General features: G+C 54.4%; 43 protein-coding genes, 1 tRNA gene and 2 pseudogenes (1 of these 46 only partly in view). 33 read left to right on the top strand and 13 right to left on the bottom strand.

The features are described from left to right. The 6 genes and pseudogenes from GRI36_RS13675 to GRI36_RS13650 all read left to right on the top strand — a co-directional run. Positions 1-2,437, top strand: a pseudogene (locus GRI36_RS13675) (beta strand repeat-containing protein); the annotation flags it as partial. Positions 2,438-2,465: 28 nt separating this feature from the next. Further along, entirely contained in the window at positions 2,466-3,182 is a 717-nt protein-coding gene (locus GRI36_RS13670; RefSeq protein WP_160598950.1) for an OmpA family protein, read from the top strand. A gap of 9 nt (positions 3,183-3,191) precedes the next feature. Continuing rightward, positions 3,192-4,586, top strand: coding sequence for a TolC family protein (locus GRI36_RS13665; RefSeq protein WP_160598949.1), 1,395 nt, complete (start codon positions 3,192-3,194; stop codon positions 4,584-4,586). 30 nt (positions 4,587-4,616) lie between these two features. Beyond that, complete coding sequence (locus tag GRI36_RS13660; protein ID WP_160598948.1) at positions 4,617-6,746, top strand: type I secretion system permease/ATPase; 2,130 nt, start codon at positions 4,617-4,619, stop codon at positions 6,744-6,746. Further along, positions 6,743-7,819, top strand: a complete 1,077-nt coding sequence (locus tag GRI36_RS13655) for a cell wall hydrolase (RefSeq protein ID WP_235902296.1) — start codon at positions 6,743-6,745, stop codon at positions 7,817-7,819. The genes GRI36_RS13660 and GRI36_RS13655 overlap by 4 nt, the downstream gene beginning before the upstream one ends. Further along, a complete protein-coding gene (locus GRI36_RS13650; protein ID WP_160598947.1) occupies positions 7,816-9,081 on the top strand; it encodes an HlyD family type I secretion periplasmic adaptor subunit in 1,266 nt (421 codons plus the stop codon). Before GRI36_RS13655 ends, GRI36_RS13650 begins: the two co-directional genes overlap by 4 nt. A 9-nt stretch (positions 9,082-9,090) precedes the next feature. On the opposite strand, the gene GRI36_RS13645 is transcribed toward GRI36_RS13650, so the two are convergent. Together GRI36_RS13645 and GRI36_RS13640 are read right to left on the bottom strand one after the other, a co-directional pair. Beyond that, positions 9,091-10,035, bottom strand: coding sequence for a transglutaminase-like cysteine peptidase (locus GRI36_RS13645; RefSeq protein WP_160598946.1), 945 nt, complete (start codon positions 10,033-10,035; stop codon positions 9,091-9,093). A gap of 81 nt (positions 10,036-10,116) precedes the next feature. Next, positions 10,117-10,737 (bottom strand): hypothetical protein, encoded by a 621-nt coding sequence (locus tag GRI36_RS13640; protein ID WP_160598945.1) that lies wholly within the window; start codon positions 10,735-10,737, stop codon positions 10,117-10,119. A gap of 266 nt (positions 10,738-11,003) precedes the next feature. On the opposite strand from GRI36_RS13640, the gene GRI36_RS13635 reads away from it, so the two are divergent. The 7 genes from GRI36_RS13635 to GRI36_RS13605 all read left to right on the top strand — a co-directional run bounded on the left by GRI36_RS13635 (position 11,004) and on the right by GRI36_RS13605 (position 17,103). Further along, the gene (locus GRI36_RS13635) at positions 11,004-11,330 is read left to right on the top strand and encodes an ArsR/SmtB family transcription factor (protein ID WP_160598944.1); all 327 of its coding nucleotides are present in this window, start codon (positions 11,004-11,006) and stop codon (positions 11,328-11,330) included. Positions 11,331-11,418: 88 nt separating this feature from the next. Then, positions 11,419-12,348: an MBL fold metallo-hydrolase gene (locus GRI36_RS13630; protein ID WP_160598943.1), complete on the top strand. Its 930-nt coding sequence runs from the start codon at positions 11,419-11,421 to the stop codon at positions 12,346-12,348. A 10-nt stretch (positions 12,349-12,358) separates the two neighbouring features. Further along, complete coding sequence (locus GRI36_RS13625) at positions 12,359-12,787, top strand: YeeE/YedE family protein (protein ID WP_160598942.1); 429 nt, start codon at positions 12,359-12,361, stop codon at positions 12,785-12,787. A gap of 4 nt (positions 12,788-12,791) precedes the next feature. After that, on the top strand, positions 12,792-13,235 hold the full coding sequence (locus GRI36_RS13620; RefSeq protein WP_160598941.1) for a YeeE/YedE family protein: 444 nt from the start codon (positions 12,792-12,794) through the stop codon (positions 13,233-13,235). A 9-nt stretch (positions 13,236-13,244) separates the two neighbouring features. Beyond that, on the top strand, positions 13,245-13,604 hold the full coding sequence (locus tag GRI36_RS13615) for a TIGR01244 family sulfur transferase (protein WP_160598940.1): 360 nt from the start codon (positions 13,245-13,247) through the stop codon (positions 13,602-13,604). Between the two features lie 2 nt (positions 13,605-13,606). Continuing rightward, positions 13,607-15,373 carry a SulP family inorganic anion transporter gene (locus GRI36_RS13610; protein ID WP_160598939.1) on the top strand — a complete coding sequence of 589 codons (1,767 nt, stop codon included), beginning with the start codon at positions 13,607-13,609 and terminating at the stop codon, positions 15,371-15,373. Positions 15,374-15,441: 68 nt separating this feature from the next. Then, positions 15,442-17,103: a cation:proton antiporter domain-containing protein gene (locus tag GRI36_RS13605; RefSeq protein ID WP_160598938.1), complete on the top strand. Its 1,662-nt coding sequence runs from the start codon at positions 15,442-15,444 to the stop codon at positions 17,101-17,103. Here GRI36_RS13605 and GRI36_RS13600 read toward each other — a convergent pair whose 3' ends face one another. Further along, complete coding sequence (locus GRI36_RS13600) at positions 17,104-17,787, bottom strand: queuosine precursor transporter (protein ID WP_160598937.1); 684 nt, start codon at positions 17,785-17,787, stop codon at positions 17,104-17,106. It abuts the gene before it with no gap. A 130-nt stretch (positions 17,788-17,917) separates the two neighbouring features. Between GRI36_RS13600 and GRI36_RS13595 the strand changes: the two genes are divergently transcribed. The 3 genes from GRI36_RS13595 to GRI36_RS13585 all read left to right on the top strand — a co-directional run bounded on the left by GRI36_RS13595 (position 17,918) and on the right by GRI36_RS13585 (position 23,830). Next, the gene (locus GRI36_RS13595; protein WP_160598936.1) at positions 17,918-19,225 is read left to right on the top strand and encodes a NupC/NupG family nucleoside CNT transporter; all 1,308 of its coding nucleotides are present in this window, start codon (positions 17,918-17,920) and stop codon (positions 19,223-19,225) included. A gap of 29 nt (positions 19,226-19,254) precedes the next feature. After that, positions 19,255-20,172 carry an isopenicillin N synthase family dioxygenase gene (locus tag GRI36_RS13590; protein ID WP_160598935.1) on the top strand — a complete coding sequence of 306 codons (918 nt, stop codon included), beginning with the start codon at positions 19,255-19,257 and terminating at the stop codon, positions 20,170-20,172. Between the two features lie 244 nt (positions 20,173-20,416). After that, positions 20,417-23,830 (top strand): TonB-dependent receptor, encoded by a 3,414-nt coding sequence (locus tag GRI36_RS13585; protein ID WP_160598934.1) that lies wholly within the window; start codon positions 20,417-20,419, stop codon positions 23,828-23,830. 77 nt (positions 23,831-23,907) lie between these two features. Here the strand turns inward: GRI36_RS13585 and GRI36_RS13580 are convergent, their stop codons facing one another. Then, positions 23,908-26,778: an MASE1 domain-containing protein gene (locus tag GRI36_RS13580; protein ID WP_160598933.1), complete on the bottom strand. Its 2,871-nt coding sequence runs from the start codon at positions 26,776-26,778 to the stop codon at positions 23,908-23,910. Between the two features lie 69 nt (positions 26,779-26,847). Here GRI36_RS13580 and GRI36_RS13575 point away from each other — a divergent pair, with 69 nt between their 5' ends. From GRI36_RS13575 to GRI36_RS13565, 3 genes are all read left to right on the top strand, one after another. Next, the gene (locus tag GRI36_RS13575; RefSeq protein WP_235902294.1) at positions 26,848-27,582 is read left to right on the top strand and encodes an energy transducer TonB; all 735 of its coding nucleotides are present in this window, start codon (positions 26,848-26,850) and stop codon (positions 27,580-27,582) included. Between the two features lie 48 nt (positions 27,583-27,630). Continuing rightward, positions 27,631-28,659: a mannose-1-phosphate guanylyltransferase gene (locus tag GRI36_RS13570; protein ID WP_160598932.1), complete on the top strand. Its 1,029-nt coding sequence runs from the start codon at positions 27,631-27,633 to the stop codon at positions 28,657-28,659. A gap of 84 nt (positions 28,660-28,743) precedes the next feature. After that, entirely contained in the window at positions 28,744-29,184 is a 441-nt protein-coding gene (locus GRI36_RS13565; RefSeq protein WP_160598931.1) for a DUF2721 domain-containing protein, read from the top strand. A 7-nt stretch (positions 29,185-29,191) separates the two neighbouring features. Here the strand turns inward: GRI36_RS13565 and GRI36_RS13560 are convergent, their stop codons facing one another. The 3 genes from GRI36_RS13560 to GRI36_RS13550 are packed head-to-tail and all read right to left on the bottom strand — an operon-like array spanning position 29,192 to position 31,460. Further along, complete coding sequence (locus tag GRI36_RS13560) at positions 29,192-29,503, bottom strand: polyhydroxyalkanoic acid system family protein (RefSeq protein WP_160598930.1); 312 nt, start codon at positions 29,501-29,503, stop codon at positions 29,192-29,194. Continuing rightward, the gene (locus GRI36_RS13555; protein WP_160598929.1) at positions 29,503-30,252 is read right to left on the bottom strand and encodes a hypothetical protein; all 750 of its coding nucleotides are present in this window, start codon (positions 30,250-30,252) and stop codon (positions 29,503-29,505) included. Before GRI36_RS13555 ends, GRI36_RS13560 begins: the two co-directional genes overlap by 1 nt. Continuing rightward, a complete protein-coding gene (locus GRI36_RS13550) occupies positions 30,252-31,460 on the bottom strand; it encodes a toxic anion resistance protein (protein ID WP_160598928.1) in 1,209 nt (402 codons plus the stop codon). Before GRI36_RS13550 ends, GRI36_RS13555 begins: the two co-directional genes overlap by 1 nt. Positions 31,461-31,651: 191 nt before the next feature. On the opposite strand from GRI36_RS13550, the gene GRI36_RS13545 reads away from it, so the two are divergent. Beyond that, positions 31,652-33,169, top strand: a complete 1,518-nt coding sequence (locus GRI36_RS13545) for a DUF389 domain-containing protein (protein ID WP_235902292.1) — start codon at positions 31,652-31,654, stop codon at positions 33,167-33,169. Between the two features lie 16 nt (positions 33,170-33,185). Here GRI36_RS13545 and GRI36_RS13540 read toward each other — a convergent pair whose 3' ends face one another. Then, positions 33,186-34,940 carry a fatty acyl-AMP ligase gene (locus tag GRI36_RS13540; RefSeq protein WP_160598926.1) on the bottom strand — a complete coding sequence of 585 codons (1,755 nt, stop codon included), beginning with the start codon at positions 34,938-34,940 and terminating at the stop codon, positions 33,186-33,188. Between the two features lie 127 nt (positions 34,941-35,067). Here GRI36_RS13540 and GRI36_RS13535 point away from each other — a divergent pair, with 127 nt between their 5' ends. The 4 genes and pseudogenes from GRI36_RS13535 to GRI36_RS13520 all read left to right on the top strand — a co-directional run. Continuing rightward, on the top strand, positions 35,068-35,670 hold the full coding sequence (locus GRI36_RS13535; protein WP_160598925.1) for a regulatory protein RecX: 603 nt from the start codon (positions 35,068-35,070) through the stop codon (positions 35,668-35,670). Position 35,671: 1 nt separating this feature from the next. Then, a complete protein-coding gene (locus GRI36_RS13530; RefSeq protein WP_160598924.1) occupies positions 35,672-36,175 on the top strand; it encodes a DUF192 domain-containing protein in 504 nt (167 codons plus the stop codon). Positions 36,176-36,257: 82 nt separating this feature from the next. Further along, positions 36,258-36,656 (top strand): NADH:ubiquinone oxidoreductase subunit NDUFA12, encoded by a 399-nt coding sequence (locus GRI36_RS13525; RefSeq protein WP_160598923.1) that lies wholly within the window; start codon positions 36,258-36,260, stop codon positions 36,654-36,656. Positions 36,657-36,658: 2 nt separating this feature from the next. Then, a pseudogene (locus GRI36_RS13520) lies at positions 36,659-37,072 on the top strand (DUF2155 domain-containing protein); the annotation flags it as partial. Positions 37,073-37,107: 35 nt separating this feature from the next. Here the strand turns inward: GRI36_RS13520 and aat are convergent. Next, positions 37,108-37,854 carry a leucyl/phenylalanyl-tRNA--protein transferase gene (gene aat, locus GRI36_RS13515; protein WP_202392286.1) on the bottom strand — a complete coding sequence of 249 codons (747 nt, stop codon included), beginning with the start codon at positions 37,852-37,854 and terminating at the stop codon, positions 37,108-37,110. Positions 37,855-37,979: 125 nt separating this feature from the next. Between aat and GRI36_RS13510 the strand changes: the two genes are divergently transcribed. Further along, positions 37,980-38,055 (top strand) — tRNA-Trp (locus tag GRI36_RS13510). Between the two features lie 185 nt (positions 38,056-38,240). Further along, positions 38,241-38,390: a hypothetical protein gene (locus GRI36_RS13780; protein WP_202392182.1), complete on the top strand. Its 150-nt coding sequence runs from the start codon at positions 38,241-38,243 to the stop codon at positions 38,388-38,390. 90 nt (positions 38,391-38,480) lie between these two features. Here the strand turns inward: GRI36_RS13780 and GRI36_RS13505 are convergent, their stop codons facing one another. After that, positions 38,481-40,019 (bottom strand): alanine/glycine:cation symporter family protein, encoded by a 1,539-nt coding sequence (locus tag GRI36_RS13505; protein WP_160598922.1) that lies wholly within the window; start codon positions 40,017-40,019, stop codon positions 38,481-38,483. A gap of 311 nt (positions 40,020-40,330) precedes the next feature. Here GRI36_RS13505 and secE point away from each other — a divergent pair, with 311 nt between their 5' ends. Together secE and nusG are read left to right on the top strand one after the other, a co-directional pair. Beyond that, on the top strand, positions 40,331-40,537 hold the full coding sequence (secE, locus tag GRI36_RS13500; RefSeq protein WP_160598921.1) for a preprotein translocase subunit SecE: 207 nt from the start codon (positions 40,331-40,333) through the stop codon (positions 40,535-40,537). A 111-nt stretch (positions 40,538-40,648) separates the two neighbouring features. Continuing rightward, positions 40,649-41,185: a transcription termination/antitermination protein NusG gene (nusG, locus tag GRI36_RS13495; RefSeq protein ID WP_160598920.1), complete on the top strand. Its 537-nt coding sequence runs from the start codon at positions 40,649-40,651 to the stop codon at positions 41,183-41,185. Between the two features lie 113 nt (positions 41,186-41,298). Here nusG and GRI36_RS13490 read toward each other — a convergent pair whose 3' ends face one another. Beyond that, a complete protein-coding gene (locus GRI36_RS13490) occupies positions 41,299-41,970 on the bottom strand; it encodes a PspA/IM30 family protein (protein WP_160598919.1) in 672 nt (223 codons plus the stop codon). Positions 41,971-42,082: 112 nt separating this feature from the next. On the opposite strand from GRI36_RS13490, the gene GRI36_RS13485 reads away from it, so the two are divergent. The 4 genes from GRI36_RS13485 to rplA all read left to right on the top strand — a co-directional run bounded on the left by GRI36_RS13485 (position 42,083) and on the right by rplA (position 46,029). Further along, on the top strand, positions 42,083-43,087 hold the full coding sequence (locus GRI36_RS13485) for a ligase-associated DNA damage response exonuclease (RefSeq protein WP_160598918.1): 1,005 nt from the start codon (positions 42,083-42,085) through the stop codon (positions 43,085-43,087). 3 nt (positions 43,088-43,090) lie between these two features. Then, positions 43,091-44,686, top strand: a complete 1,596-nt coding sequence (locus GRI36_RS13480; protein ID WP_160598917.1) for a cisplatin damage response ATP-dependent DNA ligase — start codon at positions 43,091-43,093, stop codon at positions 44,684-44,686. Between the two features lie 211 nt (positions 44,687-44,897). Continuing rightward, positions 44,898-45,329 carry a 50S ribosomal protein L11 gene (rplK, locus tag GRI36_RS13475; protein WP_160598916.1) on the top strand — a complete coding sequence of 144 codons (432 nt, stop codon included), beginning with the start codon at positions 44,898-44,900 and terminating at the stop codon, positions 45,327-45,329. 4 nt (positions 45,330-45,333) lie between these two features. Then, positions 45,334-46,029, top strand: coding sequence for a 50S ribosomal protein L1 (gene rplA, locus GRI36_RS13470; protein WP_160598915.1), 696 nt, complete (start codon positions 45,334-45,336; stop codon positions 46,027-46,029). Between the two features lie 78 nt (positions 46,030-46,107). Here the strand turns inward: rplA and GRI36_RS13465 are convergent, their stop codons facing one another. Beyond that, positions 46,108-46,863: a competence/damage-inducible protein A gene (locus GRI36_RS13465; RefSeq protein ID WP_160598914.1), complete on the bottom strand. Its 756-nt coding sequence runs from the start codon at positions 46,861-46,863 to the stop codon at positions 46,108-46,110. 46 nt (positions 46,864-46,909) lie between these two features. Next, complete coding sequence (locus tag GRI36_RS13460) at positions 46,910-48,415, bottom strand: flavin-containing monooxygenase (protein WP_160598913.1); 1,506 nt, start codon at positions 48,413-48,415, stop codon at positions 46,910-46,912. Positions 48,416-48,520: 105 nt separating this feature from the next. On the opposite strand from GRI36_RS13460, the gene GRI36_RS13455 reads away from it, so the two are divergent. Further along, positions 48,521-50,237 carry the 5' portion of a TonB-dependent receptor plug domain-containing protein gene (locus GRI36_RS13455; RefSeq protein WP_160598912.1) on the top strand. It continues 320 nt past the right edge of the window, so only the first 1,717 of its 2,037 coding nucleotides appear in the window; its start codon is at positions 48,521-48,523; its stop codon lies off the right edge, out of view.

Here is a 50,237-nt window from a genome sequence, read left to right as displayed (position 1 = left end):
TTTTGCTCTTGATCCTGCAGCTGTGACGATCATCAATAAGGCAAATGCGATGTCTACGCCTACGACCCTCGATCAGGGCGACGGTGACGTAGATAACAATTACGGTGCAGACGGCCCCGGTTCAGTCATCTTTACTGCGGCTACAATCGCTGCGCTTGAGGGGCAGGGTCTCACATCTGGTTTCGCAGACCTAGAATATACAATTTCCGCAAACGGCACTGTCATCACGGCCACTAAGTCGACTGATAACACTGAAGTATTCAAAATCGAGCTTCAGCCGACAGGATCAGCTGACCAATACAAAGTCAGCATCAGTCAGCCGATCGATTCAACCAGTGAGATTGCCTTCAACAGCAATGCTTACGATTTCACGGGTGGCAATAATTCGTGGAACGGTTTCGTGGAGGATGGTGAAAGCCTTGGCGGCATAGTAATTGATAATGATAGCTTAGACCTGCTGCTGACGCCTGCAATTGGTGGAGCAAACGGTTCGTCTGTAAATACTACGGCGACAATTGGTGGGATTGGCAACGCGTTTGTTGGCTCGCAAAGCGGCGGTGAAACCTTCAGGGTCGACTTTGTAACCGATCTTCGCGGAGACACAGCTGACACTGTAGGTGGTCTGAATTATGCCGCAGCGGCCAACCGCGATCATAATTTCGACGGACATTATACTGTCAACGGGGCAACCGCCCTGATTAAATCCACCAGTGGATCGACTGTCAAGATCACCGCTTTCGATGATCCCGATGGCAACCTAATTGTTGGCGACGGTGTAATTGATACAATAAGCGGCGTTACAATCGAATATAAGGGAGTTGCATTCGGCGGCGTTATCATTCCGACTACGACCCCGACCGATTATTCCGTCAACGGGCAAACCTTTACTGTGACCCTGAATGGCAATGGATCAGTTTCGGTGGCGGGCGTCGAGGGTGAGTCCGGTGCTTCGCTCCTTGGAACTGTGATCGGTGTTTTCACAGAAGACGGTTACAACAGCGTGGAGTACAGTTGGGAAGCCGGAAGCACCTTCCAGGTTGGAGACTTTGGCGCAACGTCGATCACTAACGACCCCGTCAATTTCACTGTCCCGATTTCGATCGTCGATGGCGATGGTGATGTCGTGGATGCAGGAATATTGGACATAACCGCAACGCCTGCAGTCGTGCCAATTGTGCTCGATCTTGATGGTGATGGAGCAGAATTCCTCGGTCTGGATGCAGGCGTAACTTACAATTACGGAAACGGATTTGTAGCGACTGCTTGGGTAGGTGCAGACGACGGCCTGCTTGCCCGTGCAACAGATGATGGCCTCGATATTACCTTCGCGGACGATGCCGCTGGCGCGAAAACAGATCTTGAAGGTCTGGCTATGGTGTATGACAGCAATGGTGATGCTGTGTTTGATGCAAATGATGTGGCGTTCTCAGAATTTGGTGTTTGGCAGGATGCTGACAGCGACGGCGTAGTTGATGCAGGCGAATTCGTGTCACTGTCTGATGCAGGCATAATCTCAATCAGTCTGTCATCGGACGAAGCACAATACTCTGCAGCTGACGGCGACGTGATTGTTCACGGTACTGGTTCCTATACCAATGCTGACGGCACCCATGGCCTGCTAGCCGATGCCAGTTTCGCCACAAGCGCGACAGATCGCGGCCTCCAGCGGACAACCGCAATGGCGAATGTCACTGCAGCAGCCGGTGCCTATCTGATCAGCGAAACTGCGATGGCAGGTGTGGCGGCTCCTGCCATGGCAAGCGAACCTGTATCTTTGATGGAATATAGTGATCTGGACCAAAGAGCGTCCGTTACCCTGACGGACGTGGACGCTGAACGAAGCACAGCGCTTGAAAGTGTATTCAACTTTGACCCCTCATTCGCGCAACGAGATTTCTCCAGACTGTCAAGTACAGAGGGTCCTTTTGAAGGGATCTCTGATCCGCAGCATCAATTGGTAAACCAAGCTGAGGACCAGCTTCAATCGGTCGACCGCATTAACGAGATTTCTTCCAATAATGAGCATCTTAACGATGGCTTAAATGAAGCGTTGATGCACTCTTTGCTTAGCATTGAGGTGCTCGAACTGGCGGCTCAAGCTGATCCGGCGGGGGCGCAAGGCTCTTATGCTTATTCTGAAGCAATTGCTGAACTGATGGATGAACAATACGTCAATTCGATTGTCGAACATTTTGCTGATGCAGGCTCACTTGTTGGCGGTGAAGACATTCACGACGGCGGACCTTTGCATGTTGCAATCTCATCCAATGGCGATCCCATTGCCGCCCTGATTGCTGGAAGCGAAATGCCCAATTTGATCGAAGCATTAAGTGAAACTGCAATCTCAGGGGGTGGCAGTTCAGGCCAATTCGTATTCGAACCCATGGCTTTGCAAGCCATATCTGAAGATCTGTCAGCAGTCGGAGCCAACGGATGATTATGCCGCAAGCAGCAAGGGGAATGAAATGAAGTATCTTCGGAAATGGTTGATCGGCGGATCTGTAGGATTGGTGGCAGTTCTTCCGTCGCAGGTTAACGCTCAGGACGACGCTGACACTCTCATGTCAATGAGCGAAGATGCTCTCAAAAGTGAGATCCGAACACGCTATGACAGAGGCCTTGTCTTGAGCTTGGATGATGCGATTATTTCTGCAGATAATAATCGGTTTATGTGGGCGAATGAAGCTAAGGTCCAATGCGGCATTGCATTGGGGTTCTTAAAATCCTCCACAAAAGACAGGTCGAGCATTTCGAAATGCGCTCTCGCTGCGCAATTAATGGAAGTGACGCCCCCGCCAGCTGTTTCGCGGCCTGCGCCTCAGCCTGTTGCAAGACAAGAATTTTGCGATGAACCAGTCACAGGGACTGTCTTTTTTGACTTCGATTCAGCAGATGTGCCGCCGTCGGCATCTGAAACGCTCGCGTTCGTTCAACAAAACGCAGGCCCGTGTAATTGGACCTCAATCGAAATTGTCGGCCATACAGATCGCTCGGGCAGTGACGCCTATAACGACCGATTATCCCGCGAACGGGCTGACGCTGTAGCCAAATTTCTGGCGGCAGGCGGCATTTCGCTTTCGATGGTTACTGCGACCGCTCGAGGAGAAAATGAGCCACGTGTTCCAACGCCAGACGGCGAGCGAAATCCACAAAACCGCCGTGTCGAAATTTCTGCGAAGTAAGGGGTTACAATGTTTAAACGAAAACTAGCACTCGCAACATTCCTTCTCGTTGGCGTGGCCAGCGGCGCAGTGGCGCAGGATCAAACGCAAATTAGTCTGAAAGATGCAATTGAGGTTGCCATCGCTTCAAACCCGGAAATTATTCAGGCGCAAATGAATAAGGAAGCGATCGAATTCGAACGTAAGCAGGCTCAAGGATTGTACGGGCCTCGCGTAGATGTTGAGGCCTCGGCAGGCGTGCGCCGGTTAGAGAACACCACTCGCCGTAACCTCGGCATATCGAATAATGAGCTGTATCCGGTGGAAGCCAACGCTCGGTTGGATTGGACCCTATTTGATTTTGGTCGCCGGCGTGGTGAGCTGGAGCGGCAAGTTGCCCGTGTAGATGGAGCTTCGCTGCGCGTCGTGGAGCGGTCCGAATTTATTGCCCTTCAGGTCTCCCGCCAATATTTCGATGTTGTCTTGCAGCAACGTGTACTGGCAGCTTCTGAGGACAATGTCGCATTTCACACCGCGCTTGTTGGTGACCTTGCAGAAGGTGTTCGGCAACGCTCGATCAGTATCGCAGACCAGCAACAGGCTGAAGAAAGATTGCAGTCGGCTTTGGTGCGGCAGGCAGAAGCAAAACAAAGCTTGGCTAACGCGCAAATTTCGCTGAGGCGTTTGACAGGACTCGATGTCAATTCGGTCGTTTTGCCGCCGGATTTGGATCGCATGCTGCCAGCAAATATTGAAGCTGCAGTTGGTGCTGCAAGAATATCGAACCCGAGGGTGAAGGAAGCTCATGCGGATGTCGATGCAGCCCATGGCCTGGTAAAATCGGCTGAAGGGGATCTGAAGCCAACCATAGGCGTCGAAATGCGCGGCCGTATCGGTGAAGATATTGACGGCTTCAATGGCGATACGAACGATTTGCAAGCGCGAGTGTATTTGCGTTGGAATATCTTCGATGGAGGAATTAACCGGGCGAAGGTTCAGGAAATGGTCCGCCGCGCTAGCGAAACAAGGTATCGTCTGCACCAAATCACCCGCGAAGCAGAGGAAGATGCCCGTGCTGCTTGGACGGCAATGGAGGCGCAAGCGTCAATTTCGAATTCTTTGGCGCGGCAGAGCCAAGTCAGTGATGATTTGCTTCTTTCATATCGCAGCCAATTCAACGTTGGGCGCCGGTCCTTGCTGGATGTACTTGATGCGCAGAACACACGCTACAACACGCAAGTTCGTCTCGAAACAGCTCGCTTCTCTCAGATGTTCGCAGAATATCAGATTCTTGCCGCGACCAACCTACTGCTTGAAGCCATCCAATTGGCGCCAGGCGATGGTTCTGGAGAGAACGAACGCAGTGAGTTCGACTACGGTCCGAGCGCCCCTTCCGAGCTTCAACGCCGCGTTAGGCCACAATGAAGGATCCGGCCCCAAACAGGTGGGTGAGCAATGTTGCAGCAAACTACTGAAGTAGACAGCGTGGGCGATCCGCTTGTAGCTGCCATCGCGGAGCTGGCCAACCGTTTCGGACTAAAGCTGACCAAGGCGCATATCGGCGTTTTGGCGAGGAGCGCTGACGGCTATTTGCCATTTCATCAGGCCGAGGCCGCGATTGAAGCAGTGGGAATGAATTTTCAACCACGGCTCGGTTCCAGTCTGTCGCACAAGCAGTATGATTATCCTGCGCTAGTTCTTTTGGAGAATAATGAGCCGGCGGTTTTGCACGAACTGGCCGATGGGGACCTTCTGGTATGGAAACCTGGATTGACCGAGCCAGAGTGGCTGCCATTTGCAGGTGTTGCCAATTTGTTTTCGGGCAAGTTCCTGACTGTTACTGGTGACTCTGATAATCTGAGAGAAGGCGGAACGCCGTGGTACCGCAAAGGTCGCAATCACTGGTTCTGGAGCGAGATTCACAAAGAGAAACGTTCGTTCAGGCCTGTTCTGCTGGCGTCACTGATGATTAATGTTTTGGCGCTCGCGCTCCCCCTGTTTTCAATGAATGTTTATGACCGCGTCATCCCCAATCGCACTGTTTCAACCCTATGGGTCCTTGCCGTTGGAGTATTGCTCGCTTTCGCCCTTGAGTTTGCATTGCGAACTGCGCGCGCAAACGTGGTGGACCATATTGGCCGCCGGCTCGATCTTAAGCTATCGCAGAAAATATTCGGTCGGCTTCTTGCGACCCCTTTGAGCGCTAAACAGGGCCATACTGGGTCAATTGCTGCCCGCGTTTCCGAATACGCAATGGTCCGCGACTTCTTCGCTTCAACTACCATTGTCTTAATGGTCGACATGGCGTTTCTGGTGCTATTTGTGGCCGCGATTGCATATATTGCTGGGTGGCTGGCAATTGTCCCCATAATTGCCATCACTGTAATGGCCATTTCGGGCTTTATTTTACAGCGTAAAGTTACTGAAGCGGCGCAGGACGCCCAGGCTGATTACGGACTGCAACAGACTTTGCTTGTCGAAGCGCTTTCAGGAATGGAAACGCTAAAAAGCCTGAACAGCGAGGGCGGTATGGTCGGGCAATGGCGCCGGCTTGCCGAGGTTGGCACGCTCAGCCAACAAAAGTTGAAGAAAATCAATGCTGTCGCTGTCGGCCTTGCTTCTTCATTCCAGCAAATTTCCAGTATCTCGTTGGTTATTGGTGGTTTCTACCTGTTCGATGCAGGTAAAATAACGATGGGTGCAATTATTGCGATCGTCATGATCTCCTCCCGCTCGCTCGCGCCTGCTGGCCAATTGGCATTCATTCTGACTAGAGCCCGCCAAGCGAAAGAGACCCTCACGAGTATCGAGGGTTTATTCGATGCGGACGACGAACGCCGCTTTGGAAGCTCCAGCCTTCCTGCTGAACTGCGCACCGCGTCCATAAAAATGGAGAATATGGAATTCAGCTATCCCGGCACGGCCACTCCTGCATTGCAAGAATTGAATCTTGCATTTGAACCGGGCGAGCGAGTGGCAATTATCGGGAGAGTTGCTTCGGGCAAGTCAACCTTGGGCCGTATCGTCTGCGGGCTATACAGACCAACGGGCGGTTCAATGATGATCGACGGGATCGATAGCAATCAATATCAACCGCAAGATATCCGAGACAATTTTTGCTTCGTGGGTCAAGATGCAGGGGTTTTTACCGGATCAATCAAAGATAATCTGACTTTGGGCCGGGCTGACGTTAGCGATGAGGCATTAAACGCAGCATTGCGGAATACCGGCGCGGATCAGTTCCTGTCCCGCGATGCAGGTGGTTTTGACCGGGCGGCAGGCGAGCATGGCAGCCAGTTGTCAGGAGGCCAAAGGTCGTTTTTGGCATTGGCCCGTGCATTCGTTAAGCCATCAAAGCTTCTTTTCTTGGATGAGCCTACCGGCGCTATGGATAGCCAAACGGAGAAGCTGTTCGTCGAACGCTTGTCAGCTTCACTCGCAGAAAACCAAACTTTGCTGATATCCACTCACAGGCCAGCACTTTTGTCAGTTTGTGACCGAATTATTGTATTGGATAACGGGAGGGTGATTGCTGACGGACCCAAAGCAACCATCGGTACAGCCGCAGGAATACAGCTTCAATGAACGATATTGATCCTGAAATTGAAACCCCGGTCAAGACGGAAGCCTCGCGTCCCGCTCTTCAAATTCTTGGAATAGTGACCTTTTGCTTTTTGCTTGTTGGCGGCGGCTTTTTTCTCATGCCGGAAAACAATTTTCAGACCGAACGTGAAAATGCCATTGCCCAGGCAGAGATAGACCAGATCACTGAATTGGCGACCATGGCGGTCATGCCAGGAGAGACTGTGGAAATTGACGGTCAATCCGTTCAGGATCGCAATGCAATGATCCCAATCTTCGGAGGTCCGCTCGAAACTCTTAACGCAAAGTTTTATCTTGCGGCAGATGACGGGGCTTACAAGAGCGCGCTGCGGTGCATGACCGAAGCGGTTTATTACGAAGCAGCAAATGAATTTTCTCAAGGAAAACGAGCCGTGGCTCAAGTCATCCTCAATCGGATGCGGCATGCTGCATACCCCAATTCAGTTTGCGGCGTAGTCTACGAAGGGGCCAATCGTAGAGTATGCCAATTCAGCTTTACCTGCGACGGCTCATTGCTTCGAAAGCCGATGGCACCGCAATGGGCAGAGTCACGTGCTGTCGCTCAGGCTGCTTTGGCCGGCCAGACGGAAAAGTCTGTAGGTACTTCAACACATTACCATGCCGACTATGTCCTGCCAAATTGGGCCTACAAGCTTGCAAAAGTGCAGGTCATTGGCACGCACATTTTCTATCGTTTCCACGGCCGAGTGGGGTCATCTCAAGCATTTGGCCAGCGTTGGTCTGGTTTTGAATCCATTCCAAGTCTGGATTTTTCCAAGATGCGCCAAGCGATCGAGCTTGCCGGTAGTGATGCCTTAAATTCTGGCGAAATATTGCCCGGCGTTCCGATTATCCGCGATATGACTGATCGGCGAGCTGACAGCGACGTGGGCGGCAGGATCGACCCGAGTAAGCAATGGCGGCTTTCGATCCCGGATCCGGTAACTGCAAGCGCCGGGTATCAGGCCAAGCTTGAACAGCAAAATTCAGCCCAATCGAAAGCACTCGACCAATTGGCCGAATTGGACGCTAAAAAAATTGGAGCCGACCAGTGAGTTTTAGAAACCGTCTGGCTTCTTGGGATGCCAATACGAAATTGATCGCAGTCGCATCAATTGGCCTTTCACTCCTGCTTTTGTGGGCCAGCTTTGCACAGGTCGACGAAATAACTCGCGGCATCGGTAAGGTGATCCCTTCGAGCAAGACCCAAGTAGTTCAGCCGTCAGAACCGGCGGTGGTCAGCGCTATTCTGGTTAGGGGCGGCCAGCAAGTTGAGCAAGGGCAGCTCTTGGTCAGATTGGACGACGCACAAGCATCATCCGAACTGGGCCAACTTGAGACTGAGAATGAACGTTTGTCTGTGCGGGCCAATCGGTTGGATAGTGAAGCATCAGGCCGTTCGGTCGGCTGTGCACCGGGGACACAATGTTCCGAGGAGAGGCGACTCTCTCAGATGCGCCGTGCAACAGCGCAAAGTAGGGAGGCCGCATTATCGTCAGCAATCGAACAACGACGTCGCGACATGGCTGAAGGGCAGGCGTCAGTAGCTACCTTGGAAAACAGTGTTCGGTTGTCGTCTGAACAAGTGGCGATGTTGCAGCCGCTTGCTGAAAAAGGGATCGTTCCGCAGACCGAGCTTCTGACTGCGCAAAGGGAACTGGTCGAAACACGAGGGCGCTTATCTGCGGCAAGGCAGGGTGTAGCCAGAGCGAGAGCCGCCGTGGCAGAAGCTCAATCAGAATTGAACGCTGCCAGACTAGACTTCCGCCAACAGGCTTTGAACGAACGCAGCGAAATTAACACACGCATTGCGGTAAATCAGGAAACCATAAGGGGGGCAGAAGCGAAAAAAGATCGAAACGAACTTCGAGCTCCGGTTGATGGAATCGTCAATGACGTCCAGATCAGCACAATTGGCGGCTTCGTGAATGCGGGTCAAAAACTCATGCAGGTAGTGCCGATCGGCGATAAATTGCTGGTAGAGGCGCGGGTAAGCCCTAGCGATATTGCTTTCATCAAAGTCGGCGACACGGCCAACGTAAAAGTGACTGCATATGACTTTTCGATTTTTGGCGGTCTCCCTGGCAAAGTGCAGCAAATCAGCGCAGATTCAATTTTCGATGAAGTAGAGCGAGAAGCATATTATCTCGTTCTTATAGAAACCGACTTGGCCTATATCGAACGGGCAGGGCAGAGGTTGCCCATCGTCCCGGGAATGGTTTGTGACGTCGAAATTGTCACTGGGCGTAAATCAATATTGACGTATCTTTTGAAGCCTGTCGCCAAAGCGTTTGGCGAGGCTTTGACTGAACGCTGAAATGATCCATTAGCCAGCCGTGTAGCCGTGGATCCATTTCTCTGTGCCGCTATAGCTAAAAATTGGCCGATAATCATTGGCAATACGGCCATCGAGCAACTGGTCGGACTCGTTGTCGAGCAAATAGCGTTTGCCTTCTAGTTCAACGATGAGGACCGAGTGATCACGCCCGCGTACAAGATCACGGGCAATCGTCAGCGTCATCTTGTCTTTGGCGATCCCGAGCGCAGACAAAACCTGCATCTTCGCTATCGCGATGTCTTCGCAATCGCCCGTCTTGCGACGGATTGTCCGCGATGCAGTTTCCCATTGGTCGTTCGAGCGAGCATCTTCTACGAACCTGATTTCCCGGTTTATCCTGCTATTAACCTGATCAATGAGGTCCAACTTGTCGCTTGTCCCGCGATTGATAAATCGCTGAGCGGTGCGACGGCTGACGCCTTCATTGCGTACGCGGTCCCATTTCGCGTCCAATGTTGTCTTACTTATCCTGATCCGTTGGCTACCAAGAATATCATTATCCCCCGGCATCCGAGGCTGCACAAATGATTTGGGTAGGTCGACTTTCGCGCTGACCTGGAGGCAGCTCGTTAGTCCGAGGCCGGAAGAGGCTGTGGATGCTAGAACTAGGGGCGCGGTGCTTTCAAGAGAGGTGACGGCGGAGCCAGCAGCAACGCCTTGCTGCGCCAACCTCATCTGCTCCAACTTGCTTACGCCGCCGGCAATGATTGCGCCTTTTGAGATCACTGATTGACTCTCACCATCGCGCGCTTCGCTCGAAACCGCACAAACAGCCTGGTCAGTTAATGTCGGGGTGCTGGGCAGGACAATGACACTGGGTAAGGCAACGATAAGTGGCAGTTGCTGGGCTGCCGCATTGATCGACCCACCAGTGGCAAAAGCTATAAGGCAACCTAACGTCGCGGCCAGTTTTGAAAATTTTTCCCGTTCCATGCCGCGACGTTTGCATGGAACTGGTCAAAGCTCGGTTGCGATTGTTGGTAAACGGTTATGTAACAAATTGCGATTTGCGCTCTAATTGCCTGAGCGCAATGAGATAGAGTCAGCGATGGGATCGTAGCTAACCTCTAGGCCAACATCTCTGATTTGAGAAAAGCTCACATGCTCTACGTTGGGCAAAGCCATGGTGTTTCGCATGACAATGTTCTCTTCCTTTACCAGCTTTAAGAAGGCGGCCTTGGAAACTAGGATATTTCCGCCTTCAGCGATCTTGATCTCCAAGCGCCGGCCAAGCTTGCCATTAACGATAAGGGGCATTTCAATCTCTAGCACCCCTTTGCTGTCTCCAGCCCGGTTCAAATCATAGTCCAGCGGCATGAATCTGCGGTTTGTTGGAACGTCCGAAGGGCTAGCGTCGTAGGCAGGCTCTTTGGGATCGTCTCTTTGGGATCCCTCCACTATGTTCGCATAGGTATCAGAGACTTCGAGCGGTTCGGGATTTGAGACGGTCTCGGCCGCGCTCTCTTTGACAAATTTACGAGGTTCCGGAAGCAGAAATCTAATTGGATATACTGGCTGCTGTTTATGATTTTTCGGGACTAAGCTGCCACCAGATTGAAGGGTGATACCAAGCAACAAGGCGATCAGACTGACCGATATTAAAATGGTGAGTTTTTTCGATCTCGATACAATCAACGAAGTGGGGCTTTCCCTAAATACTCTCGCTAACGAAGCCTCGAACAAAGGCCATGTAAATCCTCGCAATTTCGAAGTTGGAATACCATATCCACGCCCGCTAAAAAAGGAAATTACGCCAGCCTTCATTAAGGTGAACTGGAAGTAGCCCGCCAGACCCGGTTAAGAGTCATCTTTACAGATTTTGAGGTTATCTTGGCGCAATCGCGGGAGCGCCTCAGTGTATTATCTATTGCTAATTTAGAGAATGTGAATATAATGAGCAAATGACGCGAATCGACAGCACCGCAAACATGGCTGCAATGACGGCCAATTCAGAGGCCGCCGCTGCGCTGATGCGTGCGCTTTCGAACCAGTCACGATTGCTTGTTCTTTGTCATCTCGCTGCTGCTGGCGAATTGCCGGTTGGGGCGCTGGTCGAACGGGTCGGCATCAGCCAATCTGCGCTGTCGCAGCATTTGGCGAAATTGCGCGAGCAGGGTCTGGTTGCCTTCAGGCGGGAGTCGCAAACGCTTTACTATCGGGTGGATGATCCGCGCGCGTTACAGGTGCTCGAATTGCTCCATTCCATTTACTGTCCGGAACTCGTCTAGCCGAGAATTGAGGCGTATTATCAGTCTTTTATTTGTAATTCCCGGTATTGGAGCTTCGTAAATTCAGGCCAAATTTGAGGAACCAAAAATGCATGCAGATCCCCATCTGAAACTGGCTCAAGCGCAGGTCAGAGGCGCGCTGCGCGGCAGCGGTTATACTCCCGCCGTAAAGGCATTTTTTGACGAGACCACTTTCACTGCAAGCTATGTGGTTCATGATCCTGCTTTGAAGCGTGCCGCGATTATCGATCCGGTTTTGGATTTTGCGCAACGTTCGGGCCGTACATCCACCCGGTCAGCGGACCTGATTGTAGATTACGTCCGTGAACTAGGGTTGAAGGTTGACTGGTTACTCGAAACGCACGCTCACGCGGATCATTTGTCGTCGGCGCCATATTTGCAGGAAAAGCTTGGCGGTAAATTGGCAATCGGGCGCGAGATTCTGAGGGTGCAGGACGTATTTGGTACGATATTCAACGAGGGGACTGATTTCGCCCGTGATGGGTCGCAATTTGATCATTTGTTCGATGATGGCGACCGCATGGAAATAGGCGAAATCCCGTTCACCGCGCTGCACGTCCCTGGTCACACGCCTGCAGACATGGCTTATATTATCGGCGACGCGGCCTTTGTAGGCGATACGATGTTCATGCCCGACTATGGGACGGCGCGGGCTGATTTTCCCGGCGGCGATGCGGCGATGTTGTATCGTTCGATCAAGCGCCTTACCCAATTGCCCGACGAAACGCGGGTGTTTTTGTGCCATGATTACAAGGCGCCGAACCGGACCGAATTTGCCTGGGAGACAACCATCGGATTTGAACGGACAGCCAATGTCCATGTTCACGAAGGTGTGAGCGAAGACGATTTCGTCGCGATGCGGACGGCCCGCGACGCTACCTTGGCTATGCCCCAGCTCATCCTGCCATCGATCCAAGTCAATATTCGGGGCGGACATTTTCCCGAACCCGAAAATAACGGCACAGCCTATCTAAAATTGCCCCTCAACACCCTGTAAGGAATTGCTAATGGAACCGCTCAATCCGCTTATCGCCTTGTCAGGAGGGTTGCTTATCGGCCTTGCTGCTGCGCTGCTCTTGCTCATGTCGGGCCGTATCGCCGGGGTTAGCGGCATGGCGGCGCGTGCGCTCGGCATCGCCCGCAGCGGACCGAAAAGAGCGGAGGCGGCGATGTTTATTGTGGGCCTGCCGCTGGGCGCATTGCTTGTGAACGGCTTTGTCCGTCAGCCGGCCATCACGGTCACATCTTCGCTGATCGTGCTGATCATTGGCGGCTTGCTGGTCGGGTTCGGAACGCGGCTTGGCAATGGCTGCACCAGCGGACACGGGGTCTGCGGGATGGCGCGCCTTTCGCCGCGTTCTCTCGCAGCAACGGCGGCCTTTATGACCGCCGGCTTTCTGGTGGTCGGCGTTGCGCGCCATTTGATAGGGAGCTGAGCCGATGAGAACTCTTTTTGCAGCTTTGTTCACCGGAACGATATTTGGCGCAGGCCTGACATTGTCCGATATGGTCAATCCCGCCCGCGTTATCGCATTTCTCGATTTGTTCGGGAATTGGGACCCGTCGCTGGCAATTGTGATGGGCGGCGCCCTGATACCTTCTGCTATCGGCTATTTGCTGGTTCGGCGGATGGAACGGCCGCTGTTCCACAATGCATTCCACATTCCCGAAAACCGGACTATCGACCGGCAGTTGATGATTGGCGGCGCGATGTTTGGCGCGGGCTGGGGCCTGGCCGGATACTGTCCGGGACCGGCGCTGGCTGGACTGGCCTTCGGAACATGGCAAACGGCGCTGTTCGTCGCGGCGATGGTTGCCGGAATGTGGCTGCACGGCTTCTTGACCGATCGAAAGCCTCATCTCCTTCAAGCTCTTTCAAGTTAGGATATCAAAATGGAACTGAACCAGATTTGTGATGAATTTTCCGCGACCGGGCAAATTTCGCCCGCCGACCTACAGCAGATCGCCGCTGCCGGTTTCAAAACAATTGTCGATAACCGGCCTGATGGCGAGGCTCCCGATCAACCATCCTCTGCAGACATGGAAGCCGCGGCGCACAAGCTCGGGCTGGGCTTTGCCTATATCCCGATCATTCCTGGACAATTGAGCGAGCATGAGGCGCAGGAGCTGCGCCAAGTGATGGCGACAATGCAGGCTCCTGTGCTTGGCTATTGCCGGTCAGGCGCACGCACGGCTGCGCTATGGCAATTGTACAGCAATTTGCCTGCTGACCCGCCGAAATTGGGTTCCTGAAGATGAAAAGTGTCCGGCTGGCGCGCTATTTCCCAATACTCGATTGGGGCCGCAATTACAGCAGGGACACATTGAGCGCAGATATGTTGGCGGCGATAATCGTCACCATCATGTTGATCCCGCAAAGCTTGGCCTATGCCTTGCTGGCAGGCTTACCGCCGGTCGTCGGCCTCTATGCCTCAATTCTGCCGCTGATTGCCTATGCGATCTTTGGGACAAGCAGGACGCTTGCCGTCGGGCCGGTCGCTGTGGTGTCGCTGATGACTGCATCTGCGGCAGGTGCGATTGCAGCGCAAGGCACGTCCGAATATCTCGAAGCCGCGATTACTTTGGCGGCGCTTTCAGGTGTGATGCTGGCGGTTCTTGGATTGCTGAGGCTAGGCTTCCTTGCCAATCTACTGTCGCATCCGGTGATTTCAGGCTTCATCACCGCCAGCGGTATTCTGATTGCGACCAGTCAGCTGAAGCATATTCTCGGCATATCTGCAGGCGGCGATAATTGGCCTGAAATGCTTTCTGGGCTTGCCAGTGCAATCGGAGAAACCAATCCTTGGACCTTGGTGCTGGGCATTGCCGCGACGATATTCCTATTCTGGGTCCGCAGCGGAGCCAAACCGTTTCTAGAAAAGGTGGGACTATCTCCCCGCGCCGCGACAATGACCGCAAAGGCGGGGCCAGTGTTAGCGGTTATTGCAACCATTATCGCGGTCATTACTCTCGATCTTGCATCGCGGGGGGTCAAGCTGGTGGGGGCGATCCCGCAAGGCTTGCCGCCTTTCACCGTGCCGAGCGTTGATCCAGGTCTGATCGCACAATTATGGGTTCCAGCGTTGCTCATTTCGATCATCGGCTTTGTCGAAAGCGTCTCTGTGGCTCAAACGCTTGCTGCCAAGCGCCGACAACGGATTACTCCCGATCAGGAACTGATCGGTTTGGGCGCATCAAATATCGCCTCGGCTTTTTCTGGTGGCTACCCTGTCACTGGCGGCTTCGCCCGTTCTGCTGTGAATTTTGATGCCGGGGCGCAAACGCCTGCTGCTGGCGCGTATACTGCGGTGGGTATCGCGCTGGCCACGCTGTTCCTCACCCCGCTGCTATTCAACTTGCCAATTGCGACGCTGGCCGCCACGATCATAGTTGCAGTGCTCAGCCTGGTCGATCTCAAGACACCAGTCCATTTGTGGCATTATTCCAAGGCTGATTTCACTGCGCACATCGCGACCATCGGGGTAACACTCGCCGCCGGGGTAGAATTGGGTGTGATTGCCGGTGTCGGCACTGGCCTGTTGCTGTATTTGTGGAAAGCATCGCGCCCTCATGCGGCAATAGTCGGCCGGGTGCCGGGAACCGAACATTTTCGCAATGTCGAACGGCATCACGTCTTCACTATGCCCGAAATAGTCTCAATCCGGGTCGATGAAAGCCTGACTTACCTAAACGCCAGATGGCTGGAGGAGTTCGTGCTCGAACGTGTCGCGGAACGGCCTGAATTGCAGCATGTCATACTGATGTTTTCAGCCGTCAATTCGGTCGATGCCTCTGGATTGGAAAGCCTTGAGGCGATCGCTCACAGGCTGACCGATGGCGCCATCGAATTGCATCTTTCCGAAGTCAAAGGCCCGGTTATGGATCGCCTCGCTGATACCGGCTTCGTTAAAGAATTGAGCGGCAAGCTCTTTTTGTCTCAGGCGGATGCGTTCAGCACAATTGCCGCACAAGTGGAGGCGACCAAAGATGGCGATCCATTCCAGACTTGTTACGTGATTTGAGCAATCCGCGGGCTTAGATCCTCTCGGTTTTGCGTGACTTTACAGGCTTAATCAGCTTTGAAAGCAAAATGGTTCAAGAAACAGCCGCTGGCGCGCATTCGGTTCTGGAAGTCATCCAGCCTGCAATAATCCTGCTGGGGCTTGGCATCATCGCTGCGCTTGGCGCGAAGATATGCCGCCTTAATCCAATTGTTGGTTACATCGTGCTCGGTCTTGGCCTGTCCTTTGCCGGTTACGCGGAGATGTTCGAAGGGTCGGTGGTTGAGGCGCTCGCCGAGGCAGGCGTGATGTTCCTGCTATTTAATCTTGGCCTCCATTTCTCGATTGCGCGGATACGGGAGGAAGCCTCCAACATATTCGGCTTTGGTTCTTTGCAGATGCTGATTGCAGGTGGGGGCTTTACCGGCCTCGGTCTGCTGCTGGGTTTGCCGCCAGTCGCTGCAATTTTGGGCGGCTTTGCCATGGGGCTATCGTCGACAGCAGTGGTGATCGGTGTGATTAAGGAGCGCGATCAGGAGGATTGCCCGGTCGGACGCGCGGCGCAATCAATCCTGATCTTTCAGGATATTGCGGCGATTATGCTACTGGTTGTCGCAGGCAGCTTGGGTACGGGCGATGCGCTGGGTGTTTCGCTTGGTATTGCGCTGGTCAAGGCGATTGCTGCATTCGGGGTAGCAGTGCTGTTCGCGCGCTATCTCACCGAGCCATTATTCAGGATCGTCACCCGGATCGACAGCAGCGAAGTGCTGACAGCGACAGCTTTGTTTCTCGCTTTAGCTGCGGGATGGGTCACCGGCTTGATTGGTCTTTCCCTAACACTCGGTGCGTTTTTGGGCGGGGTGGCGCTGGCAGATTCTCGCTACCGCTTGCTTGTCCAGACAGAAATCGAGGCGTTTCGCGGACTGTTCCTCGGCTTCTTCTTTATGACCGTTGGTCTGTCGCTTGATCCCGATGTTATTCGGGGCGATTGGCATTTGATATTGGCTGCGACGTTGGCGCTGGTGGCGCTCAAATGTTTGTTCAATATCCTTGCCGGGCTGGCTAATCGATGGTCGGTGCCAGGTTCGATTCAATTGGGTTTCTTGCTTGGGCAAGGGTCCGAATTCGCGCTGGTGCTATTTTCTTTGCCAGCGGTCGCCGCTTTGTTCGGAGCGAAAGCACTGGCGATAGTAGTCTCGGCAATCGCGCTCAGTTTGGCGTTAACGCCCGCGATTTCCAATATTGGGCGCAAATTAGCGGGTAAACTGCGGCGCGGACCAACCGACGAAAAGCTCGCCGGAGACAACGCGCCGATCTTGCTGATCACTCTTGGCGAAACAGGCCGCAAAGTGGCTGATATGCTGGGTGAGGCTGAGATCGATTATCTCGCCATCGAATATGATCGGGAGCGGTTCGAACAGGCGTTGGCCGATGGCTACCCCGTCCACTTTGCGCCAGTTGGCGATCCGCGCAGCTGGCAAGCCTTGGGGGTTGCCAAGCGCCAAGGCGTGGTAGTCGCGCAAGGATCTATGGAACGGGTGCTGGAAATCGGCCCGCTTATCCGTGACCACGCGCCTGAAATCACGCGCATTATCGGCATTCACGGTATGGCTGAATATCCAGAGATCGAAGACGACCGGACGGTGTTTATTGATATCGCCGAAGCTGGCGGCGCAGAGGCGATATTTGCTGAGGTTCTAACTCTGTTGAGCCTACAGGATGCCGGTGATCAGGCCGGGCTGGCAGCCTGATTAATCCAGAGCATCGCCGGGCTTTGCATCAAGCCAGCGCGCAAATTGAACAAAGCCCATGATCAGGAATGGCACCAGCACGAACGACAAAACGACTTTTGCCAGCATCTGGCCGAGCAGTAATTCAGTGATGTCGAATTCGCCATAGAACGCCAAGGTTATGAATATAACAGAATCGATTGCTTGGCTTAGGGCAGAGGCGATTGCCCCGCGGACCATCAAACTGATGGTCCCCTGATCGCCCGAGCCGCGTAATTTTGAGAATATCCAGACATTGAGCAAAAGCGAGACAAGATAGGCGGCGGGGCCTGCCAGCCATACGCGCCACAATTGCTGGTGGACATATTCAAATGCGGCGAGATCGTCTGGCCTGTATTGAACCATTTCGCTTGATGCTGGCAGAACCAGCACCAATTGCATCAGCAACGACGACACACCCAGCGGCACGAAGCCCCACCAAACAATCCGGTTCGCAAGCTTGTCACCATAAAGCTGTGCAACTGTGCTCGAAATCACGACCAAGATCAGAAATGCAAAAATGCCGGCTTCCACCGCGAGGTTGCTGGGCCAAAGCTGGATTTGCTTATACGCAAGCACGCCTGCGACCACGGTCATTCCGCCGTATAGTAGCAGCATAAACAGGAGCGCGCGGGTAATGGCTGGCGGAGATGTTTGTTGGTCCATCACGCACGATTATTGGTTCGCACAGCAAAAGGGAAGCCACCTGCTTAACCGGACCTGTGGGTAGTGGGTTTGACTGGCGGCGCACAAAAGGCGACATCGGCATCTTCAAGAATCGGCACCGAAAGATATTATGCACCCGGTATTGACCAGCCTTCTCGGCATTCTCGCGATCCTCGCAGCGGCGTTTCTGCTTTCAACCGGCAAAAAGCGAATACGGCTGCGCGTGGTCGGTGCCGCCTTTGGATTGCAAGCAGTACTTGCCTTTCTCGTGCTTCGTACGCCTTGGGGTGTGGCCGCAATCCAGACCATGTCGGACGGTGTGGCCGCGTTGTTATCCTATGCCGATGCGGGCACATCCTTCCTGTTCGGGCAAGACAACCCGTTGGCAAATACATTTGCCTTGGGCGCTCTGCCGGTGATCGTGTTCTTCGCGTCGCTGGTATCCATACTCTATTATCTCGGCATCATGCAGCGGGTCGTGCGCTGGGTTGGCGGAGCAATCGGATGGCTTACGGGCATCAGCAAAGTCGAGGCGCTAGGTGCTGCGGCCAATATCTTTGTCGGCCAGTCGGAAAGTCCTCTTGTGGTGCGTCCGTATCTGGCTGCGTTATCACCCTCGCGCTTGTTTACACTGATGACTGTCGGGATGGCCGGGGTCGCGGGCACAATTCTGGCTGCCTATGCTGGTCTGCTTGGCAGCGAGTATCTGCCATTTTTGCTGGCGGCGGCCTTTATGTCCGCGCCGGGCGGCATTCTGATGGCCAAAATCATCATGCCTGACGATGGCGAAGATGCGCATGATACAGATGATGTGACTTTGCCCAAGAGCCGGATAAGCTCTGAAGGACCAGCCGCTATCACCGAAGGCGGCAAGGCGCATGAGGTAGAGGTTGCTGAGACTTTCGAAGAGGGCCAGCAACCTGCCAACGTTATCGAAGCAGCAGCCCAAGGCGCGCAAACCGGCGTAAAGCTGGCGGTCGCGGTGGGTGCGATGGTGCTGGCATTTGTCGCGCTGGTCGCATTGGCCAATGGTTTGCTTGGTTCGGCCGGCAGCCTGTTTGGCATGCCTGACCTGTCATTCCAGCAAGTGCTTGGTTGGGTGTTTGCGCCGGTCATGTATATGATCGGTATTGCTGATTGGGATCAAGCGCAGGTCGCTGGTGGGTTGTTCGGTACCAAAATTGTGCTCAATGAATTCGTGGCGTTTATCGAACTTGGTCAACTACAAGGCCTGACCGACCGCAGCCGGGCAATCATCACCTTTGCATTGTGCGGTTTTGCCAATTTCAGCTCGATTGCAATCCAGATGGCAGTGACAGGCGGCCTTGCGCCCAACCAGCGGCCCGTAATCGCCAAGCTAGGCCTGAGGGCACTCGCTGCGGGCTCTCTTGCCAACTTGATGAGTGCGGCATTGGCTGGGTTATTTCTGCCATATTAAAATGGGGCCGAATCCCCTAAGATAGCGTTATGACTGACATAGCATCCGTATCTATCGCTCGCCCTCTGTCCGAATTGGCCGATGAGCTAGGCACCAGTTTCGCCGAATATGGTTTCGCGGTAATTCGCGACCACGGTATTCCAGCCGATCTGATCGCCCGCGCAGAAGAAATGTCGAAGGCATTCTTTGCGCTGCCCGACGAAACCAAGCGGTCCTATATTCTGGCGGGTGGCGGGGGTGCCCGCGGATACACGCCGTTCGGGACAGAAAAAGCCAAGGATGCATCGGTGCATGATCTGAAAGAGTTCTGGCATGTCGGGCGTGATTTGCCAGCGGATCATCCTTTGGCAGAATATATGGCTCCCAATATTTGGCCGGTTGAAGTCAGCGGATTTCGCGAGACCTTTGAAGCTCTCTATGCCGCATTCGACGAGGCTGGACGCAAGGTTTTGAGCGCCATCGCCCTTCATTTGGGGCTCGATGAACATTTCTTCGATGCGACGGTGGAAGACGGCAATTCCGTTATGCGCCTGCTTCGCTACCCCCCCTTGGAAGGTGCCGAAGCGGAAGGTGCTATTCGCGCAGCCGCGCATGGTGACATCAACACCATAACTTTGCTGCTGGGAGCAGAAGAGGCCGGACTTGAGTTACTGAAAGCCGATGGCGAATGGCTCGCAATCGATCCGCCTGAGGGAGCATTGGTCGTCAATATCGGCGATATGCTCGACCGTCTGACCAATGGAAGATTGGTTTCGACGAAACACCGTGTGGTTAATCCCAAGGGTGAGGCAGCCTATCGTGCACGATATTCGATGCCCTTCTTTCTGCATTTCCGGCCTGATTATATGATCGAGACATTGCCATCATGCGTGGATGAAAATGCTCCGCCGCCGATTTCGAGTCACGAGTTTCTGTTGCAACGACTCCGCGAGATTAACCTGGCCTGATTCGGTTCAATAGCGCAACCGGTTACATCTGGAATCAGATTGGTTGAGTCGTGTTGCATTGCAGCAACAGGATTAAACGCCTAAAAAACATGGCTTTTTTGTGTTTGTCAGTGCTTGTGAATAAGTTTCCGAGCATACGTCATGATTTGGTCACAAAAACACCTTTTGCACAGCATGGTTCGCACCTAACGGGCGCATATCTATTCTCAAAGCTACCCTGATCGTCACGCAAGGACTGATTTTCATGAAACTCAAATATCTCTTGGCTGCCAGCGTTGTCAGCCTGTCTGCAACCGCAATGGTGGCGGCTCCGGCATCCGCACAAAGCATCACATCCGGCGTTGAAGGTCAGGTAACTGATTCTGATGGCATGCCGCTCGCTGGCGCGACCATTCGCGTTACCGATACGCGCACCGGCCAGACCCGCACATTGACAGCAGACAGCGACGGTTCGTTCCGTACTGCGTCGCTGGTTCCAGGCGGACCCTACACCATCACAGTCACTGCTGCCGGTTATGAAGGGCAGTCGGTTGAAGGGCAGTTCATCACCGTCTCTGGCAACACCGACTTCACTTTCGAACTCGCAGCTTCGACTGCTGCAGAAGGCGATTTCATTGTTGTTACCGGTGAGCGCGCCAATGTGCAGCAGCTCGCTGTTGGACCGGGCACCGCGTTCAGCACCGAAACGCTTGAAGCATTCCCAAGCATATCGCGCGACGTTCGTGACATTATCCGTCTCGACCCGCGTGTCAGCCTTGAGCGTGAAAATGAAGTCGACCGTATTTCGTGCCTTGGCGGTAATGACCGTTCGAACACTTTCACTGTTGACGGGATCGTCCAGGCGGACGTGTTCGGATTGAACGGCACGCCATTTGCAGCGCGCAACGCGTTGCCACTGCCATTCGATGTGATCCGCGAAACTTCAGTTGAATTCGCGCCGTTTGACGTTGAATATTCCGACTTCACTGGTTGCTTGGTCAATGTTGTTACCAAGTCGGGTGAGAACAAGTTCCACGGCAGCGCATTCTTCACATACCGCAGCGACAGCCTTCGCGGTGATTCGCTCGATGGGCGCGATGACATCGCTTCGCCATTTGAAGAAAAGCGTTGGGGTGCGACCCTTGGTGGTCCGATCATTCCTGATCGCTTGTTCTTCTACGCTGGTTATGAAGAAACCGATCTTGGCAACGCCAATGAGTTCGGTCCACTCGGCGCAGGCTTTGCCAATGAAGCAGAGTTCGTTGACCAAGGTCAGTTCGATCGCTTCGCGCAAATCGCGAACAACGTATATGGTCAGGATGTTGGCGGTTACCCAGTAACGCTTCCTGAATCTTCGGTTCGTTATTTCGGCCGTCTTGATGCCTACATCACTGACGATCACCGCCTCGAAGCAACGTATCAGAAGCTTAAAGAAACCAACGTTGAAGCCGACTTTGGCGGTGACAACCTTACTGGCTTGAACAGCTTTGAAGATGAAGGCACGCAGTCGGATTACTATTCGGTTCGCTTGTATTCCGATTGGAGCGATAAGATTTCGACCGAGTTGCGCGTGAGCCGCTCGGAAGTTTCAGACGTTCAAGGCCCAGTTGGCTTTGGTGAAGCGCAATCCGACAATCCTACAACGCGTTTGGTTGTGGGCGTAAGCCAACCCGGAACAGATGGTATCTTGGGTACGGCTGATGACGATAACGGTATTCTGAGCACTGGCCCGGGCATCTTCCGCTCGGCCAACGCTTTGGAAAGCCAAGTCGATCAAGCCAAGTTCCAGATGAACATTGATGGCGGCGATCACCAGTTCAAAATTGGTGCCGAAATCAACTCACTGGAAGTTTACAACCTGTTCGCTATCAATGCGACGGGTTCACTCTACTTTTCGAACCTCGATGATTTCGAAAACGGTATCCTGTCGCAAGGCTTCACTTTCTTCCCTGATGCGGACGAAGTTGTGTCGGGCGCTGCCTATGGTGCGGATATCAATGCCACACCGAGCGGTGACATCAATGAAGCAGCTGCAACCTTCAAGCGTCAGATCTACTCGGTCTATGCTCAAGACGAATGGCAGGCGACTGACCAACTCGCGATTACCGCAGGCCTGCGTGTTCAGTGGTTCGATGGTGACGCACCGCGCGTCAACCCGAACTTCTTCAACCGTTATGGCTTCACCAATGCCAACGGCTTCAGCAAGCTTGATCCGCTGATCCTGCCACGTTTCTCGGCTACTTATGAGCTCGACAATAGCGGCTTCTTCAGCAATTCACGGGTTACTGGCGGCGTCGGCATCTTCTCTGGTGGTGATCCGGTCGTCTACTTCTCCAACGCCTTCTCGAACAATGGTTTCTCGAGCGCTCTGGGAACTTCGGTATTCTGCGGAACCACACCGACCAATGTTTTGGATGCTGGCGGTAACTTCACCGGCTTCCCGCAATGTGTTGCTGACTCGGGCTCGGCAACTGCAGCTGCGGGTCGTGCTGACACGCAATCGACTGATCCGAACTTCACGGCTCCGTCGGTTACCCGTGCGAACCTTGGCTTCTCGACCGATTTCGGAACGGAAACCGGCATCTTCAGTGGTTGGAAATTGAATGCTGACTATATCTTTAGTCGGTTCAATGACACGCTGAACTTTGTCGATCTTTCGCAGGTTCCCGATCCAAGCCGCGGCCTTAACGGCTTCACGGTTGACGGTCGTCCGATCTATCGTGCGATTGACCCAAGCAACACCGGCTGCGACGCAACTTTGCAGGGAACAGGCGGCACACCGCCGACATACACCAATGTTTCGGCAGCTTGCTTCAACACTCGCCGTGATGATGAAATCCAGCTGACCAACGGTCCGAGCTATGACAGCCACATTGCGTCGCTGTTGCTCTCGAAGCGTTTCCGCAGCGGTATCTTCACCGATGGCGGCAGCGTGAACCTTCGCTTTGGTTATGCCTTCACCGATTCAGACAACAACCGGGATAACGGTTCTTCCACTGCAACGTCGAGCTTCGACCGGACAGCAGCGTTTGACCGTCAAAACCCGGCTGTATCGACTTCCAACTTTGAAACTCGCCACAACTTCACTGCTGCGGTTAGCTTCAAGGAAGAGTTCTTCGGTGATTACGGAACCCGCCTGGGCATCTTCTTCCGCGCACGTGAAGGCCGTCCATACAGCCTGACCTTCGATGGCGGCGGCGTGTTCAACGACAGCTCGTCGGGCAGCGACAACGCGTTGCTCTACATCCCGACAGGCATCAGCGATCCAAACCTCGACCCAACTTCTGATGCCGCTGCGGTTCAGTCTTTGATCGACTATGTTGGCGCATCGGGCTGTAAATTCACTGCTGGTGAAACCATTGCTCGTAACACTTGCCGCAACCCATGGTCATACGATCTTGATCTACGCTTCAGCCAAGAACTGCCATTCATCGGCAGCTTGACTGGTATTTCGGACGACAAGATTGAACTGTTTGCCGACTTCGACAATTTCCTGAACTTCATCGACGATGGTGCAAATATTTCGCGCTTCCGTGGTGGTTTGGTTGATGTGGTTGACGGCAGCGTTGACAGCCAAGGGCGTTACCGGATTTCGGGCTTCAACCCTGATGACCGTTTGAACATCGGCACCACTTCGTCGATCTGGCGTATCCAAGTTGGTGTTCGTTACGAATTCTAATTCGTAAGTTCATGTACCAGAAGAAAGGCGGCGGCTCCTGCAAAGGGGCCGCCGTCTTCTTTTGGAGACTGGGCGTTTTAGGCTGCGTTCAGCAGTGCTTCGGCCAACCTGAGCCGCTCGGTATTTGGCAAATCGGCTTTCAGGCCTCGTTCCAAGGCGCTTGCTTTTATGCCCAACTCCTCTTCGCCAAACATGCCTGCTGTGCCTGCTAGCTTGTGAACTGTGCGCGCCAGCTCTTCGAGCGACGCGTCGCCGTTCATCCCGCTTCTGATGGCCTGTGACACGGCGGCTAGAGCCTCACTCCTACGGGCCTGCCAAAGTTTTTCCATGGAAGTGACTTTTCCGACTTCGGGACCAACTGCTTCGGGTTCCACTGGCTCGGGTTCCACTGGCTGGGGCTCGAGTATTCCGGATTGGGTCATTGGTTGCGGGGCAATCTCGGGTGGAATTGGCTTGGTTGGCAGCCATTGGCGTAAGGTGTTTTCTAACAGTTCGAACTTTAGCGGCTTGGACAGATGGCCTTGCATACCCGATTGTATCGCGGCCTCCCGATCGTCAGCAAAGGCATTGGCGGTGAGCGCGACAATCGGCAGATCATCGGCACTGATGCCTAGTTCGCGGATGGTTTTTGTGGCGGTGTAGCCGTCGCATTCCGGCATTTGGATATCCATTAGCACCAGATGAAACGGGCGGCCTTGCGCTTTGGCCGTCATCACGGCGGTAACTGCCTTCTGTCCATCTTCGGCCAGCTCGACGTCTTGATCGCAGCGTTCAAGCATCGCCATCACCAAAATTTGGTTTATGTCATGATCTTCGGCGAGCAGGATGCGAGATCCTGCAAGCAGTTCGGTGGTTGCGGCCAATTCTGGTTCTTGCACGACACTTGCGTGGCCATCCGAAATCTTCAACGGAATACGCAGTTCGAATTTGGAGCCTTGCCCCAATGTGCTGGTTGCACTCAGCGAGCCGCCGAGCAATTCGGCCAAATTGCGGCTAATAGGCAAACCAAGTCCCGTTCCGCCATATTTGCGCGAAGTCGATGTATCGCCTTGTTCGAATGGGCGAAAAATTGCATCGAGGCGCTGTTTCTCGATCCCGATACCATTGTCGGTCACGGCAACAACCAAATCATCTCGGTCACATTTCGCCTCTACATAGATATCACCTTCATTGGCGAATTTTACGGCGTTACCGAGCAAGTTGAGGATAATCTGGCGTAACCTCAATCCATCGGTGGTAATCTGCGCGGGCAAATCGTCCGCGACTATGGCCTGCAAAGTAATGTTCTTCTGCACTGCATTGGCTGCGTAAAGTGATAGGCAGGACATGATACAGTCACGAACCTCAACCGGCTCCGGATGCAATTTAACCTGTCCGGCCTCAATTTTGCTTATATCGAGGATATCGTTGAGCAGGCTCATCATGCTGTTGCCCGAGTCCTGAATCAATTTTGCGTGACGGCGTTGCTCTTCGGGTAAATCCGCCTGCAGCAGCAATTCTACAAACCCCAAAACACCATTCATCGGTGTGCGGATTTCATGGCTCATATTGGCTAGGAATTGTGATTTTGCGGAAGCAGCATTTTCAGCGTGGCGCCGTGCGCGCACCAGTTTTTTCTCAAGCCTGATCCTGTCAGAGACGTCGCGGCAGGAAACGATTATCGTTTGTGCTTCGTTGCTCACTGCATCGCGGACCAGAACGCAATCGGCCTCGATGAAAGCGGGGCGCCCCTCTGCGTCGTCTAGCAACCTGCGGTAAGTAAAACGCTCCTTATCGCTCTCTCCCTTAAGCAACCGCATCTGGATTGCGGGGATTGTCTCCATTTCATCGGGATGAATGTTATCGGTTGGCCTGCGACCCAAGAATTCATGCACAGGCCGGCCTAGAACATCGGCCACCGATGCAGAGGCGAAGGTGCATTCACCTTGCATATTATAGCGCATTACTGCGTCAGACATATTGTCTGCCAGCAGGCTCAGGCGAGCTTCGCGATCCTCCAAATTGTCGATCATGCTGCGCTGCTTGTTCAAGATGGCAGCTATAGGCAGGCCGATGATGAAGGCAGTTGCCAGGAAAGCTTGGAGCACCATCAATTGCGCGTCTTGTGAGTGGTCCGATAGATGGATCGGTCCACTCTCCATCCAAGTCAGGAAAGTTGCGATAAATCCGATTTTCAAGATCGCAAGCGCAGTCCCAAGGCTGCCCATTCGAAATGCGTGGACCAGAACCACCAGCGGAATGAGGAAGAGCAAAGGAAATTGGGTCTGGCTGAAGACGACGATAGTTACGGCCGAACTACAGGCAAATATCACCGGCCATTCAACCAGTTCCAACTTGGTCAGACGGCGCGGCGCGCGCGCGGCATCGATGAAAATGAGAAGGCTTGGTGCTATCAGGATCATGCCAAGGCCATCGGTGACGAGCCATTTGAGCCAGGCCGGAGCAAGCGGAATGCCGGCCATATCCAGCACCAGCATGGCCAGCGTTGCAGCGACTGCAGGCGCGCAGATTCCGGCGAAAAACACGAATTGCATCAAATCATCAATGCGCCGCATGTCGGGATGCCTGCCGGTGAATCGCCGGGTGAGCGCGAGTGCTACCGAGATCTCAATCGCATTGCAGAAGGCAAGTGCTGCAGCGATTTCTGGCGCATCCCCCGCAAGGAGGTTTGCGGAAACATTTCCTGCCCACATCATTAGAAGAAAAACGGCTTCGTGGCGGACTTTCCACCGCAATAAGATCGCCACTGCAATCGCGTTGGGAATCCAGACCATCGCAATCCGGCCATTGCCGCGAGTGAGTTCGATCGCGGCGAAAGCAATTACGCCAAACAATATGGCAGCGATCAAATAGCGCGTAAAACTCGCAGCCAGTTTGGCCGGCTGGAAAGCAGTGGTGCCCATCAGTTTTGACTGCGTTTCTACGCCAATACCCAATCCAATTGCCATCGCCAGCCTCCTGACAATGCGCTATAGGTAGCGATGGTCAGTGAATTGGAGCAGGCCGGCTAGGGAAGAATGCGTAGAGTTGAGATGGCGGATACAACCAGGTTTTCCAACATTAAGCGCAAGCCGAAAGCCAGCACGATCATTCTGATTGTCTTGCTGCATATTCTGGCAATTTATGGCTTGGCAAGGGCTTTCGCGCCCGGTGCGATGGAATCGGTCGAGCGTAGCGTTGTCTCCGTTTTCGAAGTGACAATTACCACACCTGAAGAAGAGCCTCCGGTGAATGAGCCGGTTCCCGATGAAGGCGCTTCGGGAGAAGAGGGCAAGAAGGCGGTACCCAAGCCAACGTCCGCACCCGAGACGATTATTAAACGTGATAAGCCGATGCCCAAAGCTACTTCTACTGGAAAAGCGAACACCTCGGGTGCCAAAGACCAAGGTGAGGGCTCAGGCGGGGCGGGTAGCGGCGATGGCACTGGCAGCGGGCGTGGTGGTGACGGGATGGGCAGCGGAGCAGCAACCAAGGCTGAAAAAATTTCTGGAGATATCAGCAGGGCGTCAGACTATCCCATTCCCGAAGGTGGACGCAAAGCGCGTGTGGGCACTTCGGTCAGCATTGCGATCACAGTCGGAACCGACGGTGTGCCAAAATCCTGCCGTGTGTTTCGGCCCGGTCCATTCCCGGAAACAAATGTCCGGACTTGCGAACTGGCCATGCAACGTTTCCGGTTCAAACCTGCAACCAATCGCAACGGCGACGCGATTGAGTCAGTTTTTGGCTGGAAACAAGACTTCTTCAATTGATTGCGAGTAGGGAGTGGCTCGAATGATTTGGAGCGTGATGCAGCAAATATGATCCATCCGGTAATCTTGTGCGGGGGCATTGGCTCTCGTCTGTGGCCGCGCAGCAGGGCTGCAAAGCCCAAGCCGTTCTTGCCGCTTGTCGGCAGCAGCAGCCTGTTTGAAGCAACGCTGGAGCGGTGCAGCAATACGCATCTCTTCGCGCCGCCCTGCATTGTCACTGGTGCCGCCCATTTGGAGCATGTCGAAGCGCAATTGGGGGGCCGTGAAGGTGCCACCATCATCGTTGAGCCGGAGGGCAAGAACACCGCGCCGGCAATCGCCCTGGCAGCATTGAGGATGAATGCTGATGCGGTCATGCTGGTTTGCCCCAGCGATCACCATATTGATGATGAGGTTGCATTTCGGGCCGCTGCCGAATCCGCCGCTGCGCTTGCCGATCAAGATTGGTTGGTTGCGTTCGGCATAGAGGCCACGAAGCCCGAAACCGGCTATGGTTATATCAAGCAAGCGGAACCGCTGGGATCAGGCTTCCAAATTGCCAATTTCGTTGAAAAGCCCGATCTGGCGACCGCCCAATCCTTTCTGGACAGCGGCGGATACAGTTGGAACGGCGGCATCTTCGCGCTGCGTGCTGGCGCATTTCTAGACGAACTCACGCGCTTCCGGCCTGAAATGATGGCTGATTTACGTGCGGCAGTCGAAGCTGGTTCATTACAAGGACGATCATTCTACCCGGCGCCAGAGCCATTCTCACGAATCAAAGGTGAATCCATTGACTACGCTGTGATGGAGGGAACCGACCGTGCCGCCATGGTGCCGGTCAATATGGGTTGGTCCGACATCGGCAATTGGGAAGCTTTGCGCGATGCGAGGGCGCGCGATGCCGATGGCAACAGCGTGACCGGGAAAGCCGAATTGGTGGACTGCCGCAATGTGCTGGTGGAAAGTAACGGCCCGCGCGTGTCGGCAATCGGGTTGGAAGACATTATCATCATCGTCGATGGCGACGAGGTTTTGGTAACCAGTAGCGCCGGAGCACAGAAAACAGGCACTCTCGAAGGCGCTAAATCGCAATAGTCTGGGTTTCTCCGCAGGACATTTGTGCAGTAGGCCGATTGCACTAGATGTACTATTCGGACTCACAATGAAAAGTACGTCGCTATGATCGCAGAGACAATTCAGACCGCGCTGACGCCCGTATTCGTCTTGGTTGCGATAGCGAGTATCCTGAATTTCCTGACTACACGTCTGGGGCGTGTGGTCGATCGTTCACGTGATCTGCAAAAGCGACATGGTGAAACATCGGGGCCCGAACATGACATGATCGTGTGTGAAATGCGGGTTATAGATAAGCGGATTGAATTGACCGGCAGAGCAATCCTGATGTTGGTCTTGAGCGGCCTCAGTATAGGAGCGACCGTAGTCATTTTGTTTCTGCAAGGTTTCACCGGCACCGATCTGGAGCAAGTCGTCGCAGGTGTATTCATCCTGTCGGTAGCGTTGCTGCTGGTCGGGCTGGTTCTGTTCTTGATGGAAACCCGCGAAGCGTCCGCCTCGCTTAGAATTCCGGCAACCTATCTGGAGCTCGACCGCCGATTATAGCAGCGAATTAACCGTCAGAAGGCGGTGCGAGCATTTTCTGGCCTTGCTGCTTGATCGCATTCTTGATTATTGGCTCCACAAAGCTGAGCGCCATTGGCAGGGCGATTTGAAATACCAGCTGACCGTCCTCGATATCAACCACGCCTTTGAGATCCTGCCCCATTGCGCTGACATTGATGCCCATCCGATCTTCACCCGCCCAATTCGTTTCGACCTTGGCCATTCCGCCAGGAATATGGTCGGCGATTTCATGGCTGCGATCACGCAGGCGGTTGCGGACTTCTTCGCGCGGCAAATCATGCGGAATTGCGACGCGCATCAGGCTTTCTCGCCCGAAGTGTCGTGATTTTCGCCATATTTATATTCGAGATAGCGAGTCTTGATTGCCAGATCGTCAAGCGATCCTTCCGCCAATTGCCGTGTCACGCTGTCAATTTCCTTACTAATTTTGCCGAGGCTGTCGGTCAATTGTTCGTCCGGTGTCGATCCGGCACGCTTTTCGCTACGCAGATGCGCCGGGATATTGCGATAGGAATCGACCGTTTGCGGCAGAACATCACCCACCAGACTGCGTATTTCGCGCGCGGCGGGATGGTTTTGATCAATCGTTTCCAATTGCAGTCCAAGCGAGTCGAGTTGCACGCCCATATCCTCGACAATTTTGGCGGCTGGCGGCGGCAAGGCAGGCCGTTGATGTTCCAGCCATAATTCGGTCTTGCCAACCATCTGACGGACATCGCCCTTGGTCAAATCAGCCCGTTTTGGAACTTTGATTTTAGGGTAAGCAGAAAGTGCGACTGTTGCTGCCACGATAGCCAGAAAGGTAACCATTATTCCAGTGAAGCCAATGCCGTCGATCACCAAACCGGCGACCATTGCGGCCACAATGATGCCCGCGACCGCCAGCACGATGCGTTTGATTTTGCCCACCACATGCTGGGTTTTCAACTTCGCCGAGCCTTTGCCAATCGATCCGCTGCGGCGATGACGGCCACCTTCGCGGTTATCGTCACGCACGCGGCGGGCCTCTTCAATTACGCGGTCACTGTCGGTGGTCAAATCGTTCATCAGCCTTCCACGGATAGCAAGCTGGATTCGCTAATTTGCTTGCTGGCCTGATTCTGGCCTTCGGCGCGGGCGATGTAGCCTTTGGACTTTTCAACTTCGCCTGACAGCGCATCGACGGTTTGCTTCATCGAATCGAGAGCGCGCAATTTGAAGGTGTCGACTTCATCCATTGTGTCATAAATATTCTGGAATGCGCGTTGCAGCGTTTCCAGCGGGATGGTCGAGGCAGCAGCTTGCTCGTGAATTTTGCCGGTCTGTTCGCGCAGCATGGTCGATGTGCTGTCGATGATACCTGCGGTAGTCTGATTGAGCGCGGTAATCTGGCCCAAGACAAGCCGTTGATTGGTCATCGCCTCGGACACGGTCACTGCCGTGCGCAGCGCGCCGACGGTGGTGGTGCTGGCCCGGTCAACACCTTTGACCAATTCGACATTGTTCTTCTTGACCAGATCAAGCGCGAGATATCCTTGGACGCTGACCGCCATCTGCGTCAGCAAATCCTGTGTGCGCTGGCGGACATAGAACAACGCGGTTTCACGCACGGCTTTGGCCTTTTGCGGGTCGGTCGCGTCCAGCTCGCCGGCTTTTTCTTCAAGCTTTTCATCGAGCGTTTTGGAAATCAGGATCATCTGTTCCAGATTGCCCATCGCTTCCCACAATTTCTGCCGTTCGACATCGATTGCGGCATTATCCATCAGTAGCTCGTCCTTGCCATTGCCAAGCTTGTTGAGGATATCCTGGATATGCGTTTGCGCGCTTTGGTAGCTGCGGAAATAGTTCGTCAGCTTGTTGCCGAACGGTATGATGCCAAGAATCTTGCGCGGCCCGCTCAGCTTGCCCCGCCTGCCCGGGTCAAGGTCTTCGACAACGCGGCGCAATTCCGCCAAATTGGCACCGACGCCTTCATCCTGATCCATCGCCCGAACTGGGCGGTCCAAGAAACGGTTTGAATGGCCAGCCGCGGCCATGATTTCCTTGCGTCCCATGCTGGTCAGCTGATCCACCTTTTTACCGAATTCAGGCGAATTTGCGTCTTCCTTGATCAAATCCATCACAAAACTATCGACCTTGGTCGCCAGTTTAGATTGGATTTCCTCTGATACTGGAACCAGCCCAGCTGCATCAGCGGCCTTGATTTCGGGCACCGGGTCGGGCGCTGTCAATTCAAGGCCAAGGTCAGTGGCAGTTTTTGTCTCGGTTGCACTCATGGGACGAAGCCGGCTCCTTTACATTCACGGCCGTTTGGCGGGCACGCGATAATGAATATTCTACTGTATTAAGGTCATAAGACACGAAGTTCAAGATTTGTGCCTGATATCAATTCATCCGTCCATGCTTTCGTTAATCCGAAGTAGCAGCTACACGCACCAGGTAACGATCAAAGAAGGAATGCATGCCCATGGCGAGCGAAGCACCAGGGAGCACTGACCTTTCATTCGCCCGGGCAATTGTCGGATGGCGGATTTGGTGGCGAGATTCAGTGTTAGGCACCGTCGATCAGTCTGCGGTCATCGAGAAACGGCGCGCGGAATGCAATCTTTCGGCTCGCTATCTGTTTATGACTGCCATGTCTGGCGGCATTGCGATTCTCGGATTGCTGCTATCCTCGCCTGCTGTGGTTATCGGCGCGATGTTGCTTTCACCTCTGATGGATCCAATCATGGGATTGGGCTTTGCCTTGGCGACCGGCGATTATAAATGGCTGAGAAAATCAGCGAAATCACTCGCTTGGGGAACCGTGATGGCGGTTGGTCTATGCGCGCTGGTGGTCTTTCTGTCTCCGCTCAAGGAGATAACCACCGAGATTGCGGCACGGACGCGGCCCAATTTGTTCGATCTACTGGTCGCGTTGTTCTCCGCGCTAGCCGGCGCTTACGCGATGATCCGCGGCCGTGAGGGCACGATTGTTGGCGTGGCTATCGCGACAGCTTTGATGCCGCCGCTTGCGGTGGTCGGCTTTGGCCTTGCAACGTTCAACTGGACGGTCTTTTCCGGTGCATTGCTGCTCTATGTGACGAACCTGATGACTATCGCGCTGACAGCGGCGCTGATGGCGAGGTTGTATGGTTTCCGGACCACCTTGTCGGACCGGCAGACGCAGTTGCAAACGCTGGTGATTGTTGTGGCATTTGTGGGGCTGGCAGTACCGCTTGGTCTGACATTGATAAAGATCGGTCAGGAAGCGAACGGCGCGCGTCAGGTCCGCGCCGAGATTATGAATAATTTTGATGCCAAATCGCGGCTTTCGGCGATGGAAATCAATTGGGATGCCGAGCCCATATCTATTGATGCAACGGTATTTACACCCCGCCTGATTCCTGATGCAGAAGAGCGCAGTAGTCGCGCTCTGGCGCGCGGGCTGGGTAGTCCGGTTAATCTTGTTATCACCCAATATCAGGTTGGCACCAGTGCGAGTGCGGCGGAAGAAGCCCAGCTGGCTAATGCGCGCGCAGCAGAGGAAGCTGCAGCTGCCGAACGCGCTGCTGACCTTTCGAAACGTTTGGCATTGGTCGCGGGCGTGGAGGTTAAAGATGTCATGGTCGACCGACAGAACCGCAGGGCCATGGTTAAAGCCAAGGCTTTAGAAGGCGCGACTTTGGCTGCCTATGCAGAGCTTGAAGGCCGGATCGCGGCGACAGAACCTGAATGGAAGATAGAGTTGGTCCCGCCGCCACGTGCGCTACCCAGCGTAGGGTTTGACGATGGTGAACCTAGCGAGGCTGGGCAAGCTGCAATCAAACTGATCGCCTGGGCCGCTAAACGCGTTGACGCGCCGGTGAAACTGTCTGGTCCAACCGAGCAAGTCAAACGCACGCGCACATTGTTGCTCGAATTGGGTCTGGCCGATGTCCAAGTCGTGGACGGCACGACGGGCGGCAATAATGTTACCGCCCGTTGGGGGGCACCGGGGTCATGAGCGCCGAGACTTACCCTTAAGCCGCAACCATTAATTCGAACGGCTGGATATCGCCTGACAGGTAAAGCCGTTTGGCTTTGGCGCGGCTCAATTTACCTGAACTTGTCCGGGGAAGAGTGCGCGGCGGAACCAGTTCGACCACGCAGTTCATGCCCGTGATAGAGCGGACTTTGTCACGAATGGTTTCGTGCAATTTCAATCGCTCTTCGGGATCGATGACACGGCAATGGACCAGTACCGCAGGCGCTTCCTCTCCGCCTTCGGTTTCGATGCTGAATGCCGCGATGTCACCATGATTGAAGCCGGGCAATTGCTCGACAGCCCATTCAATATCTTGAGGCCAATGGTTCTTACCATTGATGATGATCATATCCTTGGCCCGTCCGACAATGAACAGATAGCCATCGGCCATGTATCCCATATCGCCCGTATCCAGCCAACCGCCGACCAAGCATTCATCGGTCGCTTCCTGATTGCGGAAGTAGGAATGCATTACCGACGTGCCACGGCACCATACCTTACCAATCTGATGGTCTGATTTGGCCGCGCTGCCTTCACCGCGAATTTCGACCTCCATCCCGGGGATCGGCTTGCCGCAATTGACGATCGCGCGATAGCGGGCAGGGCGCGACAGATCGCCGCGCGTGCCCGACAACCGCTCTTCCTCGACCAATTCAACCCTGATGCCTTCGCGTGGCGGCATAACGGTAACCGCCAGAGTCGCTTCGGCAAGGCCGTAGCTGGGAGTGAAAGCGTTTGCTTTGAAACCCGCGCCAGAAAATGCGTTTACGAAATTCTGCATCACGTCGGGCCGGATCATATCCGCGCCGTTGCCGGCGGTGCGCCAGCGCGACAGATCGAATCGGTCTTCGACGTGGCTCTGGCTTGAAATGCGGCGTGCGCAAATGTCGTAACCGAATGTCGGGGAATAGCTGAGCGTTGTGCCCTTATTACGGCTAATCAGATCGAGCCACGCAAGCGGCCGGCGCGCGAAATGTTCTGTCTTGATATAATCAACTGATACTTGATTGGAGATCAGCGACAGGAAGCAACCGACTAAACCCATATCATGGTACCATGGCAGCCAGCTAACCACACGGTCATTGGTGCCAATATCCATTGAGATTGCGTGACCGGCAAGGTTGTCGAGCAAGGCCCGGTGAGTGACCGCAACGCCGGTCGGGAAACGGGTCGATCCACTGGAATATTGCAGATAGCAAATGTCGTCTGGTTCCGGCGGTTCCAATTCGCAATCGGGTGCGTCGCGCAGGGCGAAACTATCCCAGTCCACGCCCTCACAGCCCTGCCGCGATGCGGCAGCTGCGCCCATTTCGGCGATTTCAGCCGGATAGAGCAAAATTTTAGGATCGGAGCTTTCCAATTGGATGACCAGCTGGTCGATATAGCCTTCCTTACCACCGAATCCGGTTGGCAGCGGGAGCGGGACCGGCCAGGCGCCGGCATAGACAGCGCCGCAGAACAGCGCCGCAAATTCGGCACAGGTTTCTGCGATAATCGCCACACGATCTTCTTTACCAATGCCCGACGCACGCAGCCGCTTGGCTGCTTCCAGCGCGTCACTGCGCATTTCGGTGAAGGTATAGGCCCGCTCCAGAGCGCCGCGCATATCGTGAAAATTCAGGCCCTTGGCGCTGTCAGCGGCATAATCGACCGCATCGGTGAAGGTCGCGAAATTTGATCTGCGCCTTGGCAATGGGCAATCATTCGGCGTTGGTGTTGGCACCTGAGGTGCCATTCCTGCGTCGGTCATAAGGTAAAGTGTACCCGTATATTGCGCGCTGAATATGCGCTTCCATGCATCCCTGTCAGCGTTACATAATGTATAACGCCTGTCTAATCTTTCCCATTTCTCCCGAACTGTGGCACGAATATGACCAATGAGCGATAGGAAATTCCCTAAAGAGCGGATCAAGCGGCCTCCGAAGCCGCTCGATAGCTCGCGATTGCAGGAATTGGCGTTAGCATACGTAGCGAGGTTTTCGACCACTGCGGCCAAGCTGGAGACGTATCTAAAGCGAAAATTGCGCGAGCGGGGCTGGGATGATGAGGGCGAACCCGATCTATCTGCGATCAGCGCCCGTTATGTTGATCTGGGTTATATTGATGATGCACTGTACGCCAAAGCCAAGGCTGGCGGTTTGTTGGGTAGGGGATATGGCCCGCGCCGCGTAACGCAGGCGTTATACGCAGCCGGAGTAAGCGAGGAGATCCGCGATAACCTTGCACCCGGCGACTTGGCAAAACGCGAAGCTGTGCAGACAATGGCGCGTAAACGGCGCTTCGGCCCCTATTTCGTTGGCACGTTGGAGCCTGACCGCCGCGAAAAACAGATTGCTGCTATGCTGCGCGCAGGCCATGGATTTGATAATGTGCGGCTGGTGATAAATGCGCGAAATGTGCAAGCGGTGGATGAGTGGGTTAGCGAGGCCCGCGAAGAAGCAGCCCAGGCATCGTCATTCGATACGGGATTTGAGGATTGATATGGTGAATTTGAACAAATTGATTGCAAGCACGGTGATTTCCTTCGCTGTGTTCGTTGCCTCTTGCTCTCCGCAACTGGCTAGCGATCCGGCCGCAGCAGAATCAACCGCTGGTGTCCATCCGGTTTCCGGTCTTCGGGTAGTGCCTTTGACCGTCGCCAGCGGCGATCAGCGCCATCTTTTCCAGGTCGAGGTTGCGGCAACTGCGCAAGAACAGAGCAAAGGGTTGATGTTCAGGACTGAGCTTGGCCCGAATGAAGGGATGATTTTTCCTCGTAACCCTACAGATATTGCAAGCTTCTGGATGAAGAACACACCGCTTCCACTGGATATAATCTTTGTCGGCATGGACGGAGAGATACTCAATATCGCTGCCAATACCGTGCCGTATTCATTGGACCCCGTATCATCCAAAGGTATGACTGCACTGGTGTTCGAAATCGCAGGCGGCCGGGCAGAGGAGCTGGGCATCAAAGCGGGCGATATTGTGCAATGGCAACGTTAGAGCCCCGGCCATAGGGTTTCAGCTGCGCATTTACGAAGGTTTCAGGCTTGGCCAGCCGCGCCGAATCGGCTAACCGCGCTGCATGAGCTTTCTAGGCAAGATTTTCACGTGGTGGGATGGTGCGACCATCGGCACTCTGCTCAACAGCTGGCGGACTGGCGAAAAGGTCGGGACAGACGCGCAAGGTAACACGTATCACCGTGCCAAAAAGTCCAAGGATGGCCAGCGTGAACGGCGCTGGGTCATCTATAACGGCGCCAATGATTCAAGCCGCGTTCCGGCGGAATGGCACGGCTGGCTGCACGGATCATTTGTTGATGTTCCCGAAAGCCACTTGCCGCCAGCAAAAATCTGGGAGGTGGATTACACCCCCAATGCTACCGGTACTGCGCAGGCATACCGTCCTGCTGGCGCGCTGGAACAGGGCGGCAAGCGCGCTAAGGCGAGCGGCGATTACGAAGCCTGGACGCCGGACTCCTGATCATGCGCCGCTTTGCCGCAGTGATCTGGGCGCCGGTTTTGGCATTGGCGCTGGCCTCGTGCGGCGAAGATGGCCCTCCTGCTCCAAAGCCTGATGAAACCGATATTCCTGATTCGTTGAAGGAAAAGGCAAGATCACCTGCGTCAGCGGCGGATGAAGCCCAGATCGGCACGCCAATGGCGGAGCGCACAGCGACGATCGGCTTGCTGAACAAGCGCAATAATCTGTCGCAGGACTTGGAATTGAAACCGGGGGAATCGCGCCGGATTGGCGATGTAATAATCCGGCTGTCAGCTTGTGAACGCACCGCGCCTTGGGAAATGCCCAAAGAAACTGGTGCATTTGTGCAGGTTCTGGTGCGTGATACCGGCGAAACCGAAAATTGGCGTAAAGTTTTTTCAGGCTGGCTGTTTAAGGAATCGCCATCTCTCAATGTGGTTGAGCACCCGATTTATGATGTCTGGGTGAAAGATTGCGCGATGAGTTTTCCCGGCGACGATGCAGCCCGAGCACCTGCGCCTGATTCAGCTCTTGCGACTCCGGCCGAACCGCTACCCGCAGCAGCTCCGACCAGCGCCGAATAAGCTTCTCCCAAGGTTTTGGCAGCTAGCCCCCGCGCTTGCTGCACCAGTTTGACATAATCGTCTTGGCTCATTTCCACCGCACCCAGCGATGCCAAATGGTCAGTCATGAACTGGCAATCAAGCAGCGTGACTTCCGCCTCCTTCAAGATGGCAACGAGCCATACGAGCGCTACTTTTGACGCATTATCGGCTCGGCTGAACATGCTTTCGCCGCAGAACACGCGGTCAAAGCTGACCCCATAAAGCCCGCCAACCAAGTCATTGCCATCCCAGCATTCGATCGAATGGGCATGTCCTAAATCGTGCAAGGCGGCGTAGCTGGCGGCGATCCTGTGGCTGATCCAGCTTTCGGGATGCCCGGGTCGGGGGGCTGCACACGCCGCGACCACATCGGCAAAGGCTGTGTCACACGTGACACGATAACGGTCTTGCCTGACAATCTTCCTTAGGGTTCGGCCTGGAGCAAATTCTTCCAGCGAAAATACCGCTCGTTCTCTGGGCTCGACCCAGAATATCTCGGGATCGTCGCGGCTATCAGCCATTGGGAAAATTCCACTGCGATAGGCAAGCAGCAGCATGTCTGCCGGAATCAAAGGTGGTACAGGAGCATGCATAAAGGAGCGTTGTAACTGCGCGAGCGAAAACATCCTAGCTTCTATCTTCGCGGAGAAGGGCGAAGGCTGGGCAATTGAGTGGCTTGCCATAGGTCAAGCATCGCTATAGATGCGCGCTTGCCTGCAGGAGCGTAGCTCAGTTGGTAGAGCATCGGTCTCCAAAACCGAGGGCCCACGGTTCGAGTCCGTGCGCTCCTGCCAGGCAATTTTCTCAACAATATCCGGATAACGCTCCGCTGTGTTTGATCTGCTTTTGCGCAGATGCGCGCCGATTTGCGTGCGTAAACGTCACCTACATGAACCCAAGGCATCAAAGATGTTCAGGAACCGCATAGCCAGTCTGTGCATTAGTAGCGGTGAACTGATGCAATAAAGGAGAATAGGTTATGTCGAGTTTGACTTTTCGTTCCAGCACTCCCGATCGCTGGGTCCAACCACGCCCGCACCGCGATGCATCGCAACGCTATATGGCGCACGGTCCGATCTTGCCGATGGATGAGCCTGGATTTTTCGCTCGGCTGTTTGGCGCAAGATAGCGCCACCCGCGTAATAAGAGCCCCCTAAACAGAAAAGGGGCCGGTCATAACGGCCGGCCCCTTTTTATATTCGCATGCGGGATCGAACCGTCAGTATTCTTCGGGTTCTTCCGGCGTATCAGCATGGTGATCAGGGCCGGCTGTCTTGTCGCCCTGAGCCAGTTTAAAGACAACGCCTGACAGCAACGCCAATGCGAGCAAGTTGGGCAATGCCATCGCTGCGTTGGAAATGTCTCCTAGGCGCCAGACCAAGGTCAGATCCTGCGAAGCGCCGATATAAATCACTACGCACCACAGCACGCGCCAGATCATGTGCAGCACTTTCTCTCCGCCGCGGGTCGAGCCCGGTACGCGGTCATATATGAAGGTGATCGCACGTTCGCCATAATAGCTCCACGTCAACAATGTGGTGAACACGAACAGGATCAGCGCAATTGAAGCGACCAACGTACCGATTGGAACGCTGGCAATTTCAAACGGGAATGCCGCTGCAAACGCACCGCTGGTCATGGCGAAACCCTGCAAGTCAGAATTCCACGCATGCGCTACGGCTTCACCGCCGGCGGTGAAATCGCCTTTCACAGTCAACATCACTAGTGCGGTCATGGTGCAGATCACGATTGTATCAATGAAAGTGCCCAGCATTGCCATGCGTCCCTGCTGTTCGGGATCGTTAGTTTGCGCCACGGCATGAGCGATTGGAGTGGAACCCTGACCAGCCTCATTAGAGAACAACCCACGAGCCACACCTGCACGAATTGCGAGCATGATCGCAGCGCCCAAGAAGCCGCCGGTGGCAGCTTGCGTGTTGAATGCTCCGTTGAAGATCAGGCCAAAGGTTGCTGGCAAATCTCCGAAGTTCAGGATCAGCGCAATAACGGCCATCAGCACATAGGCACCAGCCATGAACGGAATGATCTTCTCCGCCACGCCGCCAATGGATTTGATGCCGCCAATGATTACGATGAATACCAGCACCGCGACGATCAATCCGCCGAGCCATTCCTCAATGCCGAACAGTTCATTCAAGCCGTCGGCGACCGCATTGGCTTGGATGGAGTTACCAGTTACTAATGCAGAGAACAACGTGCCCAGGCAAAACAGGATGGCAAGCCAAGTGTATTTCTTGCCCAGACCCATCATGATATAGCTCATCGGCCCGCCGCGATAAACGCCGTCTGATGTCTTCTCGCGGTAACGAATCGCTAGCGAACCTTCGGCAAAAGCCAGTGCCATGCCAACCAATGCGGTCACCCACATCCAGAAAATCGCGCCCGGTCCGCCCAACGTGATCGCAGTTGCAACCCCTGCAAGGTTGCCGGTACCAACTTGGCCGGACAAAGCAGTCGAAAGCGCGGCGAAAGGCGAAATTTCGCCCGCACCATCGCTTTTACGGCTGGAGAAAAGGCCTTTGAAGGCACTGCCAAGCTTCCGGATCGGATAAAACTTCAGGCCAATCATGATCCACATGCCGATACCCAGCAGGATCAACGTCATGGGGGGGATCGGTTGGCCGCCGATGGACAGCCAAGGAAGCGCCTCCCCATTCCATGTGCCACCCCATATAAAGTCGGAAACATTGGTTACCTGATCGATCAAGCTCGATCCGGCAGTGTCGCTAGCGGCCATTGATTGGCTCCCCCTAATCCCTAATATTGCCGCGCACGCTAGAGCCATGCCAGCAGCAATGCCAGTCCAAAAGCACGCGCATTACCTGCCTTCTGGCCAGTGTTTGGGCCTATCTTTGGAGAGGCGCATCTCCGTCTTGCTTTTCAGAGCCCTCCCGCCTAGATAGCTCGCGTCTTCCGACAATTGTTGGTGTTACAGCCCCTCCCGGACTTGAACCGGGGCGGCGTTACCCCCATTCTGGAAGAGATTATTTTTCGGACGTGTGATTCTTTCACACTGTTTTTAACAATGGACAGCGAAAGCTGAGGCAGATGGCAGAAAAAAGCTCCAAGACGTCACCGGCAGAATTTATTCGCCAGGTGCAGACCGAAACCAGCAAAGTGGTTTGGCCGACCCGCCAGGAGACAATCACGACTGCTATCTTTGTTGGCATCATGATGGTTATCCTGTCGCTGTTCTTTTTGCTGGTTGACACTGGCTTCGGCTCGTTGGTCAGTTGGCTGCTGACACTGGCTTGACTTTTGGGGCCCTCGGGCCTGATTTTCGCGCCTTGGCAGGGCCGCATGCTTGCTTCGTAACAATGCAGTTTATCAAGACTGCGGAACATGACTTTCTTACAGGGATCAAAGATGGCTCGTTGGTACATCATCCACGCATATTCGGGTTTCGAAAATAAGGTTCGCGACGCGATTATTTCCGAGGCGGAGCGTCTTGGTTTGTCCGACGGTGTCGAAGAAGTCGAAGTGCCGACGGAAACCATCACAGAAATCAAACGCGGAAAGAAGGTACAGACCGAACGCAAATTTATGCCGGGCTATGTGCTGGCCAAGTTGAGTATGACCGATGATGTCTACCATTTGGTCAAGAACACGCCAAAGGTTACTGGCTTTTTAGGTTCCAACAACAAGCCGCAAGCGATCACCGATAAAGAAGCCGCACGCTATTTCGGCGGTGTCGAGGAAGCCAAGGCGGCTCCGAAAAAAGACATTCACGTCGATTACGAGATCGGCGATTCGGTCAAAGTGCTCGACGGCCCATTCGCCAGCTTCAATGGTGTGGTGGAAGAACTCGATTTCGACAAAGCCAAGGTCAAGGTCTCTGTATCGATCTTCGGCCGCGCCACTCCGGTGGAATTGGAATTCGAACAGGTCGAATTGTCAAAGTAAGCCGTTTTTTCAAGCGCAAACAAGAAAGGGCTCCGGCATTAAACCGGGGCCCTCTTTGTATCTGACCTGCACCTCGCGATGTTCGCAAGCTGCATCGAGATGGTGCGCGTAGATTATTCAGTTTTGCGCTTTTTCTTGGTGCCAGCGCTGCTTCTCAGCTTCTCCAGCTCCGCATCAACCGCGGCGTCGCGGCCCATTGCGGCAATTTCTGCATCTATTGTAGCCGCTGATTTTCCAGTTTGTGGCTGATCGCCGAGCGTATGATCGACACGGCGTTCCAGATTGGCAATCCGGTCCATCTGCCTGTCGGCGGTGCTATCTGCTGGACCCGCTGAGGTTGCAACGCGGCTTGCAGATTCGCTTGCCTCCCTTGCCCTTAGCTGCGAATTGGTTTCGGCCAGCTTCGCTTCAAGCTGTTCCAGCGCGGCCCTTGCAACGGAAATTTCGTCTGCCAGTCGCTTGGTATCGGCTTTGAAATTCTTGGCCTGCAATTTAATATCTTCGCGCGCGAGCAGTGCCGAACGGGCCAGATCTTCGCGGCCATGATCCATCGCAACTTTGGCTTTTTCTGACCAACTGGTGACTTCCTCGGTCAGCCTTTGGGCGGATGCCTCAGCGCGCGTCTTCTGCCGGGTCAGCTTGCTGATCTCCCCATGAAGCGCAATGTCGGCTTCTTCAATTTCCTTGCGAAGCAGCCGCAGCATTTTTGTTGGGTTGGATACCTGTTCGACCATCGTTGCTACGTTGCTCGACACCAAATTTCTGACCTGAACAATAATATGCATAGCTTTTTGACCCTCAAAACCCATATTAAAACATAATACTAACAAGGCCTAAGGTGCAACCAATTAACAAATTCTTGGGGAACGGATTATGTCCTGCCGGCATTAAACCCGTATGGACTCAACTTATTCATGGATTACCCCTCACCCGCACGGCATCCATGTTGGCCCAGCTGACTGCTGGATTGATCCGTCTGAGCCTGTTGGCAAGGCATTAGTAACCCACGGCCATGCGGATCACGCGCGCGGCGGTCACGAAGCGACGATAGCTACGCCAGAGACGCTCGCTATCATGAAGCTGCGCTACAATACCAGCGATGGCGCGACGCCCGTGCAATATAGGGAAACCATTCGACTGCCGGGTGGTGTAGACGCTACATATTACCCGGCCGGACACGTATTGGGTAGCGCGCAGGTCTTGCTGGAGCATGCTGGTGAACGCGTAATCGTTACCGGCGACTACAAACGCAGACTAGATCCAACTTGCCCGCCGTTTGAAGTGGTTCCTTGCGATATTCTCATAACCGAGGCGACATTTGGCCTGCCTGTATTTACCCATCCACCGATCGAGCAGGAAATTGCCAAACTGACCGATGCGCTTGCAGCCTATCCCGATCGCTGCGTGCTGGTGGGGGCATACGCGCTGGGTAAAGCCCAGCGGGTAATCGCGGAGTTACGGGCGGCTGGTTATAACGCACCAATTTACCTCCATGGTGCCATGGAAAAGATGTGCCGACTTTACGAAGAGTGGGGCGTAGCTTTGGGGGAATTGCGGTTGGTCGGTGATGCGCCAAAGGATGAAATGAGGGGGCACATTGTGATATCCCCTCCCTCTGCGCTTAACGACCGGTGGAGCCGGCGACTGCCTGATCCGATCACTGCAATGGCCAGCGGTTGGATGATGATACGCCAGCGGGCGCGGCAACGTAATGTTGAACTGCCCTTGGTGATTTCCGACCATGCAGATTGGAATGAGCTTACTACGACAATCGGCGATGTGAACCCGCGGGAAACTTGGATAACCCATGGCCGCGAAGACGCTTTGCTACGCTGGTGTGAACTCAATCAGCGCAAGGCCCGCGCGCTCGCTATGGTTGGGCGCGAGGATGAGGACGACTAGCCGTTGCAGAAATTTGCCGCCCTCATTGATGCGTTGGTTTATACGCGAAGCCGCAACGAGAAACTGCGTCTGATTGCAGAATATCTGCGTGTAACGCCCGACCCTGACCGAGGGTGGGCGCTCGCTGCATTAACCGACGGACTTGATTTTAAGGCAGTAAAATCCACGGCAATTCGCAACATTATGAAAGATCGCGTCGACCCGGAGTTGTGGGCGTTGAGCCGCGATTTCGTGGGTGACACGGCTGAATGCGCCAGTTTGCTGTGGCCTGATCCCATTGAAGGTACCGGGCCGCCGCCTAGCGTGGCAGAGGCTGTCGCATTTCTCGAAGGTTTGACTCGGGCAACAGTACTGACCGAACTTCCCAAGCTTATGGATCGCCTCGACTCCTCGGGCCGTTACGCTCTGCTCAAACTGGCAACTGGCGCCATGAGGATCGGTATTTCGGCAAGATTGGGCAAGGTCGCATTCGCGCAAGCCTTCGGAGTGATAATCGACGAAGTTGAGGAATATTGGCACGCTTTGGCGCCGCCATACGAACAATTGTTTGCTTGGGCTGCCGACGGCGAGGACCCTCCCGAGATCGGGAATCTGCCGCTGTTCCGCCCATTCATGCTTGCTCATCCGCTAGAGGACACTGTTGTCGATCTGGCGGATTACGCGGCGGAATGGAAATGGGATGGTATCAGGGTCCAGATTGTCCACGCTGGAGGTGATACGCGGGTCTATTCTCGCAGCGGCGATGATATTTCGGCGAGTCTTCCGGAAATGGTAGGCGCATTGGAAATTCCGGCAGTGCTGGATGGTGAATTGCTGGTTCGTGGCTCCACCCAAGGGGGTAATGCGGGCGGCGCGGCAAGCTTCAACGCCCTTCAGCAGAGGCTTGGGCGCAAGACAGTGAGTAAGAAAATGCTTACAGAATCACCAGCCTTCGCAAGACTGTATGATATCTTGAGTTTGGCTGGCGAGGATTTGCGTGCTCTCGCTTGGCAAGATCGCCGACAACATTTGGAACGCTTCATCTCTCGGCTCCCAAGCAGCCATTTTGATATCAGCCAGGTGGTGGAGGCTACGGATTTCAAGCATCTTGCTAAGATCCGTGAGGGAACGCGCGACGACGCAATCGAGGGGCTGATGCTGAAGCGCCGCGACAGCACCTATGTTTCGGGCAGTAAGACCGGGCTTTGGTACAAATGGAAGCGCGATCCGCTGCTGATTGACTGCGTGTTGATGTATGCCCAGCGAGGGTCCGGCAAACGCTCTAGCTTCTTTTCTGACTACACATTCGGTTGCTGGGATGGTGACCCCGACGAAGGGGCCGAATTGCTCCCGGTAGGCAAGGCGTATTCGGGATTTACCGATGATCAGCTTAAGAAAATTGACCGTCATGTGCGCCAGAACAAGATAAACCGCTTCGGCCCTGTCCGCGAAACTCAAAAAGTGCTTGTCTTCGAAGTCGCTTTTGACAGCGTTCACGAAAGTAAGCGTCACAAATCCAAGCTTGCTATGCGTTTTCCGCGCATCCATCGCGTCCGCTGGGATAAGCCTGCTCATGAAGCTGATAGGATTGAATCTCTGAGAGCATTGGTTGCCGATTGATTTCGCGTACCTTGGCCGATACCCGCCCGAATCAATCGGTGACGCTAAACCTTGCATTCTTCCCGTAAAACGCTATCAGCGCCGCTTCCCAACTGGGATATCGCGTGGGAGGTGAGGCGGAGTAAATCTGTCTTACCGTTTGACCACTTAACATGAAGGCGGATCGGTTCGTTCGGGAACGGCCGCCTGACAGTGTGAAAGGAGGCCTCTAATGGCCAAGAAGATTGAAGGCTATATCAAGCTGCAAGTGCCCGCGGGCACTGCCAACCCATCCCCGCCAATCGGCCCGGCACTGGGTCAACGCGGCGTTAATATCATGGAATTCTGTAAGGCATTTAACGCTGCCACGCAGGAACTTGAAAAGAACGCTCCTATCCCGACAGTAATCACTGTCTATGCGGACCGTTCGTTCACATTCGTGACCAAGACACCGCCAGCCAGCTATTACATCAAGAAAGCTGCGAAGCTGAAGTCGGGTTCTTCGGAGCCGGGCAAAGTTGTTGCCGGTTCTGTTACCCGCGCTCAGGTGAAAGAAATTGCCGAAGCAAAAATGGCTGATCTGAACGCAAACGATATCGACCAAGCAATGAAGATCATCGAAGGCTCCGTGCGTTCGATGGGTCTCGAAGTAGCGGAGGGCTGATCTGATGGCTAAGCAAACGAAAGCACAAAAAGTCCGCGCAGAGCTCGACAGCGAAAAGCGGTATGGTTTTGACGAGGCACTGGCTGTTCTGCGTGAACACAGCAGCAAGAAGTTTGACGAGACTGTCGAAGTAGCGATGAACCTTGGGGTTGATCCGCGTCATGCAGATCAGATGGTTCGCGGCATGGTATCGCTTCCTTCGGGCACTGGCAAAGACGTCAAGGTCGCTGTCTTCGCTCGTGGCGAAAACGCCGAAAAGGCTCTGGCCGCTGGTGCTGATAAAGTCGGCGCTGAAGATTTGATGGAAGACATGCAGGCTGGTAATCTCGATTATGGCCGCGTGATCGCAACCCCAGACATGATGGGCGTTGTTGGCCGTTTGGGTAAGGTTCTGGGTCCTAAGGGCCTGATGCCAAACCCCAAGCTGGGCACTGTCACTCCTAACGTGGAACAAGCCGTTAAGGACGCCAAGGGCGGCCAGGTTGAATTTCGCGTTGAGAAAAACGGTATCATTCATACAGGGATCGGTAAGTTGTCGTTCAAGGATGGCGACATCAAGAGCAACTTCACCGCACTGACCCAAGCGATCGTGAAAGCGAAGCCAACGGGTTCGAAAGGCAAATATGTTGGTAAGGTCTCGCTGACCTCGACAATGGGCCCAGGCCTGAAGATTGATCTGGCGGAAATTGAAGGCGCGTAAGCGACCCTTCCAATCCGAAGAAATTATGGGCCGGAGAGGGAAACCTCTCCGGCCCTTTTTGTTTGGTGAATTTGGACCCTAAATCCCGCCGGGGGTGAAATCATATCCGGCTACGCTCAGCCCATCGCACAACGTGTCGGCGCAGCTTTGCAGATCATCTGCGTGTGTGGAGCGGATGACGAAATTTGCACCGACCTTGCCGCCACGGAAGAAGGGATAGCTGCCGATTTGGCAGTTTTCATGGCCTTGTTCGGCTTCACGTAGCAATTCAGCCACTTCGCTTTCTGCAACCCAGCATCCGATTGTCTCCGACAGCAAGGGCTCGCCGCCCTCAAGCGTGCCGGTTAGCGCGTCGAGCATACCGGCGGTGATATGCGGTACGCCCGCCATCAGGAACAGATTGCCAATTTTGATGCCGGGCGCGCCTGATTTTCGGTTGGGGATCAGTTCTGCTCCCTCGGGCACACGAGCCATCCGCAAGCGACCCTCGTTCAAGCCACCTTTGTCTGAGTAATAGCGTTCGAGGATTGCGCGGGCTTCTGGATGGATTATTACCCCGACCCCGAGCGCCGCCGCAATTGCGTCTACAGTTATGTCGTCATGCGTCGGGCCAATGCCGCCTGTGGTGAACAAATAATCATTGCGAGCCCGCAGCGCGTTTACTGCTTCGACAATTCGCTCTTCGACATCAGCGACCACACGCACTTCGTCCAAGCGGATGCCTTGCACTTGCAGCCAGCTGGCGACTTGAGCAATATTTTTGTCATGCGTGCGGCCAGACAGGATTTCGTCGCCGATAATGATAAGGCCGGCGGTGTATATTTTTTTGGTCATGCCGGCGGGTTACGCCATCCGGCGCAATCCGTGAAGCGGCGTTTTGCTAGGTTGCAGGTTCCATCTTTTCACCTTCATGCAACGAATTGGCACCGGCTTTGCGCAGCGACAACAGGCCATCTTCAACCGGGCTGTCGCGCATAATCTTGCGGTCGGAGATATATTCCTGATTAAGCCGCCAAGGATAGGCAACCGCGTTGCGCGGCATAATATGTTTGCCGCGTTGGATGTAACCGGAAGAAAAGTCGAAAATATCGTCCTCTTCCAAGCCATGATCGTCGGGCAGAACCGGCTCTGCTATATCGCAGCCCTTGGCGTCCATCGCCTTCAGCACTCTGCATATGTAATCGGAGTTCACATCAGCGCGCAAAGTCCAGCTTGCATTGAGATAGCCGAACACGACCGCCAAATTAGGCAGGTTCGAGAACATGCAGCCTTTGTAATAAAACCGCTCTGCAAAATCGACTGGCTCGCCATCTTGGCTGACTGCGATTTTGCCAGCAATGGCCAATTTCAAACCAGTTGCTGTGATGATAATGTCGGCCTCTAAATGATCGCCATTGTCGAGCTCGATACCTGTTTCGGTAAATCGTGAAATTTTGGCAGTGACGATGTCAGCCTTGCCTGATTTCATTGCTTCAAACAGATCCGCATCGGGAACCAAACACAGTCGCTGATCCCATGGATCATATGGTGGAGTAAAAGTGGGCTCGTGGAACTTATCCTCGCCGAGCGATTGGACGATGCTCTTCTTTAACGCCTTTTTGACCCGCTCAGGCCGGCTTCGCGCCTGCTTGAACGCAAAGTCTTGCATCTTGATATTTTTCCAGCGGGTGATCTTGTAGGCCAGTTTTTCGGGCAGGATTTTACGCAGAAAGTTTGCAAGCCGGTCCTTGGCAGGGCGCGAGAACATCCATGTCGGTGTGCGTTGCAGCATTGTTACATGCGCGGCCTTGTCGGTCATCGACGGCACGATAGTCACCGCTGTTGCACCCGATCCGATCACCACCACTTTCTTTCCGGCGTAATCGAGATCTTCGGGATAGAATTGCGGGTGGATGACTTGACCCTTGAATGCGCCCGTATCGAAACCGGCATCGTAAGGCTCATCATAATCGTAATAACCTGATGCCAAATAAAGGAAATTGGCGGTCATCAATGTTTGTGATCCGTCTGCCAGTTGAACGGTCACATGCCAGCGCGCCTCATCGCTACGCCAGTCGGTAGAGATGACCTTGTGGCCGGTGCGGATTTTGTCGCGGATGCCGCGTTCATCAACGATGGTGTTCAGATAGTCCATAATTGAAGGCGCGTCGGCGATGCTTTTTTCATGCTTCCATGGCTCGAACACAAATCCAAGTGTGTGCATGTCGCTGTCGGACCGAATACCGGGGTATTTGAACAAATCCCATGTTCCCCCCAGATTGTCGCGCATTTCAAGAATGGTGTAATTCTTGCCCGGACATTGCATTTCCATATGCGCGGCCATACCGATGCCGGAAATACCGGCGCCAACTATCAGCATGTCAAAATCGGGTGCAGTCGCGAGCATCTTCTTCTCTCCTGATGCCACAATGAAGCACAGCTTCGCCGCAATTGCCAGTCAGGTTGCAATTTAATACTGACGAAGCGGATCGGGAACGCTAGGCAGCACGTCATGCTCAAAACCAAATTCAATATCTCGCTCCTCTCTAGCCTGGCGCTTCCGGTTGTATTCTCTTCGCAAGTATACGCCCAGGAGCAGCCAGAAAGTCCGGAAGAGAAAGTCTCAATCGTGGTCACCGGACAAGGCCTTGGCGAAACTCCGGCTGCACCGGCCTATTCATCAACAAGGATAGACCGCGAGCAGATTATCGCGTCATCATCTGGCAGGATTGAAGACGTTTTGTCGTCGGTTGCTGGTTTCCAACAATTCCGCCGGTCCGATAGCCGCAGTTCCAACCCAAGTGCGCAGGGCGTGACGTTGAGAGCGCTCGGTGGGAACGCCACCAGCCGCGCATTGGTTTTGCTCGACGGGGTACCAATGGCCGATCCGTTCTTCGGTTACATTCCGCTCAGCGCGATTGCACCGGAAGGGCTGGACAATATTCGTGTCACTCGCGGCGGCGGGGCCGGGCCATTCGGTGCAGGCGCGCTGGCGGGAACAATCGAACTGGCGAGCGCCGATGCCGATACGCTCGGTGGTTTCAACGGGTCGGTGCTCGTTAACAATCGCGGAGATACCGAAACAAGCGGCAGTATCGCGAAGAATCTGGGTGCAGGCTTCGCAGTGGTCAGCGGCCGCTTGGACCGAGGGCGGGGCTTTTACACCGCACCAACCAACCAGCGTGTGCCTGCAAGCGCAAGGGCAGCGTTCGACAGTTGGTCATTCGGCATTCGCGGCGTTGCGCCGCTTTCGGACGATATCGAAGTGCAGGCGAAGCTGCAGGCTTTTCACGATCAGCGCACCTTGCGTTTTGAAGGTGCGGACAGTTCCAGCGAAGGCGCAGATGCAAGCATCCGGCTTGTCGGGCGTGGGAATTGGCAATTTGATGCCGTCGCCTACCTCCAGTCGCGCAATTTTTCCAATACCGTGATCAGCTCGACCAGATTCGTCCGTGTGCTAGATCAACGCAACACGCCTTCGACCGGGCTTGGAGGAAAACTGGAATTGCGTCCGCCAGTGAGTGATGATCACGTCTTGCGGATCGGTATGGATTATCGCCGGTCCTCGGGCGAATTGCAGGAAGAAGCCTATAGCGCGTTTTCGGGCAATCTGACCCAGCAACGCCGTGCTGGTGGCCGCAACAGCGATTTTGGGATATTTCTCGAAGATGACTGGTCGCTTGGCAAACTGGTTTTGACAGGCGGTATCCGCGCGGACCGGACAGTGATCGAAAACGGGTTCTATCGGGCGATTGACGCGAGCGGCGCATTGATTAGCGAGACGATTGGTGCCGATCGCGCTGACTGGACGTTTTCCTATCGCGCCGGTGCTGCCTATCAAGTCAATGATAAGTTGCGTGTGCGAGCGGCGGCCTATCGTGGATTGCGGTTGCCGACGCTCAATGAGTTATACCGCCCATTTGTAATTTTCCCAGTTGTGACGCAGGCCAATGCGGCTCTTGAAAACGAACAATTGGAAGGGTTCGAAGCGGGGTTCGATGTCAGTCCCGCACGCGGAATCGAGTTTTCACTGACTGCATTCGACAATCGTGTCGAAAATGCGATAGCCAATGTTACATTGACCCCGACATTGCGCCAGCGTCAGAATCTACCCGCTATCGATGCGCGCGGGATTGAAGCGAATTTTTCGGTCCGGCGCGGGCAAATCAGCCTTGATACCAGCCTTGCTTATACCGATGCTGAAGTTGAGGGGCGGGGCGCCTCAATCG

Origin of the sequence: Pontixanthobacter gangjinensis, from assembly GCF_009827545.1 — a bacterium.
GTDB classification, from domain to species: Bacteria; Pseudomonadota; Alphaproteobacteria; order Sphingomonadales; family Sphingomonadaceae; genus Pontixanthobacter; species Pontixanthobacter gangjinensis.
This window is presented reverse-complemented; position numbering and strand designations above follow the sequence as displayed.

Bases quoted from the DNA above. Each gene is read 5' to 3' on its own strand.
- GRI36_RS13620 (WP_160598941.1), top strand. From the start codon at position 12,792: ATGAGAACTCTTTTTGCAGCTTTGTTCACCGGAACGATATTTGGCGCA.
- GRI36_RS13530 (WP_160598924.1), top strand. From the start codon at position 35,672: ATGGTGAATTTGAACAAATTGATTGCAAGCACGGTGATTTCCTTCGCT.
- GRI36_RS13615 (WP_160598940.1), top strand. From the start codon at position 13,245: ATGGAACTGAACCAGATTTGTGATGAATTTTCCGCGACCGGGCAAATT.
- GRI36_RS13485 (WP_160598918.1), top strand. From the start codon at position 42,083: ATGGACTCAACTTATTCATGGATTACCCCTCACCCGCACGGCATCCAT.
- GRI36_RS13625 (WP_160598942.1), top strand. From the start codon at position 12,359: ATGGAACCGCTCAATCCGCTTATCGCCTTGTCAGGAGGGTTGCTTATC.
- GRI36_RS13575 (WP_235902294.1), top strand. From the start codon at position 26,848: ATGCGTAGAGTTGAGATGGCGGATACAACCAGGTTTTCCAACATTAAG.
- GRI36_RS13550 (WP_160598928.1), bottom strand. From the start codon at position 31,460: ATGAGTGCAACCGAGACAAAAACTGCCACTGACCTTGGCCTTGAATTG.
- GRI36_RS13595 (WP_160598936.1), top strand. From the start codon at position 17,918: ATGCACCCGGTATTGACCAGCCTTCTCGGCATTCTCGCGATCCTCGCA.
- nusG (WP_160598920.1), top strand. From the start codon at position 40,649: ATGGCTCGTTGGTACATCATCCACGCATATTCGGGTTTCGAAAATAAG.
- GRI36_RS13460 (WP_160598913.1), bottom strand. From the start codon at position 48,415: ATGCTCGCGACTGCACCCGATTTTGACATGCTGATAGTTGGCGCCGGT.
- GRI36_RS13590 (WP_160598935.1), top strand. From the start codon at position 19,255: ATGACTGACATAGCATCCGTATCTATCGCTCGCCCTCTGTCCGAATTG.
- GRI36_RS13535 (WP_160598925.1), top strand. From the start codon at position 35,068: ATGAGCGATAGGAAATTCCCTAAAGAGCGGATCAAGCGGCCTCCGAAG.
- GRI36_RS13585 (WP_160598934.1), top strand. From the start codon at position 20,417: ATGAAACTCAAATATCTCTTGGCTGCCAGCGTTGTCAGCCTGTCTGCA.
- GRI36_RS13570 (WP_160598932.1), top strand. From the start codon at position 27,631: ATGATCCATCCGGTAATCTTGTGCGGGGGCATTGGCTCTCGTCTGTGG.
- GRI36_RS13505 (WP_160598922.1), bottom strand. From the start codon at position 40,019: ATGGCCGCTAGCGACACTGCCGGATCGAGCTTGATCGATCAGGTAACC.
- secE (WP_160598921.1), top strand. From the start codon at position 40,331: ATGGCAGAAAAAAGCTCCAAGACGTCACCGGCAGAATTTATTCGCCAG.
- GRI36_RS13465 (WP_160598914.1), bottom strand. From the start codon at position 46,863: ATGACCAAAAAAATATACACCGCCGGCCTTATCATTATCGGCGACGAA.
- GRI36_RS13565 (WP_160598931.1), top strand. From the start codon at position 28,744: ATGATCGCAGAGACAATTCAGACCGCGCTGACGCCCGTATTCGTCTTG.
- GRI36_RS13630 (WP_160598943.1), top strand. From the start codon at position 11,419: ATGCATGCAGATCCCCATCTGAAACTGGCTCAAGCGCAGGTCAGAGGC.
- GRI36_RS13525 (WP_160598923.1), top strand. From the start codon at position 36,258: ATGAGCTTTCTAGGCAAGATTTTCACGTGGTGGGATGGTGCGACCATC.
- GRI36_RS13580 (WP_160598933.1), bottom strand. From the start codon at position 26,778: ATGGCAATTGGATTGGGTATTGGCGTAGAAACGCAGTCAAAACTGATG.
- GRI36_RS13610 (WP_160598939.1), top strand. From the start codon at position 13,607: ATGAAAAGTGTCCGGCTGGCGCGCTATTTCCCAATACTCGATTGGGGC.
- GRI36_RS13660 (WP_160598948.1), top strand. From the start codon at position 4,617: ATGTTGCAGCAAACTACTGAAGTAGACAGCGTGGGCGATCCGCTTGTA.
- GRI36_RS13655 (WP_235902296.1), top strand. From the start codon at position 6,743: ATGAACGATATTGATCCTGAAATTGAAACCCCGGTCAAGACGGAAGCC.
- GRI36_RS13560 (WP_160598930.1), bottom strand. From the start codon at position 29,503: ATGCGCGTCGCAATTCCGCATGATTTGCCGCGCGAAGAAGTCCGCAAC.
- GRI36_RS13555 (WP_160598929.1), bottom strand. From the start codon at position 30,252: ATGAACGATTTGACCACCGACAGTGACCGCGTAATTGAAGAGGCCCGC.
- GRI36_RS13540 (WP_160598926.1), bottom strand. From the start codon at position 34,940: ATGACCGACGCAGGAATGGCACCTCAGGTGCCAACACCAACGCCGAAT.
- GRI36_RS13635 (WP_160598944.1), top strand. From the start codon at position 11,004: ATGACGCGAATCGACAGCACCGCAAACATGGCTGCAATGACGGCCAAT.
- GRI36_RS13780 (WP_202392182.1), top strand. From the start codon at position 38,241: ATGTCGAGTTTGACTTTTCGTTCCAGCACTCCCGATCGCTGGGTCCAA.
- GRI36_RS13670 (WP_160598950.1), top strand. From the start codon at position 2,466: ATGAAGTATCTTCGGAAATGGTTGATCGGCGGATCTGTAGGATTGGTG.
- GRI36_RS13600 (WP_160598937.1), bottom strand. From the start codon at position 17,787: ATGGACCAACAAACATCTCCGCCAGCCATTACCCGCGCGCTCCTGTTT.
- aat (WP_202392286.1), bottom strand. From the start codon at position 37,854: ATGCATGCTCCTGTACCACCTTTGATTCCGGCAGACATGCTGCTGCTT.
- GRI36_RS13665 (WP_160598949.1), top strand. From the start codon at position 3,192: ATGTTTAAACGAAAACTAGCACTCGCAACATTCCTTCTCGTTGGCGTG.
- GRI36_RS13490 (WP_160598919.1), bottom strand. From the start codon at position 41,970: ATGCATATTATTGTTCAGGTCAGAAATTTGGTGTCGAGCAACGTAGCA.
- GRI36_RS13605 (WP_160598938.1), top strand. From the start codon at position 15,442: ATGGTTCAAGAAACAGCCGCTGGCGCGCATTCGGTTCTGGAAGTCATC.
- rplK (WP_160598916.1), top strand. From the start codon at position 44,898: ATGGCCAAGAAGATTGAAGGCTATATCAAGCTGCAAGTGCCCGCGGGC.
- rplA (WP_160598915.1), top strand. From the start codon at position 45,334: ATGGCTAAGCAAACGAAAGCACAAAAAGTCCGCGCAGAGCTCGACAGC.
- GRI36_RS13645 (WP_160598946.1), bottom strand. From the start codon at position 10,035: ATGGAACGGGAAAAATTTTCAAAACTGGCCGCGACGTTAGGTTGCCTT.
- GRI36_RS13545 (WP_235902292.1), top strand. From the start codon at position 31,652: ATGGCGAGCGAAGCACCAGGGAGCACTGACCTTTCATTCGCCCGGGCA.